This is a genomic window from Shewanella sp. 10N.286.51.B7 (genome assembly GCF_002873615.1).
Lineage (GTDB): Bacteria > Pseudomonadota > Gammaproteobacteria > Enterobacterales > Shewanellaceae > Shewanella > Shewanella electrodiphila.
Map to the genome: position 1 here is coordinate 57,672 of NZ_MCUF01000025.1, position 57,671 is coordinate 115,342.

40 protein-coding genes (2 of these 40 cut by a window edge) are annotated in these 57,671 nt (G+C 42.2%); 23 read left to right on the plus strand and 17 right to left on the minus strand.

Annotated elements, in window-relative coordinates; translation table 11 throughout:
• The 13 genes from BCU84_RS07405 to BCU84_RS07465 form a co-directional block, all read left to right on the plus strand.
• Positions 1-3,507 carry the 3' portion of a DUF6701 domain-containing protein gene (locus BCU84_RS07405; protein ID WP_241906382.1) on the plus strand. It extends 1,068 nt beyond the left edge of the window, so only the last 3,507 of its 4,575 coding nucleotides appear in the window; the start codon falls outside the window, past its left edge; its stop codon occupies positions 3,505-3,507.
• Between the two features lie 289 nt (positions 3,508-3,796).
• Entirely contained in the window at positions 3,797-4,846 is a 1,050-nt protein-coding gene (locus BCU84_RS07410; RefSeq protein WP_055022908.1) for a rod shape-determining protein, read from the plus strand.
• Between the two features lie 63 nt (positions 4,847-4,909).
• Positions 4,910-5,815, plus strand: a complete 906-nt coding sequence (mreC, locus tag BCU84_RS07415; protein WP_102527447.1) for a rod shape-determining protein MreC — start codon at positions 4,910-4,912, stop codon at positions 5,813-5,815.
• The gene (gene mreD / locus BCU84_RS07420) at positions 5,812-6,300 is read left to right on the plus strand and encodes a rod shape-determining protein MreD (RefSeq protein ID WP_102527448.1); all 489 of its coding nucleotides are present in this window, start codon (positions 5,812-5,814) and stop codon (positions 6,298-6,300) included. The genes mreC and mreD overlap by 4 nt, the downstream gene beginning before the upstream one ends.
• 2 nt (positions 6,301-6,302) lie before the next feature.
• The gene (locus BCU84_RS07425) at positions 6,303-6,896 is read left to right on the plus strand and encodes a Maf family protein (RefSeq protein ID WP_102527449.1); all 594 of its coding nucleotides are present in this window, start codon (positions 6,303-6,305) and stop codon (positions 6,894-6,896) included.
• A 101-nt stretch (positions 6,897-6,997) separates the two neighbouring features.
• On the plus strand, positions 6,998-8,488 hold the full coding sequence (rng, locus tag BCU84_RS07430; protein ID WP_102527450.1) for a ribonuclease G: 1,491 nt from the start codon (positions 6,998-7,000) through the stop codon (positions 8,486-8,488).
• A complete protein-coding gene (locus BCU84_RS07435; protein WP_102527451.1) occupies positions 8,488-12,978 on the plus strand; it encodes a YhdP family protein in 4,491 nt (1,496 codons plus the stop codon). The genes rng and BCU84_RS07435 overlap by 1 nt, the downstream gene beginning before the upstream one ends.
• Positions 12,902-13,735: a carbon-nitrogen hydrolase family protein gene (locus tag BCU84_RS07440; protein WP_102527452.1), complete on the plus strand. Its 834-nt coding sequence runs from the start codon at positions 12,902-12,904 to the stop codon at positions 13,733-13,735. Before BCU84_RS07435 ends, BCU84_RS07440 begins: the two co-directional genes overlap by 77 nt.
• A 233-nt stretch (positions 13,736-13,968) precedes the next feature.
• Entirely contained in the window at positions 13,969-15,417 is a 1,449-nt protein-coding gene (gene tldD, locus BCU84_RS07445) for a metalloprotease TldD (RefSeq protein ID WP_102527453.1), read from the plus strand.
• A 136-nt stretch (positions 15,418-15,553) separates the two neighbouring features.
• Positions 15,554-16,999 (plus strand): TolC family protein, encoded by a 1,446-nt coding sequence (locus BCU84_RS07450; protein WP_241906383.1) that lies wholly within the window; start codon positions 15,554-15,556, stop codon positions 16,997-16,999.
• On the plus strand, positions 16,989-17,963 hold the full coding sequence (locus tag BCU84_RS07455) for a biotin/lipoyl-binding protein (protein ID WP_102527455.1): 975 nt from the start codon (positions 16,989-16,991) through the stop codon (positions 17,961-17,963). Before BCU84_RS07450 ends, BCU84_RS07455 begins: the two co-directional genes overlap by 11 nt.
• Before the next feature lie 47 nt (positions 17,964-18,010).
• Positions 18,011-19,213, plus strand: coding sequence for an ABC transporter permease (locus tag BCU84_RS07460; protein WP_102527456.1), 1,203 nt, complete (start codon positions 18,011-18,013; stop codon positions 19,211-19,213).
• Positions 19,210-20,349: an ABC transporter permease gene (locus tag BCU84_RS07465; RefSeq protein WP_102527457.1), complete on the plus strand. Its 1,140-nt coding sequence runs from the start codon at positions 19,210-19,212 to the stop codon at positions 20,347-20,349. Before BCU84_RS07460 ends, BCU84_RS07465 begins: the two co-directional genes overlap by 4 nt.
• 120 nt (positions 20,350-20,469) lie before the next feature.
• Here BCU84_RS07465 and BCU84_RS07470 read toward each other — a convergent pair whose 3' ends face one another.
• From BCU84_RS07470 to yjgA, 4 genes are all read right to left on the minus strand, one after another.
• Positions 20,470-20,970, minus strand: coding sequence for a hypothetical protein (locus BCU84_RS07470; protein WP_102527458.1), 501 nt, complete (start codon positions 20,968-20,970; stop codon positions 20,470-20,472).
• Between the two features lie 252 nt (positions 20,971-21,222).
• Complete coding sequence (locus tag BCU84_RS07475) at positions 21,223-22,119, minus strand: LysR family transcriptional regulator (protein ID WP_102527459.1); 897 nt, start codon at positions 22,117-22,119, stop codon at positions 21,223-21,225.
• Between the two features lie 247 nt (positions 22,120-22,366).
• On the minus strand, positions 22,367-24,934 hold the full coding sequence (locus tag BCU84_RS07480) for an Ig-like domain-containing protein (RefSeq protein ID WP_102527460.1): 2,568 nt from the start codon (positions 24,932-24,934) through the stop codon (positions 22,367-22,369).
• 24 nt (positions 24,935-24,958) lie between these two features.
• Entirely contained in the window at positions 24,959-25,492 is a 534-nt protein-coding gene (gene yjgA / locus BCU84_RS07485) for a ribosome biogenesis factor YjgA (RefSeq protein WP_102527461.1), read from the minus strand.
• Between the two features lie 248 nt (positions 25,493-25,740).
• Here yjgA and pmbA point away from each other — a divergent pair, with 248 nt between their 5' ends.
• Together pmbA and BCU84_RS07495 are read left to right on the plus strand one after the other, a co-directional pair.
• Complete coding sequence (gene pmbA / locus BCU84_RS07490) at positions 25,741-27,084, plus strand: metalloprotease PmbA (RefSeq protein WP_102527462.1); 1,344 nt, start codon at positions 25,741-25,743, stop codon at positions 27,082-27,084.
• 182 nt (positions 27,085-27,266) lie between these two features.
• On the plus strand, positions 27,267-28,637 hold the full coding sequence (locus BCU84_RS07495; RefSeq protein WP_102527463.1) for a hypothetical protein: 1,371 nt from the start codon (positions 27,267-27,269) through the stop codon (positions 28,635-28,637).
• Positions 28,638-28,763: 126 nt separating this feature from the next.
• Here the strand turns inward: BCU84_RS07495 and BCU84_RS07500 are convergent, their stop codons facing one another.
• Together BCU84_RS07500 and BCU84_RS07505 are read right to left on the minus strand one after the other, a co-directional pair.
• Positions 28,764-30,203: a methyl-accepting chemotaxis protein gene (locus BCU84_RS07500; RefSeq protein ID WP_102527464.1), complete on the minus strand. Its 1,440-nt coding sequence runs from the start codon at positions 30,201-30,203 to the stop codon at positions 28,764-28,766.
• A gap of 191 nt (positions 30,204-30,394) precedes the next feature.
• Positions 30,395-31,363, minus strand: coding sequence for a phosphotransferase (locus BCU84_RS07505; protein WP_102527465.1), 969 nt, complete (start codon positions 31,361-31,363; stop codon positions 30,395-30,397).
• 333 nt (positions 31,364-31,696) lie between these two features.
• Between BCU84_RS07505 and BCU84_RS07510 the strand changes: the two genes are divergently transcribed.
• On the plus strand, positions 31,697-33,148 hold the full coding sequence (locus BCU84_RS07510; RefSeq protein ID WP_241906386.1) for a carboxypeptidase: 1,452 nt from the start codon (positions 31,697-31,699) through the stop codon (positions 33,146-33,148).
• A gap of 214 nt (positions 33,149-33,362) precedes the next feature.
• Positions 33,363-35,543 carry an ExeM/NucH family extracellular endonuclease gene (locus BCU84_RS07515; RefSeq protein WP_102527467.1) on the plus strand — a complete coding sequence of 727 codons (2,181 nt, stop codon included), beginning with the start codon at positions 33,363-33,365 and terminating at the stop codon, positions 35,541-35,543.
• 176 nt (positions 35,544-35,719) lie between these two features.
• Here BCU84_RS07515 and BCU84_RS07520 read toward each other — a convergent pair whose 3' ends face one another.
• On the minus strand, positions 35,720-36,838 hold the full coding sequence (locus tag BCU84_RS07520; RefSeq protein ID WP_102527468.1) for a PepSY-associated TM helix domain-containing protein: 1,119 nt from the start codon (positions 36,836-36,838) through the stop codon (positions 35,720-35,722).
• A gap of 89 nt (positions 36,839-36,927) precedes the next feature.
• The gene (locus BCU84_RS07525; RefSeq protein ID WP_102527469.1) at positions 36,928-39,075 is read right to left on the minus strand and encodes a TonB-dependent siderophore receptor; all 2,148 of its coding nucleotides are present in this window, start codon (positions 39,073-39,075) and stop codon (positions 36,928-36,930) included.
• Between the two features lie 305 nt (positions 39,076-39,380).
• Between BCU84_RS07525 and BCU84_RS07530 the strand changes: the two genes are divergently transcribed.
• On the plus strand, positions 39,381-40,535 hold the full coding sequence (locus BCU84_RS07530) for a heparan-alpha-glucosaminide N-acetyltransferase domain-containing protein (protein ID WP_102527470.1): 1,155 nt from the start codon (positions 39,381-39,383) through the stop codon (positions 40,533-40,535).
• 79 nt (positions 40,536-40,614) lie between these two features.
• Here the strand turns inward: BCU84_RS07530 and BCU84_RS07535 are convergent, their stop codons facing one another.
• Both BCU84_RS07535 and BCU84_RS07540 read right to left on the minus strand, forming a co-directional pair.
• Positions 40,615-41,448: a sulfotransferase domain-containing protein gene (locus BCU84_RS07535; protein WP_102527471.1), complete on the minus strand. Its 834-nt coding sequence runs from the start codon at positions 41,446-41,448 to the stop codon at positions 40,615-40,617.
• Positions 41,449-41,589: 141 nt separating this feature from the next.
• The gene (locus tag BCU84_RS07540; protein ID WP_102527472.1) at positions 41,590-42,693 is read right to left on the minus strand and encodes a phosphoribosylaminoimidazolesuccinocarboxamide synthase; all 1,104 of its coding nucleotides are present in this window, start codon (positions 42,691-42,693) and stop codon (positions 41,590-41,592) included.
• 242 nt (positions 42,694-42,935) lie between these two features.
• On the opposite strand from BCU84_RS07540, the gene BCU84_RS07545 reads away from it, so the two are divergent.
• A complete protein-coding gene (locus tag BCU84_RS07545; RefSeq protein WP_241906384.1) occupies positions 42,936-43,877 on the plus strand; it encodes a DMT family transporter in 942 nt (313 codons plus the stop codon).
• Positions 43,878-44,023: 146 nt separating this feature from the next.
• Here the strand turns inward: BCU84_RS07545 and BCU84_RS07550 are convergent, their stop codons facing one another.
• The 4 genes from BCU84_RS07550 to uvrA all read right to left on the minus strand — a co-directional run bounded on the left by BCU84_RS07550 (position 44,024) and on the right by uvrA (position 51,341).
• Positions 44,024-45,052, minus strand: a complete 1,029-nt coding sequence (locus tag BCU84_RS07550) for a lipid A deacylase LpxR family protein (protein WP_102527474.1) — start codon at positions 45,050-45,052, stop codon at positions 44,024-44,026.
• 124 nt (positions 45,053-45,176) lie between these two features.
• Entirely contained in the window at positions 45,177-47,015 is a 1,839-nt protein-coding gene (locus tag BCU84_RS07555; RefSeq protein WP_102527475.1) for a DEAD/DEAH box helicase, read from the minus strand.
• Positions 47,016-47,181: 166 nt separating this feature from the next.
• Entirely contained in the window at positions 47,182-48,339 is a 1,158-nt protein-coding gene (locus BCU84_RS07560) for a M20/M25/M40 family metallo-hydrolase (protein ID WP_102527476.1), read from the minus strand.
• A gap of 77 nt (positions 48,340-48,416) precedes the next feature.
• The gene (uvrA, locus tag BCU84_RS07565; RefSeq protein WP_102527477.1) at positions 48,417-51,341 is read right to left on the minus strand and encodes an excinuclease ABC subunit UvrA; all 2,925 of its coding nucleotides are present in this window, start codon (positions 51,339-51,341) and stop codon (positions 48,417-48,419) included.
• A 341-nt stretch (positions 51,342-51,682) separates the two neighbouring features.
• Between uvrA and BCU84_RS07570 the strand changes: the two genes are divergently transcribed.
• The 4 genes from BCU84_RS07570 to rfaD all read left to right on the plus strand — a co-directional run bounded on the left by BCU84_RS07570 (position 51,683) and on the right by rfaD (position 56,057).
• Positions 51,683-53,050 carry an MFS transporter gene (locus tag BCU84_RS07570; protein ID WP_102527478.1) on the plus strand — a complete coding sequence of 456 codons (1,368 nt, stop codon included), beginning with the start codon at positions 51,683-51,685 and terminating at the stop codon, positions 53,048-53,050.
• A 121-nt stretch (positions 53,051-53,171) separates the two neighbouring features.
• Positions 53,172-53,921, plus strand: coding sequence for a single-stranded DNA-binding protein (locus BCU84_RS07575; RefSeq protein ID WP_102527479.1), 750 nt, complete (start codon positions 53,172-53,174; stop codon positions 53,919-53,921).
• 110 nt (positions 53,922-54,031) lie between these two features.
• Positions 54,032-55,051, plus strand: a complete 1,020-nt coding sequence (locus BCU84_RS07580; protein ID WP_102527480.1) for a glycosyltransferase family 9 protein — start codon at positions 54,032-54,034, stop codon at positions 55,049-55,051.
• A gap of 52 nt (positions 55,052-55,103) precedes the next feature.
• Positions 55,104-56,057 (plus strand): ADP-glyceromanno-heptose 6-epimerase, encoded by a 954-nt coding sequence (rfaD, locus tag BCU84_RS07585; RefSeq protein WP_102527481.1) that lies wholly within the window; start codon positions 55,104-55,106, stop codon positions 56,055-56,057.
• Positions 56,058-56,206: 149 nt separating this feature from the next.
• Here the strand turns inward: rfaD and BCU84_RS07590 are convergent, their stop codons facing one another.
• The 3 genes in view from BCU84_RS07590 to BCU84_RS07600 are tightly spaced (at most 3 nt apart) and all read right to left on the minus strand, a layout consistent with a single transcriptional unit that may run on beyond the window.
• Positions 56,207-56,611 (minus strand): CBS domain-containing protein, encoded by a 405-nt coding sequence (locus tag BCU84_RS07590; RefSeq protein ID WP_102527482.1) that lies wholly within the window; start codon positions 56,609-56,611, stop codon positions 56,207-56,209.
• Positions 56,608-56,958 carry a P-II family nitrogen regulator gene (locus BCU84_RS07595; RefSeq protein ID WP_102527483.1) on the minus strand — a complete coding sequence of 117 codons (351 nt, stop codon included), beginning with the start codon at positions 56,956-56,958 and terminating at the stop codon, positions 56,608-56,610. Before BCU84_RS07595 ends, BCU84_RS07590 begins: the two co-directional genes overlap by 4 nt.
• A 3-nt stretch (positions 56,959-56,961) precedes the next feature.
• On the minus strand, positions 56,962-57,671 hold the 3' portion of the coding sequence (locus BCU84_RS07600) for a DUF1538 domain-containing protein (RefSeq protein WP_102527484.1). 157 nt of this gene lie beyond the right edge of the window; the window shows 710 of its 867 coding nt (coding positions 158-867); the start codon falls outside the window, past its right edge; the stop codon is at positions 56,962-56,964.

Consider the following 57,671-nt stretch of genomic DNA (forward strand, 5'->3'; position numbering starts at 1 on the left):
TGGGTTGCTGTGACTCCTGGAACACATGACCTATCAAATGGAACGCAACTTATCGCAGGTTCGGTCGAATATGATTTAGCGCTTATTGGGGCGAATAATAATTATACCAGCGTGACAATGGACGCATCGCAAGACGTTTTACTGAACCAAATGCAAACAAGTAATAATGATTGCTGGTTAACCAGCACTTCCCAATTTAATAATACTGGCATTCAGTTAGCAATGGATACTTCGGAAGTGAGGAATAACAGTGCGGAGTGCCAGCCTGCAGGTCTAAGTAATGGTAATTTACAGAATGAGACCATCGCTTATTTGACCGTTGCTTCTGGTTCAGGCGCCTTGATATTAAACGGTGAGGACCTCAATTATCACTTTGGAAATTCACAAACTTTTTTCAATAGCAATAGCATTAGAGATGTGGAATATCAATGTAGCGTCACCACCTCCTTAACGGGTTTTACTGACGTTCCAATTTTAGTGGCTGGTAAAACTAATCGCCGTGGTGGTGATGGTGGTTGGTTAAGGCGTTGTCAGTTGACGAACGATCTAGTCAGTATGGTTGTGGATGAAGATACCTATCAAGATAACGATCGTAGACATATCTGGGAAAACTACAGTTTCTTTGCGCTAGAAAGAACAGAACCGGTTTCGCAATGTTTTACTGATGACTTTAATCGCACTTCTTTAGGTACCGATTGGGTGGCTGCGAGCTCGAGCGGCAGTTTTACTCCTTCAATAGTGAGTAATAAACTTCGTCTAACTCAAGCTGCTGGCAACCAAGCAACTTCAACGACTTACCAACGTTTATTCCCAGCTGCTGATAATTTAATTGAAATTGAGTTCGACCATTCTGCTTATGATGGCAATGGTGCTGACGGTATTGCAATGGTGTTTTCTGATGCATCAATAACCCCACAGCCAGGTGCTGCAGGGGGCCCCTTAGGTTATGGCTATAAACCAGGCGTTGATGGGTTTGCTGGTGGCTGGTTAGGCATTGGTATTGACGAATATGGTAATTTTTCGGCAGAAGGGGGCGATAATAATATTGGTCGCCGCCAGCAAAGCGTTTCGATACGTGGCTCGGGCAGTGGCACGTCAGGTTACCCATATCTGCGCGGAACGTGTAATAACGGCACCACTAATACTACTGGCGACTGCTTAACTCCACCTGTTGATAACAATGAGAATGACAATCATCGTTATAGAATCGTCATTGACTCTCGTGTGTCAGGGCAGTCGTTAGTGTCAGTCTCTCGTGATACTGGCAGCGGCTTTGTCGAAATCGTTCCCCAGTTTGATATTTTATCTTTCGCATCACAAGCTGCGGTGCCTGATGACTTTATCTTATCGATAACAGGTTCAACTGGTGGCTCAACCAACGTGCATGAAATAGATGACATAGAATTTTGTGCACTTGACTCAAGCCCAGTGGGGGTTGTCATTGATCATTTTGAATTTACTCATACCGGTTCTGCGTTAACTTGTAATGCTGAGCCAATGACTCTAACTGCTTGTGCTAACGCAGATTGTACTCAAACCGTGCCTGACTTTGTTACTGCGACCTTGAGCCCTGCAACCATCGCTACAGGTGGTGGTTGGGTTGGTGGCAACGTAGTCAGTTTTAGTGGCGGTAGCACTAATTTATCACTCAGAAATAATACCGCTGGCTCAGTAACGGTTGATGTCACAGGCTCAACACCAGGCGCTAAGCCTTTTAGTACCACATTATGTAGTGTTGCTGGTTCAACACCAACGGCTGAGCAATGTACCTTTAACTTTGCTGATAGCGGTTTTATTTTTACTGTACCAGACAAGTTAGCGAATAAACCCAGTGGTGCTATTAGTATTTCAGCCGTAAAAAAAGATACCGAGACGTTGGAGTGTACACCGCAGTTTGAAAATGTGACTAAAAGTGTTGGTTTTTGGAGTGATTACGTCAATCCGAGTTCGGTTATTTCAGCTTCAAGTGTGTCGGTAACTGGAACAGGCGCTGCAACAGATATCGGCACGAGTATTGGCGCTCGAACTCCTATAGCACTTCAATTTGATGCCAGTGGTATCGCTGAGTTTGAAGTGAATTACCCCGATGCAGGCGCAATACAGTTAAATGCCCAATACGATGGCACAGGCGAGGAAGATGGATTGGTGATGGTCGGTGCAGACCCATTTGTCAGTTTCCCAGCTGGTTTATGTGTAAAACCTGTGGATGCCAATGCTAGCTGCACAGCAGGTGATAGTAGTTGCGATGTGTATATAAAAGCCGGAGAAGACTTTGATTTAACGGTTCAAGCAATGGCTTGGGAGTCTGATAGCGACACTGATTATTGTGACAATTTAACCACGCCAAATTATGTTCATGCAGGTATTGTATTAGGCAGTAATCTTGTGGCTCCAAATCCTGGAGAAGCAGGCACTCTCGGTCTAGGGAACTACGACCATGTGGCTGTTATTAATAGCCAAAACACCATCACTCAGTCAATTAGTGAGGTGGGTGTATTTGAATTTACCGCGAAAGCACCCAGTGAATATTTAGGTTCTACCTTTTATGATATTCCGCAAGCAAGTTCTGGCAATATAGGCCGCTTTATCCCTGACCGATTTGTTGTTAGCAGTGTGAGTGTCCTTCCCGCATGTGGGATTTTCAATTATATGGATCAGCCATTTTCGATGGCGATGAATATAACTGCATTTAATATTGGCAGTGAGGTAACTAAGAATTACCAAGATGCTTTTGCATACGCGACCGGTATTTTAGTGGGGGAAAATTCAGATGATGGTGACGACAAACGTAACCGAATGAGCGCTTTACCCGTCTCTGCAAGTTCATGGGTTGCGGGTGTTGCAACTGTAGATAGTAGTTATATGGCTAGCTTAAGTCGAACCACTGCTCCTAGCCAAGATGGGCCTTTTGAAGACTTTGATATTGGGCTGATTGTTGTTGATAACGATGGTGATAACAGCTTTGTTTCAGATCCTGATATGAATGCTACGACCTCTGGCACTTGTGGCAGTAATTGCGATGCAAAATTACTATCAAATCAACGTTTTCGTCATGGCCGTGTGGTGATGGACAACACGTATGGCGCTGAAAACGACATGCTACAAATGCCAACCAGAGCAGAATACTGGAATGGACTGGCTTGGGTGACCAATACTGATGATAGTTGTTCAGTCGTAACCCCTGCGTTAGCCAGTCAAGTCGATGATCTGTCGTTGGGATACAAATTTGAACCCAGTTTAACAACGGGTCAATTAATCGATCGAACTGGGCAAACTGGCAGTTTTTCTAACGGCGAATTTACCTTACTGTGGAATGCGATTATTACAGGTTCAGCTGCTGATTATCGCGGTCAAGTAACCGCACCTTTGATTGTGCCCGAGTGGCTACAGTGGTATTGGAATTGGGAAAACGCTTCGTCGACAACTTTGTATGATCCAAGGGCGAGTGCTTACTTTGGGCGTTATCGTGGCCATGACCGAATTATTTATTGGCGTGAAAAACGATAAACAAGTTACATAATGGTGGACCAAAAGGATTATTTGCAGCCTATTGGGTTTTGTATCGTCAAAATATATGCTTGAACGATTTTTTGACGGAGACACAGTATTAAATACTGTTGTTTTTTTACTCGTTATTTTGTTGTTTTTATGCACTTATGATTTAATTTGCTAATAAAGCAAAAAAAACACCGAGATTAGCGATTGTTAACCTGTTCGGTCTTGTGGAAACTGAGCTGCATTGATAAAGTTACCTGATTTTTCTTTCTTCTGACGTTACAGAATACAGGCTAGACACATGTTCAAAAAGCTGCGTGGAGTTTTTTCAAACGACCTATCGATCGATTTAGGTACGGCAAATACATTAATTTACGTTCGTGACGAAGGTATCGTGCTTAACGAACCATCTGTCGTAGCCATTCGTGGCGAGCGTGGCAGCAGCGGACAAAAATCAGTGGCTGCTGTAGGGACAGACGCAAAGCAAATGCTGGGTCGTACTCCTGGAAACATTCAAGCTATCCGCCCAATGAAAGATGGTGTGATTGCTGACTTCTATGTGACTGAAAAAATGCTGCAGCACTTCATTAAGCAAGTGCATAATAATAGCTTTTTCCGTCCAAGCCCACGTGTTTTAGTTTGTGTTCCAGTAGGTGCAACGCAAGTAGAACGTCGTGCAATTCGTGAATCTGCCATGGGCGCAGGTGCACGCGAAGTATACTTAATTGAAGAGCCAATGGCGGCAGCGATTGGTGCAGGTTTACCTGTGTCAGAAGCAACGGGTTCTATGGTTGTTGATATCGGTGGTGGTACCACTGAAGTTGCTATTATCTCGTTAAATGGTGTGGTGTATTCTTCATCGGTGCGGATTGGTGGTGATAAATTTGATGATGCCATCATTAACTATGTACGCCGTAACTACGGAAGCCTGATTGGTGAAGCAACTGCAGAACGTATTAAACATACGATCGGTACTGCTTATCCTGGTGACGAAGTGCTTGAAATTGAAGTTCGCGGCCGTAACCTTGCTGAAGGTGTACCAAGAAGTTTCACTCTTAACAGCAACGAAATACTTGAAGCGCTGCAAGAGCCATTATCAGGCATTGTTAGTGCAGTGATGGTTGCACTTGAGCAGTCTCCTCCAGAACTTGCTTCAGATATTTCTGAGCGCGGCATGGTGTTAACTGGCGGTGGTGCATTACTTCGTGATTTAGACCGTTTATTAATGCAAGAAACAGGCATTCCAGTGATGGTTGCCGATGATCCATTGACATGTGTTGCTCGAGGCGGTGGTAAAGCACTTGAGATGATCGACATGCATGGTGGCGACTTATTCTCTGAAGAGAACTAAAGAGCGAAACAATGGCGGTGTAGACTCTGATGATATTATTAAGAGTGTCACCGCCTACAAATTATGAAACCCATTTTTGTTCGTGGCATATCGCAACAATTCAGATTAACACTGGCAATTTTTTTGTCGGTGGTATTACTTATCGCTAATGATCGCCTCGATCCTATTCGTCAGTCCATTTCCTCTGTATTAAGTCCCTTACAGTATTTAGCCAACGTGCCAGGTTTATTATTGGATTGGTCAGCAGACTCCATTGCAACGCGCAATATGTTGGCTCAACAAAATAAAGAACTACTACGGCAACAACTAATGATGTCAGAACGATTACAACGTTTTGAACATTTACGACAAGAAAATGTACGTTTAAGAGCTTTACTGGGCTCTCCTGTTCACATGGATGCTCGTAAAGTGGTTGCCGAAGTCATGGAAGTGGCCAGTGATCCGTTTCGTCATTATGTGGTACTGAACCATGGTGCACGCACCGGCGTTTTTGTCGGGCAATCAGTCGTAGATGCCCAAGGTGTTGTAGGCCAAGTGGTTGAAGTGAGTGAGTTAACGAGTCGGGTATTATTGGTAACCGATCCGACGCATGGCATACCTGTTCGAATAACTCGGAATGATGTCCGCGCGATGGCTCAAGGCACTGGTGATATTGATGAAATTGAACTGCGTCATGTGGCCAAAAGTACAGACATCGTAGTCGGTGATTTATTGGTGACTTCTGGTTTAGGTCAACGCTTCCCTGAAGGCTACCCTGTCGCGCGAGTGATGAAAATCTCCCGTGATGCTGGGCAAAGTTATTCTGTGATTTCAGCTCAGCCGTTAGCTGCATTAGATCGAATTCGCTACGTATTGCTGATTTGGCCTGACGATAATTTAGATGATCTGCCTAGTTCAATTCATTCAGAAATATCAACGATTGATAATCCAAGCGTGGAACCAGAAACACAAGACGAGGGCAGTCAATGAGTGCACATATTGCCAATGGCCGCTTTGTCGTATTAGTGACAATTTTTATTGGGATGATGTTTCAAATCATGCCACTGCCTAAAATCGTCGAAGCTTGGCGACCAGATTGGTTGCTAATGGTAATGATTTACTGGGCTATGGCCTTACCGCATCGTTATAGCATCTTAACCGCTTGGATCTTAGGCGTATTATTGGATGTCTTGCTAGGGGCGACCTTAGGTATACGTTCCTTGGCATTTTCGATTGTAATTTATGTGATTGTTATGCAATCACAGCGACTGCGAAACTTTACCCGTTGGCAGCAGTCTATTTTAGTAGCCATTTTTATATGTCTTTATCACTTTATTATTTACTGGGTTGAATTTGTTGTTAATGGTGTTGCCTTCGATTGGGCGATGTTTTTACCTGCTATCTCGAGTATTTTTATGTGGTGGTGGGTGTTCTGGGTGCTTAGAAATATTCGCCGTAGTTATAAGGTTCGTTAGATATGGGTTGGGTGCTCGCTTCCACTTCTCCAAGACGTAAAGAGCTATTTGCTCAAGTTGGAATCACTGAAAAGCATTTTTCATTTGACCAAGTTGCACCAGATATTGATGAGTCGCATATTTCAGGCGAACCTGCTGCGGACTTCGTTGTTAGATTAGCTAAAGAAAAAGCCCAAACAGGCTTAGCTTTGTGTCCTAATGGCGAAAGCCATAAGGTGCTTGGCTCAGATACTATTGTGGTATTAGGTGAGCAGATATTAGGTAAACCAGTAGATAAGCAAGATGCGCAGCGCATACTTTCTGATTTATCAGGGAAAACACATCAGGTAATGACGGCAGTAGCGGTGACCAATGGTAAGACTACACTCACTAGACTGTGCCAGACGGAAGTGACTTTTTGTCATCTGACACTAGATACAATTAATGCCTATATCGACACACAAGAGCCAATGGATAAAGCGGGAGCTTACGGTATCCAAGGTTTAGGTGGTTGCTTTGTAAAGTCGATAAAGGGTAGTTATTCAGCGGTAGTCGGTTTACCTCTTGTTGAGACGCGCGAATTACTACATGAAATGAATCAAATTGAATTAACTTAACTTTTCGTTCGCAAACATGTGAATTTTACTGCGCTGACTATCAAAAAATATATGCGTGAGTAATGCATCATCCTTGCAGCAGGGCGTTAAACAGGTGGCTTATGCAAACAAAAGCACAGCGTAAAAAAGGCTCTGAATTACTGATTAACGTCACGCCAACTGAGGCAAGGGTCGCACTTGTTGAGCACGGCGTGTTACAAGAAGTGCATATCGAGCGCCGCATGAAACGTGGCCTTGTGGGCAATATCTATAAAGGAAAAATCAGTCGTGTGCTACCTGGCATGCAAGCTGCCTTTGTGGATATCGGCCTAGAAAAAGCCGCATTCTTACACGCCTCTGACATTGTGCCGCATACCGAGTGTGTGGCTGATGTTGAAAAGGGCAACTTTGTTGTTCGTGATATCGCAGAATTGGTTCGCCAAGGTCAAGATATCATGGTGCAAGTGGTTAAAGATCCGCTTGGAACGAAAGGTGCTCGCCTCACAACTGATATTACCTTACCTTCGCGTTATTTAGTCTTTATGCCCGGCTCAAGCCATGTTGGTGTGTCGCAACGCATTGAAGAAGAGTCAGAACGCAGTCGTTTAAAGAAGATCACTGAGCCTTATGTCGATGAAGATGGCGGTTTTATTATCAGAACTGCTGCCGAAGGCGTAGGTGATGATGAACTGGCACAGGATGCCGCTTTTTTACGCCGAGTTTGGGCTAAGGTCAGTGAACGTCGTAAGCGCAAAGGTGCGACCTTGTTGTACCAAGATTTAGCGCTTCAAGTGCGAATTATTCGTGATTTTGTTGGCACTGAACTGGACAATATCCAAGTGGACTCACGCCGAACCTTCGCAGAAATTGAAGGTTTTGCGCAAGAGTTTATGCCAGAAATAGCGGCCAAAATTGAGCACTATGCAGGGCCATCACCGATTTTTGAACTCTATGATGTCGAGAATGAAATTCAACGTGCATTAGGGCGAAAAGTTGAACTTAAGTCGGGTGGTTATTTAATTATTGATCAGACAGAAGCCATGACCACAGTTGATATTAATACTGGTGCATTTGTCGGTCATCGAAATCTAGCTGAAACAATATTTAATACTAATTTAGAAGCCACCCAAGCAATAGCAAGACAATTAAGATTGCGTAATTTGGGCGGTATAATCATTATCGACTTTATCGATATGATGAATGAAGAACACAAGAAACGCGTATTGGACAGCTTAACAGCGGCCTTAGCAATGGACAGAGTTAAAACCAGTGTGAGTGGTTTTTCTGGGTTAGGTTTAGTTGAAATGACCCGAAAGCGCACACGTGAAAGTCTTGAGCATGTGGTGTGCGGTGAGTGCCCAGCTTGTAAAGGTACGGGTTCGATGAAAACGGTAGAAACCGTTTCATATGAGATTTTTAGAGAAATTATTCGTTTAAACCGAGCATATGCGGCTGATGAGTTTTTATTATATTGCTCCCCTGCAGTTTACAAGAGTTTAAGTAATGAGGAAGGCCACTTATTGGCTGAGCTAGAAGTTTATATTGGTAAGCAAATCCGCCTTCAAAACGAAACTTTATATACTCAAAATAAGTATGATGTGGTGATGGTGTAGTGCCCAAAAGTAAAACCGTAACAGTGTGTCGTTTTTTGTTCCAAATTGTAGCCGTAGTACTTGTACTATTTGCGCTAGCGGTCAGTCTCATCCGTGGTTTATTACCCCAACTACCCGAAGCTCGTTATGAAGTGATCAATTATTTGCGCGACCAATATCAAGTGGAAGTGCAAGTCGGCAAACTGTCAGCTGAATGGCAAGCGTTTGGGCCAGCATTAACGGTAAATAATTTAGTTGTTCCTCCCCAGCAAGCTTTGCCGGTAACGATCATCGCTAATAAAGTCCACTTTAAACTCGATTTCTGGCAAACCTTGCTGACTTTGTCACCTAAAATTGAAACCGTAAAGTTTGATGGCATACATGTGGCACTTAATGTTGATGAGTTGTCTACAGAAAGCGAAAAGCCAGTGAGCAATACCAATATAGATTGGTTATATGCACTGTTACTAGAACAGCTCGAGTATTTCTCCATCAGCGACGGCACCCTTCAGCTATTAAGCCATAACCATGATTTTAGACCGATTTATATCAGCAATTTTATCTGGCATAACGGAACAGACTTACATCAAGGTAAAGGCTTTATGCACCTTGACTCAGAAGCATCAGCAAGTGAGCGACTGGCATTAAGAGTGGATTTAAATGGTGATGGTTATAACCCTGATGAACTGGTTGGACAGATTTACTTATCAGCAGAATCGTTAGATTTAGGTGAGTGGGCGTCTAGGCAACATGAGCCGTTGCTTAAACTGGACAATATTGAATTTGAAGGGGTAGTGAACCTTGAAGCTTGGTTAGGTATTGAATATCGAACGATTAATACAGGTTTATTGATGTTTGAACCCAGCTGGTTACAGTGGAATACTGCTGGCGAGCAACAAAGGTTTGCCATTAATGGTGGAGCGTTAAAATGGCAGCCAAATGAAACGGGCTGGCAAGTGAGCAGTCATGACTTAGATTTTTCAACTAATGGTGAGTCGTGGCCAGAGCTTAAATTGTCCCTAAAAACGAATTACAGTGACCTCTCTGTTAGCATTAACGAAATTGCGCCTGAAGTATTAACCCCGCTGTTACCTCTTATCCCTAAAATGGGCGAGAAAGGAGTCGCAAAATGGCGCGCACTCTCACCTAAAGGGCTTATTGGGCCTTTGCAGCTATTAAAAGAGCCAGGTAAACCTCTGTTATTAAAAACAGAGGTTAAACAACTACAGTGGCTAGCTTCAAATAATATCCCTGGAAGCAGCGCGATTGACTTTAATCTGTCTTGGGCCAATGGTTTGTTAAATGCTGAGTTTCCTCAGCAAGATTATCGATTAGACTTTCAAGATGGTTTTGAAGCGCCACTTGCGTTAACAGGCGAGGCCTTTCAAGTTCAGTACAGTGTCAATAATTCTCGGTTAACCTTGCCTAATGTGCATTTTCATAACCCAGATATAGACATTGCTGCCTCGATGCAATTAGATATGCATAATGCTGCGCACTTGGCATTAAGTGCTAATGTGGCAATTGCTGACGTAGATAATGCAGGTCTATATTTCCCGCTGCACACAATGAGTGACAATCTAGTCGATTACTTAAATGCCTCTTTATTAAAAGGGGAGATCCCTGATGCGAAAATTGTGTGGCATGGTCAACTGAACCAATTTCCTTATCAAGATAACTCGGGCATTTTTCAAGCGGGCTTTAATCTCAATGATGGTGCTTTTTCGTTTCAGCCGACTTGGCCAGCTGTCGACGATTTGAGCTTATATGCTTTATTTGAAAATGCAGCGATGGATCTTGTGGTCAATAAAGGCAACTTACTCGATGTCTCGGCTGATGGCGCCCATATCTATATCCCACACATGGGTAAAGAAACGACATTGAGAGTAGAAGCTAACGTTGGCGCTGATGCCGATGCAGCCAAAGCTGTAATTGATAATTCACCGTTAAAAACCTCAATTAGCCCTACATTAAATGTGGTGCAAATATCGGGTGATATTGTCAGTGAATTAAATTTAACCATTCCGCTTTACGAAGGTGGAAAAGCTGATAATAAAGGCATCATTAAGTTTAATGGCAATAGCGTATACGTTACGACACCAGGGCTACAACTTGAAAAAGTCACAGGTAATGTTGAATTCAATAATGCTGAAGTGAATGGCTTAGCGATAAATGCCAATTTATTTGAGCAGCCGCTGACATTTGATTTTGCCACAGAGCCAACCAACACTGGGGATCTGGCATTAACTATAGACTTGGCTGGGCAATGGGATCTTGATACGTTACCGAGCTATATTGATAACCCGTTAAGCGAATACTACTCAGGCAATATGGCTTGGGATGGTGCTGTTACGATGATATTTGATCCAACGGGTTACCGTCTTCAGGTTCAAATCAATTCAGATCTCGTTGGTACGTCATTGTCACTTCCTGCGCCATTTTATAAGGATGCAGATCAAGCCAAAGTCCTCCGTGCAGAGCTAGTCGGTGATAATAAACAATCGTCTTTAGGGATAAAACTGGGTAAAGATGCTGAGTTTTGGGGAGGCTTTAATGAAGGTAATGGCGGTGCTCTCGCTCACTATGATTTACTGTTAGGGCGGCACTTTAAATTAGGTGACAAACTCGCTAAAGACCAAGGCCATATTCAAATTGATTTGCCTGAAGCTGAGTTGACTCAGTGGCTTCCTATCATCAGCAAGTTTACTGATAAAGCGAATTCAACTATCGATGCCTTACCTGAAAGCTCGCTTGCTGCGAATGCGTTAGCAACAGCTACGGCTGACACGATCGTTCACACAGAATCAATCACTCCGACGCAAGTATTAATGGCAACAGCTGACGCCCCCGCTAATAAAGCAATTGAAGGTACTGACTTACAGGTTGAGCCTGACTTGAAAACAGAGTTAACAACTGCAGCTTTGGCGAATACCAATCAGGTGACTCTTGCTGACACATCGAATCCAGCTCTACAGTCTTCTAAGGCTCAGTTAAATGAAGTCACAGCAGCACCGAAGTCGAGCTTTTTTCCACCTTTGATTTTAATCGATGCCAAAATAGGCTCATTAAATATCTTAAGTCAGAATTTTAATCAATTGAGTTTTTCAGCCAAGCCGTTAACACATGTTTGGCGTTTTGATATTCAGTCTGAACAGCTTGATGGTCATGTTGATTTTTATCCAAGCTGGCGCGAACAAGGACTTAAAATTGTCGCCAGTAAGCTGCATTTATCTCCAAAGGTTAAGTCTGCAGAAGAAGCGGAATATACCCCCGGTAATTTGTTGGAAAACTTGCCTCCCTTGGCTGTCGATGTTGATGACTTTAAGTTATATCAAGCGCAACTGGGGCACCTCGTTTTACAAGGTATCCCTTATGAAGATGGTTATCGTTTTCAAACCTTAACCTTAACCCGTCCCATAGTCAGTATGCAGGCTTCTGGGGATTGGACATTTGCTGACGGTAAAAGCCTAACTACATTTGATGTGAATGTTGAAGCGAGTAAATTTGATGCTCTATCTGATGCACTGGGTATCAACCCAGGTTTGAAAGATGCGCCTGTGAATATGGTTGGAGAGTTTTCATGGCAAGGGGCACCTTATGCATTTTCTTTAGAAACGTTGAACGGTAAATTAAGATTTGATATGGGTAAGGGTTACCTTTCTGAAATCAGTGATAAAGGCGCCCGTATTTTCTCTTTGTTTAGTTTAGATTCCTTGGTGAGAAAGCTATCGTTAGATTTCTCTGATGTATTCGGTAAAGGGCTTTATTTTGATTCGTTTGGTGGTTCACTGAATATTGATAATGGCGTGGTTAAAACTACTGATACAGAAATGGACGCGATAGCAGGCAACATGAAAGTGCGTGGCTATACTGACTTAACCAGTCAAAGTTTGAATTATGATATTCGCTTTATTCCGCAGCTTGCATCCAGTGTGCCGACAGTGGTACTGCTGAGTACCAGTGCATGGACATTAGGTTTGGGGGCGTTTGCCTTAACTAAAGTGTTGGAGCCTGTGATTGAGGTTATTTCAGAAATTCGTTTCCGTTTAGGCGGCACGATGAATGACCCACAACTGGAAGAGCTAGAACGAAAAAGTAAAGAAATTGAAATTCCTGAGTCAATCTTGCCGAAAAAAGACGTCCCTGTAGGTGAAACGCCGCTTGATTCAAACGACGGCATAAACGTTAGTAAAAGCGATAATGCAATCAAAAGTTTGAACAATGGTGTGAGTAGCGATGAAATTCCTACTACAGAAGTAAGCGTTAAACCTGAACTCGAGCCTGAACCAGAAGCTGTATCTGACGCCAAGCCAACGCTTGATGAATCAACTTCTGATTTAACGTTTAATGCGACGATTGAAGACGCGAATGTTATCTCTTTTGCAAGTTACCAAGATAGTATCAGAAAGCTCAATATCAGCCAGAGAGGCTCAGATGCAAATCAGCTTATTACAATGCCAAAGCAGTCGAGACGTCACAGCCAATCTGGCATATATAGACTCGCAGCTTAAATGCCTTCCTCGCCATCAAGGTGAAACGCAATTAGTCGTGTTACCTGAGTGCAGTTTGTTGTTTGGCGGCCACGAGAAACAGCAACTCGATGTCGCAGGAGATGATGAGACCAGTCATCTTAAAAACGCACTAGCGGATTTGGCTAAGCAATATCAAGTTTATATGGTGGCAGGTACTATCCCGATTTTAGCGGGAGATGGCAGAGTCTTTAGCCGTAGTTATCTATTTGATGATGCGGGTGATACCTTAGGTAGTTATGATAAGTTGCACTTGTTCGATGTTGAAGTGGCTGATAACACCCAATCCTATAGAGAAAGTGATACGTTTTGCCCTGGTGAACGTATAACGGTGGTAAAGACACCATTTGGCAATGTCGGATTAGCCATTTGTTATGATATTCGCTTTCCTGAGCTGTTTCGCGCGTTACGGCTTGCTGGCGCTGATTTTATTGCACTTCCTTCGGCTTTCACTAAAGTGACGGGTGAAGCGCATTGGCAAACGTTAGTAAAGGCTAGAGCCATTGAAAGCCAATGTTTTTTATTGGCAGCAGATCAATGGGGGCAGCATAATCAAGGTAGCCGAGAAACCTGGGGACAAAGCATGATTGTTGATCCGTGGGGGGAAGTACTCGCCGAACGTAAAACAGGCCTTGGCTGGGTTCAGCATCAGGTATCGCTGGAGTCGCTTGAAAAAATCAGGCAGCAAATTCCAGTGATGCAGCATAACCGCTTTAAGGTGCCATCGCTCATAAGTTAGTTGTAATTACTCATCCCATGAGTATGTTAACTGGGTTTATAACTACTGAGCTTGTATGAAGTAAAAGCATAATAAGCACCATTTGAATAATAAGCACCGTTTGAATATAAAGCAGCGCCGTCAAAGTAATGATAAATTACTTTAATAAGAAACAACAAATTATCGAGAATCGCAGCTGATATTGCGATTGATTAGCATCATTTTAGAAGCCGCTAGGCTTAAAGAGAGAATTAATGCCATTTCTAGCTCAAGTAGAACAAAGTTTATTACAAGATGGATTAACGTTAGATGGTCTTCAGGATTACCTAAACATTATTCACCAACATAATATTGATTTTTCAGACTTGTACTTTCAAGGTAGCCGCCATGAAACATGGGCCCTTGAAGATGGCATTATTAAAGAAGGCAGCTTTCATATTGAACGCGGTGTGGGCGTTAGGGCGATTACGGGTGAGAAGACCGGTTTTGCTTATGCCGATGAAATTACCCCAGCTGCATTGCAGTCTGCTGCAGAAGCTGCCAGAGGCATCGCACTCGCGGGTCAAGAGCATAAAGTACATGCCTTTAAGCGTCATACCACTCATAGTTTATATGACAGCGACGACCCAATTGCTGCGATGGAAGAAGCACCAAAGATTAAGTTATTAAAAGAAACCGATGCTTATATTCGCAGCCTTGATAGCCGCATTATTCAAGTTGTAGTGAGTTTATCTGGCGTTCATGAAGAGATTTTAGTGGCGGCGAGTGACGGCACATTAGCTGCAGATATTCGTCCGTTAGTGCGCTTTAATTGCAGTGTCATTTTAGAAGATAATGGCAAACGTGAACGCGGCAGTGCTGGTGGCGGTGGTCGTCATGATTACAGTGTATTTATGGTAAATGATGACGCAGGATTACCTGTTTGTTTTCAGTTTGCACGTGAAGCAGTGCGCCAAGCACAAGTGAACGTGAATGCCATTGATGCGCCAGCTGGCGAAATGCCGGTTGTATTAGGGAATGGCTGGCCAGGTGTATTATTGCATGAAGCGGTAGGTCATGGTTTAGAAGGTGACTTTAACCGTAAGGGCAGCAGTGCCTTTAGCGGTAAAGTGGGTCAAAAAGTGGCGTCAGAACTGGTGACAGTGGTTGATGATGGCACCATTGCAGATCGCCGTGGTTCGCTTAGCATTGATGATGAAGGTGTGCCGACACAAAAAACCACTTTGATTGAGAATGGAATTTTGAAAGGTTACATGCAAGATAAGCTAAATGCGCGCTTGATGGGCGAAGCGACAACTGGCAATGGTCGTCGTGAATCTTATGCTCATTTACCTATGCCACGTATGACCAATACTTATATGGAAGCTGGCGATTCTACGCCAGAAGAGATGATTAAATCTGTTAAAAAAGGCATTTATGCACCAAACTTTGGTGGCGGCCAAGTTGATATCACTTCTGGTAAGTTTGTATTCTCAGCTTCTGAAGCCTACTTAATTGAAAACGGCGAAGTGACCGACGCGATTAAAGGCGCGACCTTAATTGGCAATGGTCCAGAAGCAATGAGTCAAATCTCGATGGTGGGTAATGACTTAGCACTTGATCAAGGTGTTGGTGTGTGCGGTAAAGATGGCCAAAGTGTTCCTGTTGGGGTCGGTCAGCCAACCTTAAAACTAGACAGCTTAACCGTAGGCGGTACAGCTTAAGTAAATTGCTAAGGTGTCTAGATGACACCTTTTTTATTTATGTGACATAGGTAAAGCATTGCTGTAGTAGTGAAAAGTAAAACTAGTTATAATTCTCCATCAATAGAGTAATTGCTCTACTTAAAGGGTGAAGTTAATGAGGCATTTAGCTGTTTTCTGTTCGAGTATGTTTGATTCAAGTAAAAGACGAACTGCATTGCCGTCATTGCTTGCGTTATGTGCGCTTTCCCATCCTGTTGTAGCAGAACCTATTGCCTTCAATAGCGCGTGGCAGCAATTATTAACTGTCAGCGACCAACTCAAAGCCCAATCTCAAGAAGTCAGTCGTGCTGAAGCTGAAGAGCGTGCTGGCGAAGATATGAATCTACCTTCACTGAATCTTGCAGGTAGTTATACCCGTTTAGAAAAGCCAATCGAACTAGATTTACGTGATCTTAACCCTCTAGCTGCGATTGATCCTTCGGGTTTACCACCGGCATTAGGTGAAGCATTAGCGGCGATCCCTGGTTCAATGTTCGTCACGCCGTTTACTGAACAAGATATTTTTCGCGCTAGCTTACAAGCGATGTGGCCGATTTATACCGGTGGCAAAATTACAGCTGCTCAAGGTATTCATGCCGCCCATGTCGAAGAGAAAAAGCATCAATACTCATTAACAACGCGAGATCTTTTCACTCAGTTAGTGGATCGCTATTTTGCCGTAGCGGTTACGCAAACTTTAGTAAATACCAATCAGCAATTAGTTGATTCCCTTGCTGAACACGAATCTCATGCACAAAAACTAGAGCGTGAAGGTCAGATTGCCAAAGTTGAGCGATTGAATGCTCAGGTGGCACTAGAAAATGCCAAAGTAAATTTAGGTAGCTCAAAACGCCAACATGAAATGGCGCAAATTGCATTATCGCGAATGCTGCAGCTCACCGATGCTAATCCCACTTCAGGATTGTTCAGTTTGCCTCAATCTCCTTCGTTGCCGCGTTTAAGTCAGCTAACGTTAACTCAACATCCAGCGCTGAAACTACTTGAAGCCAAAGAAGCACAAGCGAGTGGCCTCATTCAGTTAGAGAAGGGGCGTTATCACCCGACTGTGTTTTTATACGGTAACTATACCTTGTATGAAGATGACAGCTTGTTTTCACAGATTGAACCAGACTGGATGGTAGGTGTTGGCGTCAATGTACCACTGTTTAGTCGTGATGGCCGTAGTGGCAAAGTGGAAGCAGCACAAAGCGCATTGTTACAAGCCAAGTATACAAAAGCCCAAACACAACAGGATTTAAGCTTATTGGTTGATCAAAGTTTTCGCCAATTACAACAAGCCGATGAAGAAGTGAAAGCGTTAAATACATCTTTGGCGTTGGCAACAGAAAACCTGCGTTTGCGAGAGTTAGCCTTTAATCAAGGCCTATCCACCTCAATTGATCGAGTCGATGCAGAGCTTAAACTCAGCGCGGTGAAAACTCAGCAATTAGGGGCGCAATATCGTTATGTACAGGCTTATGCAAGATTAATGGCTATCAGTGGCCAATTAGATGAGTTCATTGGTCGAACCCAATTACAGGAGCAGCAACATGCGGGCTAATCGAGTTATTGCCGTTATCGCAATTATTTTTCTGCTAGGCACATTAGCTTACGGACTAAAACTAGCATTTGAGCCAAAAGAAACGGTATTACAAGGGCAAATTGAAGCGCGAGAATACAACATTTCATCTAAGGTGCCGGGACGAGTTGAGCAAGTCATGGTTCGACGTGGCGATAAAGTGGCAGTTGGGGATTTATTGTTTGCGATTAACAGCCCTGAGTTAGATGCAAAACTGATGCAAGCAGAGGGCGGACGAGATGCTGCTAAAGCCATGCAACAAGAAGCAGATAATGGCGCGCGTCAGCAACAAGTCACAGCATCTAAAGAGCAATGGTTAAAAGCTAAAGCGGCAACAGACTTAATGGCCACAACCTATCAAAGAGTGGAAAACTTGTTTGATGAGGGCGTGGTCGCCAGACAAAAGCGAGATGAAGCATTCACCCAATGGAAAGCGGCGCAATATACTGAGCAAGCTGCATTAGCTATGTATCAAATGGCCGACGAAGGTGCTCGAGTTGAAACGAAAGCTGCAGCTGCGGGTAATGCACGTATGGCAGAGGGCGCTGTTAAAGAAGTCAGTGCTATTTTAGCTGATAGCCAAATGCGCTCACCTAAGGTGGCTGAGGTCAGTGAAGTGTTATTGCAAGCGGGTGAGTTAGCACCAAGCGGCTTTCCTGTTGTTAGCCTGATTGATATTTCTGATGCGTGGGCGGTAATGCAACTGCGTGAAGACCAATTAGCTGATTTTAAGCAAGGTCAAACAGTGGCATTAACGATCCCTGCGTTAAATGTGACAGAAGAATTTACCATTTCACATATTAGCGTGATGGGCAGTTTTGCCACTTGGCGCTCCACTGAAAGTGGCCACGATTTTGATATGCGCACCTTTGAGGTGGAACTGCGTCCGAATCGTCCAATTGCTGATTTAAGAGTCGGTATGTCAGTGCTATTGAGTGTTGATTAGCATTTTTAGTTAGAGATTAAGGTGTCGTTAGAGGTTAAGGTGCAAAAATGCGGGCTTTACTAAAACAGGAACTTAATCGTTTATGGCACTCGCCTTGGCAACTTGCCTTGGTGACTTACATTCCGCTTATCAGTATTTTGTGTTTATGGTGGCTGTTTAGTGCAGGTTTGCCAAGGCAACTTCCTGTGGCTGTGGTCGATCAGGACAATAGCCAATTAACCCGTATGTTAACTCGCAATTTAACAGCCAACTCGGTTATTAAACCTATTGCTTATGCGCAATTAGCGGATGGAGAAGCTGCAATGAAGCAAGCTGAAGTTTATGCGCTGGTTTTGTTTCCTCATCAGTTTAAAAAGTCACTGCTAACCAGTGGTAGTCCTACCGTTGATATTCGTTATAACAGCCAATTTTTATTGGTGGGTAAGTTATTATCTAGCCAGCTTCAAATGAGTCTAGGGGCTGGATTAATGGAAGTTGCAGGCATGAATCAACTCCTTAGCGGAGTTAATCGAGCTTCTGTGGCCGTCAACTTAAGCCCTGTAACCAGTCAAACAACAGCGTTATTTAACCGTAACAACAATTATGTGGGCTTTTTAGTGCCACCGGTGTTGATTGCACTAATACAACTGATTGCGATGATGACGTTTGTAAATGCGTTAAATAGTACGCTAATCAACAAAGGTGATAGTTATTTATTGCCTAGTGATTTCTGGCGACAAGTCGTTTGTAAGGTCCTTTTCTACACGCCGATTATGCTGCTTCATGGTTGTTTCATTCTTGCATGGTTATATGGTTATCTGAACCTACCTTTTGCGGGCTCCTTAAGCCTTTTAGTGATGGCTTTAGTGATGATGCTTCTCGCGCTTTGGACGTTAGTCATTTTGGTGTTCTTATTAATGCGTGAGCCTGCCCGCAGTGTTAGCTTTTGTACTGCACTGTTTGCGCCAGCATTTGCCTTTATGGGTGTGACGTTCCCTGTTAATGATATGCCACAATTAGCTCAGTGGTGGCGGTTGATTATGCCTTCTAGCCACTATATTGATTCTCATATAAGCGTGATTAGCTATGGGGCACAGACACCGCAAGTATTGCAGCAATTCTTATCCTATGGGTACTTTTTGATTGTGTTGGTTCTGGCCTGGGCGCTTGAGCGAATGATCAGTAGCAAGCAATTATCGAATCAACAAAGCCAGATTCAGTCACCTGATGAATCAGTTGTTGTAGGTAATAATAAAGGGGCTAGCTTATGAGTTGGCTACAATTATTACTTGCCGAGTTTAAGGCTATATTAGCTGATAAAGCGATAGTCGTTACCATGTTTGGTGGGGTGTTATTTTATTCTGTTTTATATCCCTTACCTTATCTAAATCAGGTGCCAACAGAGCAGATGGTTGTGGTGGTTGATCATGACAATTCATCGTTAAGCAGGCAATTACTTAGGCATGCCGATGCAAGCCCTAAAATTAACATTGTGGCGCAACTTGGCAGTATTCATGAAGCAGAACAATGGATTTCAGAATCTAAAGCTCATGGTTTATTGGTGATCCCTGAAGGTTTCAGACGTAACCTATTACTCGGTAAAGGTGCCACCTTAAGTTACGGCGGTGATGCGAGCTACTTTTTGATTTACTCAGCTATTGCAGAAGGTCTCATTAGCGCCGGCATGGATGCGGGTAAGCAAATTCAAATGGTGGGTTTATTGGCTCGAGGCCAAAACCCTATCCAAGCTCAGCAAAGCTTAAATTCAGTCAATATTAATAGTGTTCCAGCATTTAATCCCAGTTTAGGCTACACACCCTATGTAGTGCCTGGGTTATTTTTACTTATTCTGCATCAAACCTTATTGATCGGTACGGGGATTTTAGGGGCAGGGCAATGGCGTAAAAAAGGCTACTGGAATAAGGTTTCCCCCTCAGCCTTAATTGGTGCTCGATTAACGGTATTTAGTCTTATCTATGTGCTGTTTTCAAGCTTTTATCTAGGCTATTGTTTCTATTGGTATGATGTCAGTGTGCAGGCGACATTAGCCCAAGTCAGTTTGTTCATATTGCCATTTTTATTGTCGACTGCAGCTTGTGGTATCGCCTTAAGCAGTTTGTTTGTTAAGCGTGAGCTACCGACCCAAGTGCTGCTGTTAGTTTCAATGCCAATCTTGTTTGTGTCAGGTTTTGTTTGGCCATTAGCATTAATCCCAGATGTGTTAGTGCAATTATCACAAGTTATCCCGGCAGTACCCGCCATTTTAGGAATGTTAGAATTAAATCAAATGGGGGCGGACTGGGTGACTGTGTTGCCGCAATGGCTGCAAATGTGGGTATTATTTGCTTTGTTTTTATTGCTGGCTTACATAGGTGTCAAGCGCAGACTACCGAGTGATTTGGCGTAGAGCACATCCTTTCAAATCCATAAAAAAATAGACATTGGCTTAAGCGCAATGTCTATTGGTTTCTCTGTATTATTAATTAGCTTTATTAAGCTTTGCTGTCGCTGTTGATCGTCTTCCAAATTATAAAGTTCCCGTTTCAGCGTTGTTAAGTTCAGCTTCTAGGCGAAGTAAGTTTTGCTTGTAGATTGGCTCATGAGTGGCTTTAGCTGCCTTTTTAAAGTCTTCTAAGGCACCTGTATTATCATTGGCTAATACTTTCATCACACCACGGTTATTGTAGGCGTATGCGCGCATTTGCATCGATGGTAGCTTGTCTGCATTAACAGCCATTTTTACTGCTTCAGTACAGGCTTCTTCGGCAATTTCATACTTAGACATTTTAGTGTAACCAACGCATAAATTGAGGTTACGTGTATAAGTATCGATTGCAGAGCGTTTAGCTGATTTGGTTAATGCGATGCCTTCAACAAGATCACCCGCTTGAATGGCGTCCACACCTGGCATGTTTTCAATTAACACCATTTTGTAACTTGTGGTTTCTACTGCTGCAGCAAAAACACTTCCTGAACAAGCAATTAATAGACTAGCAGCGATCATTGAGGTCAGTTTAGAATGTTTCATTTTAATACTCCTTTATAGGTAGTAGCGGTTGCTACATCGCTAATTTAGGCAAAACTGTGATAGCTGACAAACGAGAATAATTGGATCGATAAGTGAGTTTTTTTCACTTATCGATATTTAGGGCGTATTGAACTATCAAAGTTGTTTTTGCAGCGAGTTGTTGTTCATTTAGATAAGGCTGAGGCTTTGTGGTATAGCCATGCTACATAAAAGCCGATAACGCAGTAAAAATGAACAACACGACTTAGGGTTCTATAGCGGCTTATTTTGAAAATTAAATCGCGCGACAATCCAGTCAATTAACTGTTGAACGTCTACATTAGGCTGGCTGTTGCCGTGATGAATGAGGTGATAGTTATCACGGCTGTTGAGTGTTTGGGGAAATAAAGCAACTAAGCTTTTATTATCAAACCACTTTTGACTGATAGGTAGGGGAATAAGGGCAATGCCTAAGCCTTGTTCTGCGGCTCGTGCAACGCTGAACATGCTGTCTAACTGGATTATTTGTTTGGCTTTAAAGTTATGTATTCCAGCAGCTTCAGCCCATTGCTCCCAAGAGTGGGGTCTTGCTTGGTGAACGATTAATGGTGTTTCTGATAAAGCGTCCAGTCCCTTATCTTTAATGTGGGCATATAAAATGGGGTTACAAGCAGGAACATAGTTAAGTGGAAAGAGTTGGTATGAATGTTCACTGTTATGTCGAGTGCCGGATAACACAATGGATAGATCTGTTTGGGCGGTTTGTGCAGAGCGAGTTTTTACGGTTTCTAGCTTTAAGTTGATATGTGGATACTCTGTTGACCAACCGACGAGTTGTGGCACAAACAGCTCACTGGCAAAAAATTCAGGCATCGAAATGCTTACTTCTTGCATACTTTTTTGTTGATTGAATTGGTTGACTGTTTCTGATAATTGCACCATTAATGGCGCGACTTGTTGATAGAAACGACTGCCATCATCTGTGAGGGTTATTGAGCGAGTTTGACGCTTAAATAATGAAAGTTGTAAATTTTCTTCTAATTGTTTGATTTGGTGACTCACCGCTGAAGGGGTGAGAAAAAGTCGATGGGCAGTTTCTTTAAAGCTTAGGCACTCTGCGGCTACACAAAAACAGCGCAAACCTCGAAGTGAGGTATGTAAAGGTAACATGGTGTTCTCAATTAACTAAAAAAATATATAAGCAAATGCTAAGCCAATACTGAAGCGATAAAATTCAATGGTTTAGTATGTTAGTGAATGGTAATTCGCTTTATGATTGAGCGTCTGCACTTTTCTGGTGCACATGTGGGGCGCTGAATTCAGTCAATAAAAAAGCCCGCATGAGCAGGCTTTTGTACAATATTTCAGCTTTTAATTTGAACGACTTGACGACTAACTTAGCCTTTTATGAATAAGCTTATTCAACTGTCACACTGAAAAATACTTCAGTTTTTAATCCCGCAGGTGTGGTTGTGGTTAAGGTTATCGTGTCTTGGCCAACTTCATCAGATGCGGTATAGGTAAATCGAGTCGCCACTTCATTACATTCAAGGCTTGCATCGGTAAAGCTGTAGCAGGTTTTATTTGGTACGGTATAACCATTGAAGTCGATTGCGCCATTGGTTGCTGTAACGGTTAGTGTCGTTCCTGCTGGCAAGACTTGCTTGGCACTATCATATAATTCAACAAAAATAGTGCTCATGGCTTCTGGTGCTAAAGTTAAATCGCTGATCGGATTACTATCAACATCAGTGGTGATGATTGTAGCGCCCGAGCCTGACATGGTTAATACCGTTGCGGCGCGAATGTAAGTTTTGTTTGCTTGGTCTTCGCCACATAAACTACCTTCACATTGTGGGCCATTGAACATGCCATCACCACTAAATGGGTTCACACAGTCAATGACATCGCAATGGGCGTTGTAAGTATCACCTGTAGTATTGAAATAAGGTTCACCATCACGGCGAAACCCAGATTCATCATCATCTCTGAAGGCATCACCTAAGTCACTGAAACCACCTTGATGGTAAGTTTCTCGGTCCATACCATTACCTGTACAGGCAATGGCATTTCCTACTCCATCTAAACAAGCATCTGTGATTACGCCGCCATCAGCATCATCAAAAATGTTATTACCATTGGTATCAAAGAAGGTTTCATGACCCAGCGCATAGGCTAATACTGTTACACGGTGATCGGTTGGGCGCGGGTCAGTTGATGTCCATATGACAGAGCAACTACCATTAACTGTTGAACAAGAAGGCTGTATTTGTCCACCTTCAGCAGTAAAGTTCACTGTGGTGTCGTCAGGAGCTGGGTTGCCGAAACTGTCAGAAGCAAACACGGTCATTGTGACCTCTTCACCATTGTTGTTGCCCGCTTCTGGGTTAAATAACGAAGGAGAGATACTAAATCCAAGCTGTTGAGGCAGACCTGTGTTAACAGTGAGTTGTTCAGACTGAGTGGTAATGGTATCGCCTGAATCTGTATCTGTGGCTGATGCTAAAACACGCACAGGCGTCGGAATAGTACCCGATTGAACCGTTACAGAGACTAAACCATCAGAATTACTGGTTGCTTGGCTAGTGGTATTGCCATTTGAGAAGCTTAAGCCGCCAACAATAGTATCTAAACTGAATTCGACTGCTTGTTGAGCTGCAGGTTGACCATTAGCGCTACTAATTAAAAACGTCACTAATGAAGTCTCGGTAGAGCCAGTCCCGCCAGCACCTTTAATGCGGATTTGAGTTGGATCTGCAGAAATAAAGCTAAGACTGCCGAGTGTTTGACGCTCTAATGAAAAATCAAAAGTTGCACTGAAGGATTCACTGCCAATCAGCGCTGTTGCAACAATTTGCTCACTTCGGAGGCTATTACCGCTACAACTTAAGTCTTGATAAGTTGAGCTTGCTGTACCTGTAGATGTAACCACTGGTGAGTCGATAGCTGCATCAGTATTGGTTACACAATCAGAGGTGAATGATACGCTTACTGGGCTCTGTAATGGCTCGAATGTCCCGTCAGCTGCTTCGACAATAACATCAGCATAAACCCCAAAACTCGCACCTGCACCAATAATAAAATTACCGTCAGCATCGGCAGTTAAGGTTGAGCCTAATTTACCTTCAATAAACACATCTGCGTCAGGGTCTGAGTTATCAATAAAACCAAACTTTAAAGTGCCATCAGGGATCACTTCATCACCCGCTAATACTTCATAAGCACTGGTACCAGATATAGTTTCATCGTTAAAATCAGTGCTGGTGACTAAGGTATAGGCGCCTAATTCACTACTTGAAGCGGTATAACTAATGCTCGCAATGCCTTCAGCTGTAGTGAGTGCGCTATCAGGTGATAAACTTGCATTACCTGCTTGGAAGCTAACTAGTTGATTTGCGATTGGTTGGTTAGCACCATCCATTACACTGGCTGTCAGCAGTACAGCTTGATCAATTTTAAAGCGGGTGACTGTTTGACCTGCTTGAGTGATACTCGCTGTAACCGAAATGGTATCCGGTGTAGGCACGGTATTGGTATCTTCAAACTGATAATTTTTACTTGCGCTGACACTATCGGCATCATCAGGATTGAACGATACCATCAAAGTGCCCGCACCAACGGCATTGCTCGTAGAGCTAATAAATACACTCGCGAGGCCATCACTGTCAGTTAACTTACTCTCAGCACTGGCTTCACCAAAGTCAGGGGTGAAATTGACAATGGCACCACTGACGTTGCTATTGGACAGTTTAAGCTGAGCTACCGCACAAAAGCTTTCGTTGATATCAAATGTCAGTGAGTCGGTATCGGCATCACATTGTCCATTAACAACGGTTTGGTAGCTAACACTAATGCTATAGCTTCCATCTTCTCCCCCACCATTGTCGTTGTCATCAGACGGGCCATTACAGCCAGCAAGTAACCCGAGTAATCCAAGTGAAGCAATTGATAAAGGCAGTGCATGTATTATTTTTTTTAGTAGCATCAGCAACATCCTTGTAAGTAAATTTTATTCAGCTAAACCGGCGCGTAAGTATTTGAATAATTCTTTATGAGATTTTGATTCAGGGCCTTTGGCTAACTCTTTAGTTGATTGGCGAATAAGTTGGCGCAACTTTTGACGATCAAATGCTTCATGTTGAGCAAGTAATGTTTCAACTTCTTCGTTTGGATTTTCAAGTAAACGGGCACGAAGTTTTTCAATAATCTGCACTTGAGCAGTTTCATTATTGTTTTTATTCAACACATTATCTAGTGCTGTAATAATGGGCTCGTGCTCAAAACCGCGCATTAATTTACCGATGTACTGAAGATGACGTCGGTATGCCTCAGTTTTCGGTTTAATGCTTTTAGTTTTTAAGACAGCATCATACAAAAATTCATCTAAACCAATTTTGTCTAGTTGCGATTTGCTTAAAGCAATAAGGCGCATGCCTAGCTCTTGTGCATCTTCGCTTTCTTTCTTGAATTCTGTTCTGCTGACGTAATCATCGTCATTGTCATATGGCTGGTGGAAGTGATCTGAATCGCCGACAATTTTCATAGTAAATAACCTCTAATAAATATCATCGAATAATAACACTTCAGAGGCTATCGCGGCCACTGAATATACGTTAAGAAGACGATTTACTTTAAAACACATTTGCACTCATTAAGTGATAATTCAACACGATAACTAAAGGTTAGTTTATTTAACCCTATTTGTGGGGCTAAATCCTTGTTTTGTTGGTTATCAATACAGTTTTGAATTTGATATGCTAGGCGCAACAATGGAAACTGAAGAGTAAGTTTGTGTCTACCAATAATATTGATACTGAATTATCGGCGTTAAAAGATGCCGTTGCTGTAGCATTAGAATATGCAAAAAAATTAGGCACGAGTGCTGCTGAAGTTGCCATTAGCAAACAACAAGGACTGTCGGTTTCAACGCGAGAGAAAGAAGTTGAAACCGTTGAGTTTAATAAAGACGGTGCTTTAGGTATTACAGTCTACCGAGATGGTTGTAAAGGCAGCTCATCAACATCAGATTTAAGTCCAGATGCGATTGCTATAGCGGTAAAAGCAGCGAATGACATCGCAAAATATACCTCATCAGATCCATTTAGCGGCTTAGCGGACAAAGAGCTAATGGCGCAAACCATTCGCGATCTAGATTTATATCATCCACAAGATATCAGTCCTGACGAGCTGGCTCAGCTAGCCATTCGTGCTGAGGAAGCCAGTTTATCGGTTGATGAGCGAGTGCAACATTCAGACGGAGCAACGGCTAATGCACATACCGCTGCTAAAGTGTACGGTAATAGCCATGGCTTCTTAAATGGCTATTGCAGCTCGCGTTATAGTTTAAGTTGTGTGGTGATTGGTGAAGAAGCTGATGGCAATATGCAACGCGATTATGATTACACTATTGCCCGTAAATATAACGAATTAATGACGCCAGAGTCAGTGGGATTATTAGCCGCAAATAAGACGGTAAACCGTCTTAACGCACGTAAAATCCCAACATCGAACTTACCTGTTTTGTTTTCACCTGAAATCGCGACAGGCCTGATTGGTCACTTGATTGGTGCGATTAGCGGCAGTAGCTTGTACCGTAAATCAAGCTTCTTACAAGATTCTATCAATACTCAACTGTTTCCTGATTGGTTTAGTATTGAAGAAAACCCGCATATGGTTGGCGCACTTGCAAGTGCGAACTATGACAGTGAAGGCGTGGCAACTCAGCAACGTCAAATCATTGATCGTGGCCAATTAGAAACATATCTATTAACCAGTTATTCTGCACGTAAGTTATCTCTACCTAATACAGGCCATGCTGGTGGTATTTACAACTGGACTTTAAGTCACTCTGGGCAAACCTTTGATGAACTTATTAAACAGATGGGTACAGGGCTAATTGTCACTGAGGTGATGGGTCAAGGCGTGAACATGGTGACCGGGGATTACTCTCGAGGTGCAGCAGGTTTTTATGTCGAGAACGGTGAAATCCAATACCCAGTGGAAGAGATTACTATCGCTGGTAATTTAAAAGACATGTTTATGGGCGTGCAAGCGGTTGCTAAGGATCAAGATTTACGTTCTTCAATCCGTACCGGCGGTATCTTACTGAGTGAGATGAAAATCGCAGGTAGCTAATTTGCTTAAGCAAAAACATAAACCTTATTAAGCACTGCTCCAGCAGTGCTTTTTTGTATCTCATTTTCAGATATTTAACCCCTTTACGCTGGCTTTCTTATCTTTACACTTCTTTACGGTCAATTACATCCACGCTTTGTCCTATCTCTTGAGAATGTAATTAAACAGTTAACGGAGTAGATATGTTTAACAGAAATGTGTGCAGTTTGATGATGGTTTGCTTGGGAAGTGTGTCATTGATGGGGTGCGACTCTATTGATGGTGATAGTGATGATGACTCAGATGCCGTTGCGTATGTGCAATATTATAATGCCTCAGCGAACAGTACTGCCACGTCGCTAGTGTTAGATGATTATGAATACAGTTATATTGAATTTGGAGATTCCATGCCGCGATATGGCTACGATACAGGTAGCGTGGCAATGGAAATATATGGTCAAGATGAAAATGAAGACACGGTCACGATTTATAGTGAGGATATGAGCTTCAGTAATGAAGATAATCATTTATTTGTTTTATATGGAGACTATCAATCGCCAGAATTATTAGACATTAGCTACGAACGTAGCGATATGGATGATATGAATGATGATGACGATGAAGATTACAGTAAAATGCAGGTCTTGGTAGCCAATGTTACGTCTGAAGATATGGCCTATGACGCTTATATTTCGCTAGACAGCGATGAATATCAAGATGCGACAATGTTAGGCAGTATCGGATACCGTGGTTACACTACTGAGCTGATGTTAGATACCGATGAATATATTATCTATTTAACTGATCAGGGGACTGATAACGTGGTTTACACCACAGAAAGTATGAGCTTAACCACTGAGACTGTTTATAAATTTGTGCTGCGTAACAGTTTTGGCTCGGGTGATTTAAAGGTCACGCTAGACAGTGTGGACTCAACATCGACGCCAGTTACTTATACTAATATTGATTCTACCGCTGACTTCAGGGTATTTAATGGCCTTGAAGACATCACGCTAAATGTCGATGTGGTGAGTAAGCTAGAGTCGCATTATCTGCATGATATTACGCCATTCACTGTTAGCGACTTCCAGCAAACGGGTTTTAATGACTATGGCGTAACAGTGACTAATACCGATACCAGTGAAGTTATCTTGGATAACGTGTTAGTGACCTTTAACCAAGATGATATCCGCACCTTACTGTTGTACCAAGAAGATGACAGTATCAAAGGTATGGTGATCGAACATGACATGCGCCCAAGAGCTTATGAATACAATGTTGATGTGGCGAACTTATCAGAAGATTATGATGACTTAACTGTGTATTTTGTTAATAGCACGGAAACCATTGAATCAGCTGAATACACGATTGAGGATATTGATTTTACTGAACAAGAAAGCCTTGTTATGCCTCAAGATGACTATGAAATCAATGTGGTGTATGAATCTGATAATGGCACCCAAACCTTACTATATCAGTCAGACCTTATCACGTTTGATGGTGATACTAACTATAGCTTTGTATTAACCAAAGACAGCGAAAGTCAGTTTGGCTACACCTTACATCAGCTATAAAACTCTTATGTTTATTCAGTAAAATGTAAAACATAAGACCCCATAAATACAAATGCCGATATGTTGAATATCGGCATTTTCATTTCTAGTGATCTGTAAAGAGGGCTTATTTACATAAAGCGCCCTTTAAGCTGTTTGGTAGTTACTTAAAATTCTGCCCAAATTAGCTGATGCGGCAGATAGTTCAACGACACCATTTGAAGACTGGCTTGCAAGATCGCGGATGGTGTTTGATTTAACACGAATTTCCGTTAACTCTTTAGCAATATCATTAGCCACTGCGCTTTGCTCTTCAGACGATGTTGAAATATGGAAGCTCATATCCATAATCGAACGCGATGACTCAGCAATGGCGTTCACATCAGTCCCAATATTAGTGATTAAGTCGCTACTGCTTTGCGCTTGCTTAACGGTATCTTGAGTAATGCTATCAATATTTTGCGTTTCAGATTGCAGCTGCTCAATCATAGATTGGATTTCAACAGTTGCTGATTGTGTGCGACTTGCAAGGGTACGCACCTCATCGGCAACGACAGCAAAACCGCGACCCATTTCGCCGGCGCGAGCGGCTTCAATTGCCGCATTTAATGCCAGTAAATTCGTTTGCTCAGAAATGGCATTAATTGTGGTGATCACCTCATTAATTTTAGTGGCATTCTCTTTCAGGCTACCAACAGAATCTGAGGTTTTTTCAATGTAAGTCGATAACTGCTGAATCTCTTCAATCGCACGTTTCACCCGAGTATAACTCTGCTTAGTGTATTCAGAATCTTGCTCAACTTGCTGAGTGGTATTTTTAGCAATATTTGATACTTCAAGTGATGACGCGGTCATTTCTTCCATTGCAGTTGCAACTGAATCTAATGAAATGTATTGCTGATCGATTTGGTCTGCACTTTGCTGGGTTTCATCTGCAAAGGAGCTTGATGTTGTATGTAGAGTGTCAGCACTTTTCTTAACCGTAACAACCAATTCAGTTAATGTATCCATTGCTTGGTCTAGTGCGCAGCCAATAGTACCAAATTCATCGCGACCAGGATGGAAACCTAAGCGCGAAGTTAAATCGCCTTTGCCAATTTTAGCTGTGGTATCCCATAGTACCCACAACGCCCCCCCAATGAAGGTCGCATTCCAATAAATCACCAATGCAAATGGCAACACCCACAAGAATGACAGTAACAAGCTATAAAATGCATCTTGTTTAGCATCATTTTCAAGTTGATAAACTGATTGGTTTAATGAGTAATACTGGCCATTAGCTTGGACAACAGCAGTGATATTATTGTCGTTACGCTGGTTTTGTTGATTATAATCAGACACAGATAAACCTGCACTACTTGCTTGGTCTAACTGGTTTGTGGCTTCAAGCGCATTAACGGTCGCGGTGACTTTTTCTGTCAGCACAGTCATAGAGTGTTGTTCTATTTGGTTAATGCTATTGAAATAACTGTTAACCGACACACTGCCGATAATCAGTAAAAAGAGTGCAAAAATAGCCCAGAACTTATCGTTAATAGACATTTTGATAAAAAGCTTATCAATATTACGAAATTCAACTTGCTTCATAGTGCCGACACTTAAATGATGGAAATTAACCAAATTCTAGAGCAGCTTGATCGGTTTGGATACGATTTTTTGACAAAATATATTCTTTTTTATTCGATTTGTTACATGCGGTTGCTGTAAACAACATAACTAAAAGTTGTTTCATTGTACCTCTTTGTAAACAAGGTCTTTTTTTAGATTTTTTATCATTATTAATTCATCACCTTAAACAAAAACCGTCTAAAAGCATTTTCAAATGCATGGATTAAATCTGGTGTTTGTTGCTCTGACAAAATATGCAGCATTCCAGCATACGAAACAGCTTGATGTGCATAGCAAATACTTTCAGCAAGCTGCCATGCTCGTTTTAATTCATCTTTGGAGCCATATTTTGACCATTGATTTAAGTAAGCATCAATAATTTGTTGCTTCCCCTCACTGTCATCCATTCTAAATAAGTAAGTGCCATCGATAAAAGGGTGACTAATGCAGCCGTCGCTCCAATCAAAGAAGGTAAAGTGTTCTTTTACGCCATTACGTGGAGCAATATTTTCGATGTGTAAATCACTATGAACCAAGCTAGAAGGCAACTGATAAGCGGCTAATGCTGTGACAGATTGTTTGAGCTTATTGAGTACTTGGCTTAGGCGTTCAGTAGATAGGTCAATATCTTGGGGGAAGCGAGAAATAATGGCCTTATCATTAAAAATGCGCTGCAGCTGTGTTGGTAATTGGGTAATGTCACGACGAATACAGCCAGCCGCTTCTAACTCTTCAATGTGGTCAACAGAAGCCAATTGTAGATTGGCGAACTCAGTAAAAGGTTTAACCCAGTCACAAAGCGGCACGGTATCGACAAATGCCTCACCAAAACTTTCGGTTAACATCCATTGCAGATGGGCGTCGAATGCGATGACTTTAGCGCTATATTGTGGAAACAGTTCAAATAACTTTGAACATAGACTGGCCTCATTTGAAAACAAAGGTAAGAAAGCCGTGGCCTTAAAGAAAGTATCACCTGAGCCAGTTGATTGCTTGAGTACATGACCCAAAGCCCACGTTTTAACAACTTGTAATTCATCGATTAAACGAATGTTTTGTTTACTTAACTCAGCTTCAGTCCAGCGCTGAGCGGTTTGCGGCCAATTGGCTTGTTGCCAGGATTGTAGTGTCTTGCTCATAAAGGGTTTCCTAGGCAGTCATTAATTCAGCTGATACTGTAAAATAAAATGTGAATGTACGTTTGCTTACGATTAATGTTAATTTTATTAAGTCTTTAAAATTAGTTGGTTATAGGTAATTGTTGTGTTGAAGTTGCCCATAGGATAACACTTTGATTGCACTGTGAGACATTTGGACATTTAATAGACGCACACAAATACCCTAGATTAATAAAAAAGAGAACCGGTATGAAGGCTATTACCCTCGCAGCGACGCTGCTTTGTTTTTCCCCCCTATTGGCGACAACCTCAGTTTTAGCGGAAGACGACACTAACAACACTCGCTCATCATCTATGGCTGAGCACAGTCGTAAAATCGCTGTTGATGAAACCGTGGTGACAGAACATAAAACGAAAGTGAATGGTAATAGTTTTTCCTATACCGCCACGGTAGGTACCCAACCAGTATGGAATGAAAATGGCGATGCGGTGGCAACCCTTAACTACACCTATTACCAGCGTGAAAATGTGCGTAACACAGCGAAACGCCCTTTATTGATTTCATTTAATGGTGGGCCAGGTTCTGCATCGGTATGGATGGATATTGGTTACACAGGCCCGCGTGCGATTAATGTTGATGAAGAAGGTTATCCGTTGCAACCATACGGGGTAAAAGCGAACCCTCATTCAATTCTTGATATTGCTGACATCGTTTACGTAAACCCTGTTAACACTGGTTACTCAAGAGTACTGGCCAATAAAGATGGCGAGATGCCAAGCAAAGATGAACAACAAAAAATGTTTTTTGGTGTGAATGCTGACATTAAGTATTTGGCTGAATGGCTAAATACGTTTGTGAGTCGCAATGAACGTTGGCGCTCGCCTAAATACCTTATTGGCGAAAGCTACGGTACAACTCGTGTCTCTGGTTTGGCATTAGAGTTACAAGACCGTCAATGGATGTATCTTAACGGTGTGGTATTAGTGTCACCGACAGACATAGGTATTGAGCGTAAAGGGCCTGTTAAATCGGCTAATCGCCTACCGTATTTTGCGGCGGCGGCTTGGTATCACAAGGCCTTGTCTGCAGAATTACAAAATGCTGATTTAACCGAGTTTTTACCAGAAGTTGAAGCGTTTACGATTAATGAATATATTCCTGCATTAGCCATGGGTGGCTTTATCGCGCCTGATCACAAGCAGAAAATAGCTGAAAAAGTGGCTTATTTTTCAGGCTTGAGTGTGGATGAAGTACTTAAATCTAACCTTGATGTATCGACACGCTTTTTTTGGAAGGCGTTACTTCGAGAGCGTGGCCATACGGTAGGTCGTTTAGATTCGCGTTACCTGGGTATTGATAAGCAAGATGTGGGTGACAGCCCTGATTACAATGCGGAGTTAACCTCATGGTTGCACTCGTTTACCCCAGCGATTAATGCTTACATGCGTGAAGAGTTAAATTATAAAACGGATATCAAGTATTACATGTTAGGTAATGTACACCCTTGGGATCGTACCAATAATAAAACAGGTGAAAACTTACGTCAGGCAATGGCGCAAAATCCATACTTAAATGTGATGGTGCAAGCTGGTTATTATGATGGTGCGACCAATTATTTTGATGCCAAATACAGCATGTGGCAACTTGACCCAAGCAGTAAAATGAAAGACCGTTTAAGCTTTAAAGGCTACCGTAGCGGTCATATGATGTACTTGCGTTCAGAAGACTTAAAGCAATCTAATCAAGATTTACGTGAGTTTATTGAAGCGACTATGCCAAAAGAAAATGAGGCTGCAAAATATTAACTGCTTATGTTTGCTAACAGATTGTCGAACTTATTGAGCAATGAGCAAGCAAGTAATTAAGTGATAATGATAAAGGAGCTTCGGCTCCTTTTTTATCTATCAAATCAACCTATTTAGTAATATTATTCAATGTATTAGCGACCTAATTTTTCACCTAGTCCTTGTTGAATATATTGCATCAATAAGCATAAAAAATAATAAATTGGAATGTAAAATGAGAGTGAGCATATTATCTGCGGTGTCGTTGCCTATCATTCTGGCTATGCCAATGTTGGCACAAGCTAAATCGGTTATCACTAAAACGGCTATAACTAAAACGCCAATGGCGAGTGAAGTTTTGTGTGACGCTGAAAACATCACCCCGATTTATCAGATCCAAGGTACTGGCTCTACTAGTCCATTTGTTACTGCGCAAAGCAATGAATCCGTTAAGGAAGTCACCACCACAGGTGTAGTCACAGCTAGAGCGGAAAGATTATATAAAGGCTTCTTTATTCAAGATCCACTAGGTGATGGTTCACCTTTGACATCTGACGGTATTTTTGTCCATTGGGGCGCTTCTGCGCCAGCTGAAATCGTCCCAGGAATGGAAATCTGCGTAACAGGTAAAGTACAAGAATACTCAGGTTTTACCCAAATCAATCTTGAGCCCCAGCAAAAATATAAACTCGGTAATCCAGTTGGCGAGATAGCCGCAACTCCATTGCAGGTAAAAGAGGGTCAAAGCTTAGCTCAAGCCCTTGAACGATTTGAAGGCATGAAACTGGTGTTAACCGCTGAAAGTGACATGACAGTTACACGTTCATTCAGTCTTGATTATGACTCGTATCGCAACAATATGGTGTTATCCCATCAAGCGCCATTAATGAAAGCCACTCAGGTTTATGCACCTTTATCTGCTGAGGCGATAGCATTAAATAAAGCCAATATCAGTAATCAGCTGGTGGTTGAGTCAGACTATAAAGCTGACCATGGCAAGGTACCGTACTTTCCAAGTTTTAATGCCGAGAATGGTTATATTCGCATAGGCGATACATTGACCAATATTGAAGGGGTCATCGGCTATAGTTACGACAAATATCGCTTTATGCCAATCAACGAAATCAGTGCCAGTGATTTTGTGCGCAATCAGGATCGCAGCGCGGCGCCAGCGATAGCGAATCAAGGTGATTTACGTGTAGCCAGTTTTAACGTGCTGAACTTCTTTAACAGCCCATTTGGCGGTGATGCTAATCCATTAGGTCACAATCGCGGCGCTAAGATAGAGTCAGAAATGCTGCTGCAACGAACAAAAATGGTTAATGCGATGGCGGCAATGAATGCTGACATTATTGGCTTAATGGAAGTTGAAAATAATGGTTTTGGTGAGTTAAGTGCAATTCAAAACTTAGTCACTGCGCTAAATGACAAGCAGCCTACTGAGCTTGCTTATCAATTTGTCGAAGTGACTGACAACAATGGTTTGGTTGGCAGTGATGCCATCGCTGTCGGCATATTATATCGACCTGCTGTGGTCACTTTAGATGGCCTAGCAAAGGTTATCGCTACGCCAGAGCAACACGTGAAAGAGGGCGTTGTTTCACGTATTAAAGATGGCGTAAAAGAGTTGAATCCAGCTTATAAAAAATATCAACGTCACAGTTTGATGCAAGGTTTCAAGGTTAATGATCAAAAACTGACTATTGTAGTTAACCATTTTAAATCTAAAGGCTCAGGCTGTTTAGAAGATTGGTTAAGCTTTAATGAAGATTCAGAACCTGAGGATTTACAGGGAAAGTGTAATGCGTTTCGTGTTTCCGCCACCAAGGTGATTGGTGAGTCGATAATAGACTTAGACGGAGATGTGCTGGTTATCGGCGATTTGAATGCCTATGGCAAAGAAGATCCATTAGCCGTGTTAACTGACTATGATGCCAATAGTAGTGAACGTGTTATCAGTACTGCATCACACACTCGCTTAAATGGCCTAGAGCATGAAGCCCAAGGGCTGGTGATTGATAAAGGCTTCGGGTTAATTAATTTAAATACCCAAGCACATGGCCCTGAGACTTACTCGTACAGTTATCGTGGTGAATTGGGCAACTTAGACCACGCCTTAGGTAATTTAAGCTTAGCAGCGCGGTTAGTGGCGATTGAAGATTGGCATATTAATGCCGTTGAATCGAGCTTGTTTGAATACAGCAGTAAATATACTGGAGAGCTGGCTAAGTCTGACAATGTTTACTCTTCATCAGATCACGATCCAGTGCTCATCGCGCTGTCATACCCTGAGGCGCAAGCATCTAATGTGGCAGTGATTAAAGATAAGGCTGCTGGCGCGAGTTTAAGCTTTTTAGGTTTATTATTGTTATCCGCATTAGGGTTTGGCCGTAAGAGCAGGCGGCTCACTGTTTAATGAGCATGATAGCTTAACAACAGGCGTGACTTGTATTTGATTTTATTGAATAGATAGATTGGTTTTATTGGATAGATTGATTTTATTGAATAAATAGATTGGTTTTATTGAATAGATTGATTCATCAATACCAACAAAAAAAGGAGCCTAGTGGCTCCTTTTTTTAGCTGCAAATCTTAAGTTGCTGATTGAGCGTCAATGGCAATTCTTGAGCGCTTAGCCGCTGTTTTTTGTTTGCGGCGACTCCAAAATAAATATAAGCCAGTAAAACCAAGAAAAACTGGCATTAAACCGACAATACACCAGATAATTCTAGTGAGTAATCCACCAAAGTAGCCAAAGTGAAGCTTACGAAAGCTGTCTAAAAACACCATCAGAAAACCCGCTTCGCGTATATCTTGTTTACTCAACAATTCGCCAGTGGTTTTGTCAAATTTAACCACACTCGAGTATTCACTGTTTAATGGGTTACTTGTCTCGACGGCACCATAAAATGAAATATCTCTATCGGGTTCATGGGGCATGGCTAAATAGCCCGCCTGATAAGTTGGGATCTCTTGGCTGCTTTGCTGCCTGAGCGACTCAAACGAAATATCAGGGCTATGGAGTGGCGCAGTAATATAAACATGGCCGCCGTCACCATGGTCATTGATTTCATGCAATATGCCGGCAATATTCCAGTAGCCGCCAGTGAATGCCATGATAAGTAAAATAGGTGAGCTTAAAATGCCAATGAATTTATGGATATCACTGAATAAAATTCGTCTTACTGCATTAAAGCGCATAGTGAATATTTTAGCCCAGAAACGACGATATAAAATAATGCCGCTTATGCCTAAAAATAACATCAGTAGCGCAGCAAAAAATCCCACCCATGCGCCTTTTACGTGCAATAGAAACGAGTAATGTAACTCTAATAACCAGTCAGTAATATAGTGATCCATGGCTTGTGGCTGAGATAACAGTTCACCAGAATACTGGTTAATATAGACTTTTCCCCAATCTTCAGTGCCGCGTTTTATCACATAGGCGGCGTCAGAACGTTGCTTATCATCGAACAGTTCCCATCCTCCTAATTCGTATTCAGGGTTAGCCGTTAAGGTGGTTTGCATTAAGGTATCTAAGCTGACACGCTCGCTTGTACTCTCAGCGTCAACCACCATATGGGCAGGTCGTAGCAAGCTATCTATTTCGACTTTAAAAACCAAAATGCTGCCAGTTATTGAAATGATCAATAACGGCAGCATAGCGATAAGCGCTCCGTAGGAGTGCCATTTGAATAATGTTTTTCTCATAATTTACTCTAAGAGGTTAATAACACTTTTAGTCCATCCTAAATAAGCAAAGCCTCCTTGCTAAATGAGCAAAGAGGCTTTGAATAGGGTTATAACTTCCAGGTTAGCGTGGCACTGTAATTAGCTGGTGCACCATAAAAGCCTTGAGCCCAGTACAAACTAGTAATGTACTTTTCGTCAGTCACATTGTTGGCATTTACTGTCAATTGAATATCATCAGTAAATTGATACTTAGCCATTAAATCAACGATGGCATAGGCTTCTTGCTCGGTAACAATTTCTTGCCCTGCATTGTCAAAACCATCAGCCACGATGCCTTGCTTACGAGAAGTATCATCTTGCCAGCGCATGTTCATACCGATAAAGAAGCCTTCGATATTTTGGAACTCATAGGTCGCTGCCAGCTTTAACAGTTTTTCTGGTGTGTAATCAGCAACAACGTCATCGCCTTTAATGTCAAAGTTGGTGTAACCAATACTGGCTTGAAGCCCTGTATACAATTCACCTGCAAATTCAATTTCGAAACCTTTACTGTTAATGCCGTCAGCACCGATATAGCGGTGTTGATCAGGTGGCAGTAATATTGTTGATTGATCTAATGTGGCTAAGTTGGTTTGCTCAACATCAAAATAGGCCAAACTGGCAATCAGGTTGCCGTCAAATAGCTCACTTTTAATGCCGATTTCTTTGCTTTCACCGGTGACAGGGTCGAGCATCTGATCGTTTATATCTAGCTCTTTTTGTGCAAGGAAGGTTTCGGTGTAACTTGCGTAAGCAATGATTTCAGGTCTAAAGCGATACACCATGCCTAAGTAAGGAATAAACTCGCTTGCATCCGTTTCTTGGTCAACGCTGTAGGCTTCGCCGTTCGCTTCCCAAGTGTTATAACGTCCACCTGCAATAACATGCATGTCTTCGAATAGGTTAAAGCGTCCAGTAAAGTATGCCGCCTGTTGTTTGGTACGTACGTCACTGCCCGTTAGGCCGTCATTGAAGGTTGGTTTAGGTGTATTGCCATCCCAGTCATTTAAGTCGGGCATAGCAGGGAAACCATTACCTGTGGTGTAGTCGTATAACGAGCTATCGTTGTATGTTAGTTCAGCATGGTTAATACCAACCACTAACTGATGGTTACGGCCAAATAGATCAAAATTACCATCTACGTATAGGTCTGCTAAATCAGTAGTTTCATCCAAGTCATATTCACTGCCATAACCCGTTAAACCTAACCCGGTATTTTTGTCAGGGGTGCCATAAACATAGAATAATTCGGTATCTTCATCGGTCACTTTATGTGAGTAAGTTCCGCGTAAACGCCAATCATCATTAAAGTAATGGCTTATCTCAAAAACAGTATTATTCTTTTCTACTTGCCAGTTAGACCAATCAGCAGAGGTGTTGGTCGAACGGTCATAATTGGTTGGGCTACCATCAGTATAATAAAGCGGTAAAGCTCCCCAGTTATTGCCTGTAGCGTCATTGTCTATATAGCTGTGACTTAACGAGATAGTCGTGCTATCGGTAAGCTCAGCCTCGATGAAGGCATACAAGACATTTTTGTCTTGTTCGTAACGATCAAGGTAAGAATCTTGTTTATGTTTAACAGCGACTGCACGGGCTGAAACCTTATCAGTAATCGCCACAGAACCGTCAAGTTCGAGACGGGCATTGTTATCACTGCCATAGGTGCCAGAGATAAGGAGTTGGTCTTCAACAGTTGGGCGCTTGCGAATAAAGTTAACTGTAGCTGAAGGATTACCTACCCCAGTCATTAAGCCATTTGCACCACGGATAACTTCAATTCGGTCATAAATAGCGGTATCTTCGTCGGCGTGATTGTTACCTGAGGTTAATGGTAGACCGATGCCGTCAATTTGAAAGTTTGTCACATCAAAACCGCGAGCAGTATAATATGTGCGGTCTGTTTCGATACGTTCTACGTTAATGCCCGTGGCGGTATCTAGTACTGAGTTGATGTCAGTTAACTGAAAGTCTTTCATTTGAGCTTCAGTAATCACAGATACTGATTGAGGAATATCGGTAATTGCTAGATCCAATCTAGATGCACCGCTTGCAGAGTGAGCGTTGTAACCTTGAATGTAACGTCCTGTCACTTCAATTACTTCTAAGTCATCATTAACAGCGGTGTCTTCTTTTGGTTCTTGATCCGCTGCAGAGGCGTATTGTATGACACTAAAAGCGCATAATAGAGATAAGTAAATCGGGCTAAGTTTCATATTTTTATCATCTTAACTGCTGTGTAAGCACAATGCTTACTGATTGAAAGTGTTGTTTTTGGATGTATTTTTTTCGAGACAGATGATATAGAAAAGTTAACATAAGTTAAATGAAAATCATTATCATTTACAATTGGTCGGTTTTGTAAAGATTTTGAAAATATTTCATTACTATATTGACGTATTATTTTCACTATGGCACTTGAGGGAGATCTGTTGTAGTTGGTGATTGCTATAGTGCAACTGTAGCTAATTTATTCTGATGTCAGAATGGTATTTAGAAAGTCAGTAAGAGAGTTTTATTAATGAAAACAGTAAGTGCACAGATGTTGAAAAAGCGTATTGATAGCATCGATATAATGCGTGGCATCGTCATGTTGATTATGTTGCTTGATCATGTGAGAGAGCGTTTTTTCTTCCATGAGCAAGTCACCGATCCCATGACACTTGATAGCACCAGTACAGGATTGTTTATCAGTCGTTTTGCCGCCCACTTTTGTGCGCCAACGTTTGTGTTTTTAACCGGGGTCTCCGCCTGGTTATATAGTCATCCGCAATTTGGCCCAGAGCGTTCTGCGAGATCTTTTTTAATCAAGCGTGGCCTATTTATCATTGCACTAGAATGCACCGTGATTACGTTTCAGTGGATGGGAAATTACGACATGATTTGGCTACAAGTCATGTGGGCGATTGGTATCAGTATGCTTGCGCTGGCGTTACTTATAGGCTTACCAAGATTTTGGCTTGGGGTCATTGGTTTGGTGATTGTGTTTGGACACAATGCTCTGACACCAATTAGCTTTGCGCCAGGTGAGTGGGGTTATACCATTTGGGCAATATTGCATGATCGCGGTAATATTTTTACCAGTGATTTTGTCGGTATTCGAGCCAGTTATCCAGTGCTGCCTTGGATTGGGGTTATCTTGTTAGGCTATGTTATTGCGCCAATTTACGCTGCGAGTTTTGATGATGTTAAACGCCATAAGATTTTAATTGGTTTAGGTCTGGTTAGTTTTGCGTTATTTGCGATTTTACGTGGTTTTAATATCTATGGAGAGACTTTAGATTGGCAGCAAGGTGATAGTGTAATTATGACCTTAAAGTCGATATTTAATCTGACTAAGTATCCTCCATCTCTTGGTTTTTTATTGGTTACCATTGGCGGCACACTTTTGTGCTTAAGCATGCTTGAAAAGGTCAAACCTCAATACGGTAAGGTGTTATCCACATTTGGATCTGCACCGATGTTCTTCTATATTGTGCACCTGTATTTGTTACTGTTTATGTACCGATTTGCCGTCAATGTTATTGGCCCTAATTATGGCGAATTATATGGCTTTACCCACATCGGTTGGGTGTGGGTTGTAACAATCGTTTTAGCCGTGTTGCTTTACTATCCAACTAAACGTTTTAGTCAGTATAAACATCAGAGTAAACAGGCTTGGATTAAGTATTTATAGGTGCTTAATTACGTTCTTAGTGAAAAGTAAAAAGCACCTATTACTGAGGTAATTAGGTGCTTTTTAATGTTGAAATGGACTACTTTATATATTTAAATCTAACCATTTGTTCTTTGTTTAATTCAATAATTTTATTTTTTTGCTCATCAGTTAAAACACTAGCCCACTGGTTCTTTTGTCCCTTTCGAAAAAAACTATTCGCATTCTCATGTTTCTCTACAAAACCACTACTTTGTTCTTGTGCTTTTAATAAATTAAATGAAGAGGCTTTAATGGCGTTTTTTAATCTTTTAGGGTCTTTTTTAAGGCCTAAAAATGACTCTACTTTTCTAAAGGCTTTTTTAGGGTCATCGATTAAGTCCTCATATCGAAGGATAAGCTTTGAATTATCCTCAGCATCAGTCCAACTAGAGACGTGTTTAGACCATGATGAAATTATTTGTGGCACATTGAAGTCTTCGTTTGGAGTGCCTGTCATTTCTTCAGCCATATAAGCTATTGTCTCATCGATGGTGTATCCAAAGTAATGAGACATAGAAACAGTTATATCTAATGGATTGCGAACAACATAAATAGCACCAGAAGTGACTAAAGAATTGTGAAGAGGGAAACCGTTGTATTCGCCTAAAAAGTTGTGAGTTTTAACAAAAGTGGTGCCATTAGCATCACTTGCTATATCAGATTGAACCTGTGGACGTAATTTACTTATTTCTTCTAACGTTAGGTCAGTCGTTTTTGTGCTTGCATCGAGGTAACGTTGATAACGTGTAGAGTATGATTCAGAAGTTGAAAACTGATGAAGTGAATTTAGATCAAAGGAGCTGTCTTGATTATTCAAATAATTCTCTAAAAATGCTCTAACCCATGTATTACCTGATTTTGGATAGGATGCTACCCAAACTATGTTTCCCATTTGATCCCCTCTAATAATTAACCATTCCTGTTATAGGTTAAAAGTAACGATATTGGGTTTAAATGGCAATATACTTTCTTGAACACAATTAAAAACACCTAATAACAAAGCTATTAGGTGTCTTGTAAGCCTTACGGTCATTTAATCTATTAAATCGTAGTTTTCACGCAGGACTTTAATGATATCTTCTTTCGGGTTTTCAGGAAGGTTAATGCTGCTGCCTGTGACCTTTTCTGCAACGCCCGTATAAGTGCGCGACACATTCATCATCGCTTCAAGGGGTAAGTCATTATCACGTGCTAGTGCTTCACGTTCAGGCATTCTGTCTTTATTTAATAAGATGTCGGCATCGTCAAAATGATTGAGTAAGAATTGGCGGAAACCTTCTTTGGAGTTTTCAACAATTTTGCCATCACGGTAGGCTGCGCCATCCCAAATACGTGAAGAGTCAGGAGTACCGACTTCATCCATGTATATCAGCTTTGAGTTACCATCTTTGTCATCGACATAGCCAAATTCAAATTTGGTATCGACAAACATTTGGTCGTGGCCACTTAATGCGTCGGAAATAACCTTAAAACCTTCTTTAAGCAGCTTTTCATATAAGTCGATGTCCGAGGCTTTCTCGAAACCAAATGCTTCAACATTGGCTTCTATATCACTGCGGCTGATATTAACGTCATCTTGCTCTGGAACACCAGGAATACCGGTTAAGATCCCTTTGGTCGAAGGAGTAATGAGTAATTCAGGTAATTTTTGATCTTTCTCAAGGCCTTCTGGCAAAGTGATGCCGCAAAACTCACGTTCACCTTTTGCGTAAGCTCGCCACATTGAACCAGTAATGTATTGACGACAAATGGCTTCGACTTTAATTGGACGTGCTTTTTGAACAATCCAAACAAATGGATGCGGAATATCTAAGATATGGCTATCAGCTAAACCATTTTCTGCAAACAGTTTAAACCAATGATTGGAGATGGCATTTAGCGCCGCGCCTTTTCCAGGAATACCCTGCAAATTGCCTTCACCATGGAAAATGCAATCGAAAGCGGAAATGCGGTCACTGATCACCATGATAGCTAACGGCGTATCAGCTGGGACATTGTAGCCTTTATCGCGGATCAGGCGGCTGCTATCAGCCTCTGTGAGCCAATAAACACTGCGGACTTTACCGCTATGTACCGGTTTATCGGTACGGATAGGCAAATCATTATTAATGGCAAGAACTGAATCAGCAAGACTCATGACCAGTGTTCCTTAGAAGTTAGGTGTAGGGGCTACCCTTGGTGACAAAGGATATAGCAATTTTATGGCGGCTATTTTACCTGTATTAAGTGAGATTTCCATGCTTATCAGGTGGCTAAACTCTTAATCCTGTACAGCGAATACTGAGCCTGATATTTAAACGTTTAATGGGTTTATTAGTCTGCAACAATCAGGCAATATGTTGCCAAATTAAAGCCATTAAAATCGAGGTTTTCAATCTAGTGAGCCATACTCGTATAGGATTCATTTTTGTTTCTGTTGCCGTGATTTTTTGGGGGATATTACCCATAGCCTTAAAGCTATCGGGTGGTTTTATCGATCCTGTTACACTAACTTGGTTTCGATTCTTAGTGGCGTTTGTGGTGACGCTGTTATTGCAGTGGCGGTTTGGGGCATTAAGACAATTTATAGGATTAACTCAAGGCGATTGGCTACGATTGTCGGCTGCGGGTATTTTACTCATGTGTAATTACACATCTTTTGTGTATTCACTGGATAATTTGTCACCAGGAACCGCTCAGCTTAACTTTCAAACGGCACCATTTTATCTGGCATTTGGTGGCGCCTTATTCTTTAAAGAACGCTTAACTGCTGTGCAGCTTAGTTGCTTCGCGACCTTAGCTTTTGGAGTGCTATTATTTTTCCACCCAAGCTTAGATACGTCGGCGAGCAACACCAGTCAGATAGGTTTTGGCGTGCTAATAGTGCAATTTTCAGTCTTATCTTGGACAAGTTATGCGCTGCTACAAAAGTCATTAATTACTAAGCTATCACCCAATAATGTGCTGTTATTCATTTATGGTTTAGGCATTGCGCTCATGGCTCCTTTTAGTCAATTTGAGCATTTCGAGCTGATGAATACTAACGACTGGATTATCGTGTGCTTTTGCGCGGCAAATACCTTAATTGCTTATGGCTGTTTTGGGCAGGCAATGAAGTATTGGCCAACGGCTCAGGTCAGTGCGATGCTCGCATTAACCCCAGTGTTGAGCTTTATTGCCAATGCGATTGTGGTGAAAGTAGGCTGGTGGCCACAAGTGTTTAGCGCAGATATTCTTGATGGCTGGTCATTATTGGGTATCGGATTGATAATTGGTTCAGTGTTTGCGGTACAAATTTGGCCTGTATATCAAAACAAACGTGCGTATAAGCATCAAGAATAAAAGTCGTCAAAGTATGATGAGGTCGTGTTGATCTTTACTGGTGAGTTTTTGTTTGAGATAAAAACGGATTAAGCGCGGCGAATGAATTGCCGCCTAGCATCTAAGCAAAATTCGCTGCCCAAATAACCTTGAAACAGCAACACGCCCTAGAAACGATAGCTAATGCTGACAGCTGCAAAGTTGGCGGTACTGGGTTGATTGTTATATTGCTCAGTGCCTCGAATGGTTGAAAAAACTAGCCCCCAGTCTTTCCAGTTGAGCATAAATCCCATATTGAGCATGGCTTGTTCATGGGTCAGCTCTACAGAATGGCTATCTTTAAACGTGTTGCCATCAATGGTGATGTCATTTAATACATAGCGGCCATAAAAGGTCACAAAGAATTGCCAACTCAATCGGTCAGCACTTTTGACGATATAGCCATTATTACTTCTTGAGGCTGCTGGCGCGATATAGGCATAGCTCTGATTAAGAATATTACCAATACGGAAAGTTAAACCTGCACCCGCATGGCTCATCAAATTACCTATAGAAGCATCACCATGTAGGACACTATCAAATTCCACATTCTCTGAAATTGGTGTATATGCCCACTGATAGAGTCGCTGTGCTTGAATACGAAAAACGGCTTCATTACTGAGTTGGTTATCCCAACCTAAGGGCTCTTTAGCATCGATAATTTTATGCACTTGTTTCTGAGTTTGCTCTGCTAAAGAGGCTGGACCCACGACACCTAAAGTGATGCTTAAATTGTCGCCAATGCCATCAGCATAACTACGTAAGTTCGATTGCCAAAGCAGGGTGCCAGCGTAGGGCCTGTCGGCTTCGATTAAGGTATCGACTTGTAAATCATCAGGCGTATACATCCGCTGAGAGACGCTGTAGCTAACCTGATACTGCCTATTGCTACCCTGATTTAAATAGCTCCAACCATAAAGCGTTTCTAGCCACCCTGGTAAGTCTATATCGTCATAATCATTTACGACCGCTTTTCCCCAGCTCCAATCAAGACCATTACTGTAACCGTTGTCACTGGTATCAATTAAACCAAAGGCATCATTCTCAAACGTAAATTGGACCCAATCGTTATTAGATTCATTCGCTAAAGTAGACTGGCTAATTAGCGATAAAAAGCAGAGGAAGTAAAACGTGAGTTTGCTTGCGGTTGTTAGCATAGAAGAGTGAACTGTATCAATAAGTATCAACGAGTACAGAGTATAGCAATAGGCATAAAAAAATGGAGCCTAGGCTCCATTTTTATACGCTTTCAGTTCAACAGATTGTTGATACTGTGATCAATTACTCGCTATCACGTGGCTTACGTGGACGATCGCCGCGTGGACGGTCACCGCGTGGACGATCATTACGGTCACCACGAGGACGATCACCACGAGGGCGGTCATTACGTGGACGACGTGGACGGTCGCTTTGCTCAGGGAAAGGCGTATCACCCGCTTCGCGGATGTTAAGTGGCTTGCCACATACACGTACTTTACGTAAGTGAGTCAGCACATCTTTTGGCATACCGTCTGGTAAGTCAATTGAAGTGACTTGGTCAAATAATTGAATCTGACCAATGAATTGGCTGTCGATGTTAGCTTCGTTAGCGATAGCGCCAACAATGTTACCTACACCAACACCATTGTCGCGACCTACTTCGATTACGTAACGACACATCTTAACGTCAGGCTTATCTTTTAAGCCTTCTGCGCTACCAAAGCTTGTAGGCAATGGACGGCCACCGCGTGAATCACGACGAGGACGCTCACGACCATTGTCACGATCTCTGCCACTGTCACGAGAATCACGTTGACGCTCTTGAATAGCTGGAAGCTGTAAAGGACGCTCAGATTGAACTTGTTGTAATAATGCAGCAGCAAGTAAATCAGTGTCGATTTCTAGTTGTTGACATAATTCTGCAACAGCGTTCTTCATGAAATCTAAGTCGCCATTAATGGTTTCTTGGATTTGCTCGCCTAAACGAGATAAACGACGCTCAGCAACAGTTTCAGGGCTAGGTACTTTCATTGGCGAAATACGGCTTGAAGTCGCACGCTCAATGGTACGTAACATGCGCATTTCGCGATTTGTTACGAAAAGAATTGCCATACCTGTACGACCAGCACGACCTGTACGGCCAATACGGTGAACATAAGCTTCTGAATCATATGGGATATCGTAGTTTACTACGTGGCCAATACGCTCAACGTCAAGACCACGAGCCGCAACGTCAGTAGCAATAAGGATATCTAACTTGCCACGTTTAAGCTGTTCAACAGCACGCTCACGGGCTTGTTGGTTCATGTCACCGTGTAATGGTGATGAAGCATAGCCACGAGCTTCTAGTTTCTCAGCTAATTCAACACAGCTGTTACGAGTACGAACGAAGATGATAATACCTTCAGTATTTTCAACTTCTAATACACGTACTAACGCTTCAAGTTTGTTATGTTGAGATACTTGAACAAAACGTTGATCAATAGACTCAACGGTAGAGTTAGTCGTAGAGATACTGATGTGAACAGGATCTGATAAATGCTTGTTAGCAACGCGCTTGATTTGCTCTGGCATAGTCGCAGAGAAAAGAGCAAGTTGGCTGTCAGCAGGCTTATGTTCTAATACCCATTCGATATCGTCAATAAAGCCCATTTTTAACATTTCATCAGCTTCATCAAGCACTAATGCTTTTAATGAATCTAATTTTAATGTGCCACGACGCATGTGGTCCATTACACGACCAGGCGTACCAACAACTACTTGTGGGCCACGACGTAGCGCACTTAATTGTTGATGCATGCTTTGACCACCATAAATAGGTAGTACATGGAAGCCTTTCATGTGTTTAGCGTAGCTACCAAATGCTTCTGCAACCTGAACTGCAAGTTCACGAGTTGGCGCAAGCACTAGGATTTGAGGAGCATTCAGCTTTTGGTCAACACTGTTAAGTAAAGGCAGTGCGAAAGCACCTGTTTTACCAGTACCAGTTTGAGCTTGACCTAAAATATCTTTACCTGCCATTAGCGGGTCGATACTTGCTGATTGAATTGGAGTTGGTTTTTCGTAACCTAGATCGTCAAGGGCACGAAGCAAATTCTCGGATAAACCAAGTTCGCGGAAAGTTCTTTCATCGGATGACATTGAGTTGTAGCCTTGTGGGTATGCACGAAATTTGTATCATTCGCGCTAAAGTTTCACAGACAGAAAATCAACCCCGTGTCGATTTCCCGCGTCAAAGGGGCGATATTATAGCAAGCTTTCACCCGTTTGACTATATATTTTCAATAAGTTTTTAAAATTGGCCTGATTATTGAAAAGCAATTTGCTGCTTATTCACTGAGACTAATTCAAATGCCGTTTCAGTGACCGCTGCTAAAAAACCAATATTAATCGTATCAATGGTATCGTTAATCGTATGGTATTGTTTATGAGTCGGTACCCCTAAATACAGCCAAGGTATGCCCATTTTGTGAAACGGATAATGATCCGAAGCACGCAGCCAATCAATCTTCACCATGCTGCCGTTTTTCATTCTTGAACGGCTCTGCCGAATACATAATTGATTATAGTCTTGGAGTTGAGTTTTAAGCTGACTAAATTCAGATAAATTTTTCTCACCTTCTATATAAATTGCATGAGGTCTAGAAGGATTGCCGATCATATCGAGATTTAACGACATTTCCAGTTGCATATCAGGTGTTGAAGTTAATTGCTCAACTAGTGCATAAGAACCATATAAACCAGGTTCTTCAGCATCGGTGGCGACAATCATTAGATTGATATTGTCATTCTCTTGCTGTTGCCATTGCTCTGCGATTGCTAGCATCGCGGCGACACCTGAGGCGTTGTCATCAGCGCCAGCAAACACCTTATTTCCTTTTTTACCTAAGTGATCATAATGCGCGGTAATCACGCGCCAGCGTTGGGAGTTGTTGCTGGCTTTTATGGTCGCAATTAAGTTGATGCCTTGTTTATCTGAAAAATTAGACCGGTAGTTAAAAGGCACCTCAAATTCATCTTGCCATGGTGTGAGGTTTAGCTCAGTAAAGCGCTGTTGAATGTACTCGCGACTGAGCTCGGCGCCATATGTCCCGGTTTTTCTTCCTTCAAATTTAGGGCTACTTAATACGCGAATATCTTCAAGCAGCTGGCTTTGGTTGCTCCAGTGATTAACGGGTGAATTGCCACAGTTTTGCGACGCACAGCCAGATAAGAATAAACACAACAACAGAACCGATAAAGCGTGAGCATTAAATGAAGAGATTGCAGACGAGAACGTTTGATTAACTAACTGAGAATGTAGAGCTTGTCCATGGCGAACAAGCTCATTATTTTTGCCAACGCTTGGGCTTAAAGGCTTTAAGCTTTGTGCGTTTAAACTTAATGCCTTTAAATTTAATGCCTTTAAGCTTAGCCTCTTTAAAATTAGTGCCTTTAAAATTAGCGCCTTTAACTGAAATTCCATTTCATATCCATTGGTTAGTCTTCCATAAGGTTTAACCTTAACTACACTATCTTTTAATCGGATTCTTTATTACTAGGTTAGGCAACAGGTTTTTTAGTGACCTTTTTAGCCGCTGCCTTGTTAGTAATTGCCTTTTTAGCAGGTGCCTTGTTAGCTTTAGCAGATGTTAACGCAGGCATCTTCTCTAACAATGGCTTCAAGAAGTGCGCCGTGTGCGACTCAGTATTTTGAGCAACATCTTCAGGCGTACCACTCACTAGGATCATGCCGCCGCCAGAACCACCTTCAGGGCCTAAATCGACAATCCAGTCTGCGGTTTTAATCACATCTAAGTTGTGTTCAATCACCACAATAGTATTACCTTTTGCCTTTAATCTATGTAATACATCAAGCAATAATTGGATATCGGCAAAGTGTAAACCTGTAGTGGGTTCATCGAGAATATATAAGGTTTTGCCTGTATCTCGCTTAGACAATTCTTTAGATAATTTCACTCGCTGAGCTTCACCACCCGATAATGTCGTCGCGCTTTGGCCTAAGCAAATATAAGATAAACCAACATCAACAAGCGTTTGCAGCTTACGAGCGATTGCAGGGATTGGATCGAAGAAGACGCGGGCTTCTTCAATGGTCATTTGCAACACTTCATGAATGTTTTTCCCTTTGTATTTGACATCTAAGGTTTCGCGGTTATAGCGTTTGCCTTTACATGAATCACAGGGAACATACACATCTGGTAAAAAGTGCATTTCGACTTTAATTAAGCCATCACCCTGACAAGCTTCACAGCGACCGCCTTTAACGTTAAACGAGAAACGACCTGGCAAGTAACCACGGCTTCGAGATTCTTGTGTGGCAGCAAATAGCTCACGGATTGGCGTAAATATGCCTGTATAAGTGGCAGGGTTTGAACGTGGAGTACGGCCAATTGGGCTTTGATCAATATCGACAACCTTGTCGCATTGCTCCATACCTTTAATGCTTTTATGGGCTGCGGGTTCATCGACTGTCGCGCCATTTAGCATACGGTGAGCGATTTTATAAAAAGTATCATTAATCAGTGTAGATTTACCTGAACCAGAAACACCAGTGACGCAGGTGAATAAACCAATCGGAATGGTTAAGTCGACATTTTTGAGGTTGTTACCTGTAGCGCCAAATAACTCAATAACCTTTTTCGGATCCATTGGTGTGCGCTGTTCACCGACGTGGATTTGTTTTTTACCGGAAATGTATTGACCAGTAATCGACTCTTCACACTCAATAATATCTTTCAAGCCACCAGAGCAAATAACTTCTCCGCCGTGTACGCCAGCACCTGGGCCAATATCAATCACATGATCAGCCATGCGAATCGCATCTTCATCGTGCTCGACCACGATAACCGTGTTACCTAAATCACGTAGGTGGATAAGGGTTTGGAGTAAACGCTCGTTATCGCGCTGATGTAGGCCAATTGACGGCTCATCAAGGACGTACATTACACCAACAAGGCCGGCACCAATTTGACTGGCTAAACGGATACGTTGGGCTTCACCACCAGATAAGGTATCTGCCGAGCGATCTAAACTAAGATAATTAAGCCCGACATTGACTAAGAATCCGAGTCTATCACCCACTTCTTTAAGAATTTTTTCTGCAATTTGCGCTTTTTGACCAGTGAAATGGATGTCTTTGAAGTAACCCAATGCTTCGCCAATGGACCATTCGGTTAATTGCGGTAAGGTTAAATCGCCAATGAACACATTACGGGCTTCTTCACGCAGGCGTGAACCGCCACAGCTTTTACACGATTGAGTATTAATGAATTTAGATAGCTCATCGCGCACTGAATTGCTTTCAGTTTCACGATAGCGGCGATCCATATTATTCAATATGCCTTCGAAGGGATGATTACGAATAACCACATCACCACGGTCGTTAATGTATTTAAAGGCAATGCTCTGTTTGCCTGAGCCATGCAGAACAATTTTTTGGACTTTGTCTGTAAGCTGCTGAAACGGCGTTTCGACATCAAACTTATAATGTTCAGCCAATGAGCTGAGCATTTGGAAATAATAGAAATTACGCTTGTCCCAGCCACGAATAGCGCCGCCAGCTAGCGATAACTCGCCATTAGTGATCACGCGGTCAGCATCAAAGTACTGTTGTACACCTAATCCATCACAAGTTTGACAGGCACCGGCAGGATTGTTGAACGAGAAAATACGTGGCTCAAGTTCAGCCATAGAGTAGCCACAATGGGGACAAGCAAAATTAGCAGAGAATACAATCTCTTCAGCTTCGCCTGCCATGTCAGCAACAACAGCAATACCGCCAGACATTTCTAGTGTGGTTTCGAATGACTCAGCTAAACGTTGTTTAAGATCATCACGCACTTTGAATCTGTCGACGACCACTTCGATGGTGTGTTTGACATGTAAATCTAGGGTTGGCGGATCGGACAAGTCACATACATCACCATCAATACGTGCACGGACATAGCCTTGTGCGGCTAGGCTTTCTAGTAACTTTACGTGTTCACCTTTACGGGCTTTAACCACTGGGGCTAATAACATCTGCCGACTACCTTCTGGTAGCTCGAGCACCTTATCCACCATCTGGCTGACGGTTTGTGCCGCTAATGGTTGGCCGTGAGTCGGGCATCGAGGTTCACCAACGCGGGCAAACAGTAAACGCAGATAATCATAAATTTCAGTGATGGTGCCCACGGTTGAACGTGGGTTATGTGAAGTGGATTTTTGCTCAATTGAAATCGCAGGGCTTAAGCCTTCAATATGGTCGACATCTGGCTTTTCCATCAAACTTAAAAATTGACGTGCATAAGCAGATAGTGATTCAACATATCGACGTTGTCCTTCAGCATATAAAGTGTCGAAGGCTAATGATGATTTGCCTGAACCTGACAATCCCGTAATGACAATCAGTTTGTCCCGTGGAATTTTAAGGTCAAAGTTTTTTAAGTTGTGGGTTCGTGCACCACGAATTTCAATGGTATCCATTCTTCACTCTGATGTTGTACTCGCTCACCGATAAAGCTGAATATCTTGGCAAACAAGTTAAGGCATTTGATTTGTGATTAGATTTTACTCTGTATTTATACAGTATTTCATACAGTATTGTACAGTGCTAAATTGTTAGTTCATTTGGTTGTTTTGTTAGCTAAAGTCGAATATTAATGAACTGCGATGTAAGACACATTATAACCTGTTTGTTTAACTTCATTAGCAAATACGATAAACAGTTGTACCTTGGTTCATTATTCCTTTTGAGCTAAATTAGGACGCTGTGATAATATGCGCAACTCAAAATTTTTTACAGATACAAAATTAAGGGCAACTGAATGGCCAAAAATGGACTCTCCGGCATTGAGAAAAAGGTCGCATTTTCGTTAGCTAGTGTATTCGGCTTACGCATGATGGGCTTGTTTATGATCATGCCCGTGTTTGCGCTTTACGGCCAACACTTGGAAGGATTCTCGCCATTATGGGTTGGTATAGCCATTGGTGCTTACGGATTAACACAAGCCTGTTTACAGATCCCAATGGGTATGTTGTCTGATAAATATGGCCGTAAACCGATTATTCTGGGCGGCTTAGTCATTTTTGCTATCGGCAGTATTGTCGCCGCCATGTCTGATCATATTTACGGTGTGGTGTTTGGGCGTGCATTACAAGGAATGGGCGCCATTGCCGCTGCTGTTTTAGCTTTGGCTGCTGACTTAACTCGTGATGAGCAGCGCACTAAAGTGATGGCGATTATCGGAATGTGTATTGGTTTTTCATTTGCGCTGTCGTTATTAGCCGGGCCAATTGTCGCGCAATATGCAGGTCTTGAAGGCTTGTTCTTTTTAACCGCGATTTTAGCTGTATTGGGCATGGTTATTGTACAAGTGTTGGTGCCGAACCCTGTATCACAAGCGCCTAAGGGCGATACTGTCGCGACGCCAACCAAACTAAAACGCATGTTGATGGATCCACAATTGTTCCGTCTTGATGCGGGTATCTTTATTCTGCATTTAGTCTTAACTGCGGTGTTTGTAGCTTTACCACTAGACTTGGTTGACGCTGGTTTAGTGAAAGAAAAACATTGGATGTTGTATTTTCCTGCATTCATCGGCGCTTTCTTTTTAATGGTGCCGTTAATTATCATCGGCGTTAAGCGTAATAACACCAAAACCATGTTCCAAATATCATTGATGATTATGATGGTATCACTGGCAGCAATGGGCATTTATGCCGATAACTTGTGGGTATTAAGTGGCGCAGTCGTGCTGTTTTTCACCGGCTTTAATTATTTGGAAGCCTCGTTACCTAGCCTTATTGCTAAGTTTTGCCCTATGGGGGATAAAGGTTCTGCCATGGGCGTTTATTCTACCAGTCAGTTCCTCGGTGCATTTTGCGGTGGTATGTTAGGCGGTGGTGCTTATCAACTTGTTGGCGCTTCAGGGGTGTTTTTTGTCGCATTAGCATTGATGTTTGTTTGGTTATTATTGACCATTGGTATGGAAAAACCTGTGCTTCTTAAAAGCTATACGCTTGAAGCTGAAGCGAAAGATAGAAATCATGCGCAAGATATGGCAACTCAGTTGTCACAACTATCTGGGGTTGCCGAAGCCATTGTGGTGATTGAAGAGAAAGCAGCTTATTTAAAAGTAGATGATCAATTCGATTTAAGAGAAGCGCGAGCTGTGTTAGGCTCTGTCAGCTAAGAATTAAATTCGTGTTTTTGTGACTCAACTGATGCTTCAGTGAGCATAAAAATGACATAATTGATTCAACAAAATTTGAACGTAATTAAATTTAGAACATGGTAAATCGCAGGAGATTTCAATGGCCAGTCGTGGTGTGAATAAAGTAATTTTGGTCGGTAACCTAGGAAAGGACCCAGAGGTTCGTTACATGCCAAATGGTAACGCCGTCGCTAACTTTACTGTGGCAACGAGTGAGTCTTGGAAAGACCAACAAGGTCAACAGCAAGAACGTACAGAATGGCATAACATTGTTATGTACCGTCGTTTAGCTGAAGTAGCTGGTGAATACCTGAAAAAAGGTTCTAAAGTTTATTTAGAAGGTAAACTGCAAACTAGCAAGTGGCAGGATCAGACTACTGGTCAAGATCGCTACAAGACAGAAATTAACGCGATGGAAATGCAAATGCTGGATAGCCGTGGTCAAGGCGGTCAGCAAGGTGGCATGAACCAAGGTCAAGGTGGCTACGGTAATGCTCCTCAGCAAAGTGCACCTCAATCGCAAGGTGGTTACGGCCAGCAACAAGCGCAAGGTGGCTTCCAACAGCCAGCTCAGCAACAGCCAGCTCAGCAACAAGCTGCTCAAAAGCCTGCTTATACGCCTAAGCCACAAGCGCCAGCGCAACAACAAAGTGGTTTCCAGCAGCAGTCTGCTCCAGCACAGCGCCCAGCGCCAGCACAACAGCAGCAAGGTGGATTCCAACAACCTGCGCAACAGCAAGGTGGCTTCCAGCAGCAATCTGCGCCAGCCCAGCGCCCAGCGCCAACGCCACAACCACAAAATACTACGCCTGATTTAGGTGGAGATTGGGATGACGATATCCCGTTCTAATTCACGCTAAATCTAGCAATCAGTTATTTTGCTCAGCTAATTAATCCCTGTATTGCAGGGATTTTTTATTTATACTGCTTTTGTTTGGTACTACTCAGGTTTAGATAGCTATGAAAAGAGTGCTTTTTCTTCGTTACGATAAAATTGGTGACTTTACGTTAAGTTGGCCCGCATTAAGCTTGCTGAAAAAAGCCATGCCAGAGGCCAGCATTGAAGTCCTTGTCTCACCAGTAACCAAAGCTTTTGCATTAGCTTGTCCCTACGTAGATCATGTGATTATCGATGATGGTGATGATCAAGGGATCAGCGAGCGCATTAAAGAACGAGAATACGATGGTGCGATAGTGTCGTTGTCTGAATTTCGTGGTTATAAATTTTTAAAGCCAGCGAACATTCCATTTGTGTTAGCACCAAAACATAATTGGTATCAGTACCTTTATAAGCATCGCGCGGATCACCAATACAAAAAAGGTGAAGGTTGCTGGCGTGGTGCATGTATGTTGGTGGAGTCTTTTTTAGCGCAAAACGGTTACGATATTCCCGAAGTGACTAGACCTTTATGGAATGTGCAGCAACAAAAACCGAAATGGCAGCAATATTATCATCAGCAAAGTGATGAGAAGTTAATTTTTGCTCACCCAGGCACAGGCGGCTCCTCAGGTGGTGTACCTGTAGACAGCTTTGCTCGCATGCTGATTGATATTGATAAACAGACTAAACTGAATTGTCGTTTTGTTTTAACCTATAGCGGTGAAGAGGAACGTCTTGCACAGCAGATGCATGATTTACTCGTAGCGAGTAATATTAAAGTCGTAATGGCCAAGCCATTATCCAGTTTGGCTGAATTTGCCGAGTCTTTGGTTGCAGCGGATATGTTTATTGCAGGCTCTACTGGACCATTGCACCTTGCAGGGCTGCATAATGTCCCTACAGTTGGGTTTTATGCTGGTAGACGCTCTGCCCCAGAAGTACGTTGGCAGTCACTCTCGGCTGATGCACGTCGCTTAGCATTCACACCGCCAATCGGTAAGAAAACCGGCCGAAATATGGCGTTAGTTAATTTTGATATAGCGGCGGCAGAGACTGCGCAGTTTTTAAATACATTTTATGCAGACGATATTAGCGAGTAAGCTCTCCTAAATTGGCTGCAAATGAGTTAAACACAATAACGGAATTATTCTTATGATAGTTGTAACAGGTGCTGCAGGTTTTATTGGTAGTAATTTAGTTAAGTCATTAAACGAATTAGGTCGTACAGATATTATCGCAGTAGATGATTTATCTGACGGCACACAGATGTTTAACTTAGCAGATTGCGAAATTGCTGACTATTTAGATAAAGATGCCTTTTTAGCCAGCATTAAAGCCGGCGAATTTGACGGTAAATTAGAAGTTATTTTCCATCAAGGAGCTTGTTCATCGACCACTGAGTGGGATGGCAAGTTTATGATGCAAAACAACTATGAATACTCAAAAGTATTACTGCATTATAGCCAAGCAAATGATGTGCAATTTATTTATGCATCATCAGCGTCTGTTTATGGTGGCAGTGAAAAATTTGTTGAGCAGCGTGAAGTTGAAAAGCCGCTAAATGTTTATGCTTACTCTAAGTTCTTGTTTGATCAATATGTCAGACAGCAAGACACCAATGCACAGGTTGCAGGCCTACGTTACTTTAACGTTTATGGTCCTAGAGAGCAGCATAAAGGCGGCATGGCGAGTGTTGCCTTCCACTTTAATAACCAAATCAAAGCGAATGGTGTCTGTCGCTTATTTGCCGGTGTTGATGGCTATGCAGATGGTCAGCAGTTACGTGATTTTGTGTTTGTTGAAGACGTGGTTAAAGTGAACTTATGGTTATGGCAAAACAAGTCAGTATCAGGGATCTTTAATTGTGGAACAGGCCAAGCCCAAAGCTTTAATGACGTTGCTAATGCTGTGGTTAACTATCATGGTAAAGGTGAAATTGAATATATTCCTTTCCCCGATAAATTGAAGGGTGCATACCAAAGTTATACCCAAGCTGATTTAACTCAGCTGCGCTCTGTAGGGTGCGATCATGTATTTAAAACGGTTGAGCAAGCGGTGCCTGAATATTTGGATTGGCTGAAAGACCAACACTTTATTGGTCAGTAATATTTGACTGAATATTAAGGCTGGTTCTTAATAAAAAATAAAGCCTTGAAGTCATTGCTTCAAGGCTTTTTTATGGCCAGTGTGAATGTAATAGTTAGCGCTAATCGCTAATCGCTAATCGCTCATCACTCATCACTCATCATTAAGCATTAAGCGCTTGTGACCATGCCTTTTAATACGATGTCATCGTAAGTGACAAAACCAATGATATTGGCATGCTCCACTACGGGTGCTTTATTAATTTGAAATTGATCAAATAGCCTAGCGGTGTAACGAATATCCATTTCAGCATCCACTGACATTACTGGTTTTATCATAATTTCATAAACGTTAACTCGCTCAGGAGACTTATTAGTTGCGAGCACTTTTCTGGCAATATCACTTAAAAGTAACATGCCATATTCATCATGCTCATGACGTTTATTCACCACTAAAATCGATACCTTTTTCTCCACGGCGATAGCAATGGCTTCACTGATAGTCAGCATGCCGTCAATCATGGCATATTGATTCATTAATACATCACGGTTTTTAATCGGGGTCGACGGCTTCATATCTGATCCTTAATATCATTAGTGAGTTTCTCGACTTGGTGCGCCACACCGACGGCGTCTTCAACATCAATTTGAATCGCGATACCTTGGCCTGGGTTGGTATTAAAACCGCCGACTTCACAGATTGTTTCTAAAATATGGCGACTCATATGCTCTTCAACTAACCACAAAATGACATCGCGCTGAACATCTAATCCCAAGCCCATGAAGGTTTTCTTTTTCTTAAGCCCTTCACCTCTAGCGTGGTTAATAACGGTAGCGCCAGTCGCGCCAGCTTCTCTTGCGGCATCAAGTATATTGTCAGTTGTGATGTCGTCGACAAACGCGATAATGAGCTTAAATCGCATGAATTACTCCTTAACGGATCGATTAGTTTCTATATCTGCTATAGAAGCTTGATTGGTTGTTGTTTGTTCTTCTACTGTGACGGTTTCAGTGGCATCGTCAGCCAATTTATCTCTGCGCTTATCGAGCCAAGCGACGATTTGTGCATAGCTCATGACAGCAATAATGGGAAATAAACTGGCAAAAGCGATGAGGCCAAAGCCATCAATTAATGGATTTCTGCCTTCTACATTGGAGGCTAACCCTAAGCCTAACGCAGCAACTAACGGGACAGTGACCGTTGATGTGGTCACACCGCCAGAATCATAGGCAAGAGGAATAATGGACTTAGGTGCAAAGAAAGTTTGGATCACCACCACCACATAACCCGCCATAATGTAGTAATGAATAGGATCGCCAACCACAATGCGAAAACAGCCGAGCGAAATACCAAATGCAACCCCAATAGCGACCGAAATGCGCAAACCTTGGGTGCTTATAGTGCCGCCGGAGACTTCATTGGCCTTAATCGCGACGGCAATTAAAGAGGGTTCAGCGATTGTGGTACTAAAACCTATAGCCGCAGCAAATACATAAACCCAAAAGTAGTCCTGCCACAAGTAAGGCCCAGCTGAACCGTCAGGGTGCAAGATACTTGGCGATGTGAGCTGATTAGCGAGGTTCTCGCCAATAGGAAACAGCGCTAACTCTAGGCCGACCAGGAAAAAACTCAAAC

What these genes read in the sequence shown, in the direction of transcription:
- BCU84_RS07410 (WP_055022908.1), top strand. Translation starts at nt 3,797, where the DNA reads ATGTTCAAAAAGCTGCGTGGAGTTTTTTCAAACGACCTATCGATCGAT.
- mreC (WP_102527447.1), top strand. Translation starts at nt 4,910, where the DNA reads ATGAAACCCATTTTTGTTCGTGGCATATCGCAACAATTCAGATTAACA.
- mreD (WP_102527448.1), top strand. Translation starts at nt 5,812, where the DNA reads ATGAGTGCACATATTGCCAATGGCCGCTTTGTCGTATTAGTGACAATT.
- BCU84_RS07425 (WP_102527449.1), top strand. Translation starts at nt 6,303, where the DNA reads ATGGGTTGGGTGCTCGCTTCCACTTCTCCAAGACGTAAAGAGCTATTT.
- rng (WP_102527450.1), top strand. Translation starts at nt 6,998, where the DNA reads ATGCAAACAAAAGCACAGCGTAAAAAAGGCTCTGAATTACTGATTAAC.
- BCU84_RS07440 (WP_102527452.1), top strand. Translation starts at nt 12,902, where the DNA reads ATGCAAATCAGCTTATTACAATGCCAAAGCAGTCGAGACGTCACAGCC.
- tldD (WP_102527453.1), top strand. Translation starts at nt 13,969, where the DNA reads ATGCCATTTCTAGCTCAAGTAGAACAAAGTTTATTACAAGATGGATTA.
- BCU84_RS07450 (WP_241906383.1), top strand. Translation starts at nt 15,554, where the DNA reads ATGAGGCATTTAGCTGTTTTCTGTTCGAGTATGTTTGATTCAAGTAAA.
- BCU84_RS07455 (WP_102527455.1), top strand. Translation starts at nt 16,989, where the DNA reads ATGCGGGCTAATCGAGTTATTGCCGTTATCGCAATTATTTTTCTGCTA.
- BCU84_RS07460 (WP_102527456.1), top strand. Translation starts at nt 18,011, where the DNA reads ATGCGGGCTTTACTAAAACAGGAACTTAATCGTTTATGGCACTCGCCT.
- BCU84_RS07465 (WP_102527457.1), top strand. Translation starts at nt 19,210, where the DNA reads ATGAGTTGGCTACAATTATTACTTGCCGAGTTTAAGGCTATATTAGCT.
- BCU84_RS07470 (WP_102527458.1), bottom strand. Translation starts at nt 20,970, where the DNA reads ATGAAACATTCTAAACTGACCTCAATGATCGCTGCTAGTCTATTAATT.
- BCU84_RS07475 (WP_102527459.1), bottom strand. Translation starts at nt 22,119, where the DNA reads ATGTTACCTTTACATACCTCACTTCGAGGTTTGCGCTGTTTTTGTGTA.
- BCU84_RS07480 (WP_102527460.1), bottom strand. Translation starts at nt 24,934, where the DNA reads ATGCTACTAAAAAAAATAATACATGCACTGCCTTTATCAATTGCTTCA.
- yjgA (WP_102527461.1), bottom strand. Translation starts at nt 25,492, where the DNA reads ATGAAAATTGTCGGCGATTCAGATCACTTCCACCAGCCATATGACAAT.
- BCU84_RS07495 (WP_102527463.1), top strand. Translation starts at nt 27,267, where the DNA reads ATGTTTAACAGAAATGTGTGCAGTTTGATGATGGTTTGCTTGGGAAGT.
- BCU84_RS07500 (WP_102527464.1), bottom strand. Translation starts at nt 30,203, where the DNA reads ATGAAGCAAGTTGAATTTCGTAATATTGATAAGCTTTTTATCAAAATG.
- BCU84_RS07505 (WP_102527465.1), bottom strand. Translation starts at nt 31,363, where the DNA reads ATGAGCAAGACACTACAATCCTGGCAACAAGCCAATTGGCCGCAAACC.
- BCU84_RS07510 (WP_241906386.1), top strand. Translation starts at nt 31,697, where the DNA reads ATGGCTGAGCACAGTCGTAAAATCGCTGTTGATGAAACCGTGGTGACA.
- BCU84_RS07515 (WP_102527467.1), top strand. Translation starts at nt 33,363, where the DNA reads ATGAGAGTGAGCATATTATCTGCGGTGTCGTTGCCTATCATTCTGGCT.
- BCU84_RS07520 (WP_102527468.1), bottom strand. Translation starts at nt 36,838, where the DNA reads ATGAGAAAAACATTATTCAAATGGCACTCCTACGGAGCGCTTATCGCT.
- BCU84_RS07525 (WP_102527469.1), bottom strand. Translation starts at nt 39,075, where the DNA reads ATGAAACTTAGCCCGATTTACTTATCTCTATTATGCGCTTTTAGTGTC.
- BCU84_RS07530 (WP_102527470.1), top strand. Translation starts at nt 39,381, where the DNA reads ATGAAAACAGTAAGTGCACAGATGTTGAAAAAGCGTATTGATAGCATC.
- BCU84_RS07535 (WP_102527471.1), bottom strand. Translation starts at nt 41,448, where the DNA reads ATGGGAAACATAGTTTGGGTAGCATCCTATCCAAAATCAGGTAATACA.
- BCU84_RS07540 (WP_102527472.1), bottom strand. Translation starts at nt 42,693, where the DNA reads ATGAGTCTTGCTGATTCAGTTCTTGCCATTAATAATGATTTGCCTATC.
- BCU84_RS07550 (WP_102527474.1), bottom strand. Translation starts at nt 45,052, where the DNA reads ATGCTAACAACCGCAAGCAAACTCACGTTTTACTTCCTCTGCTTTTTA.
- BCU84_RS07555 (WP_102527475.1), bottom strand. Translation starts at nt 47,015, where the DNA reads ATGTCATCCGATGAAAGAACTTTCCGCGAACTTGGTTTATCCGAGAAT.
- BCU84_RS07560 (WP_102527476.1), bottom strand. Translation starts at nt 48,339, where the DNA reads ATGGAATTTCAGTTAAAGGCGCTAATTTTAAAGGCACTAATTTTAAAG.
- uvrA (WP_102527477.1), bottom strand. Translation starts at nt 51,341, where the DNA reads ATGGATACCATTGAAATTCGTGGTGCACGAACCCACAACTTAAAAAAC.
- BCU84_RS07570 (WP_102527478.1), top strand. Translation starts at nt 51,683, where the DNA reads ATGGCCAAAAATGGACTCTCCGGCATTGAGAAAAAGGTCGCATTTTCG.
- BCU84_RS07575 (WP_102527479.1), top strand. Translation starts at nt 53,172, where the DNA reads ATGGCCAGTCGTGGTGTGAATAAAGTAATTTTGGTCGGTAACCTAGGA.
- BCU84_RS07580 (WP_102527480.1), top strand. Translation starts at nt 54,032, where the DNA reads ATGAAAAGAGTGCTTTTTCTTCGTTACGATAAAATTGGTGACTTTACG.
- rfaD (WP_102527481.1), top strand. Translation starts at nt 55,104, where the DNA reads ATGATAGTTGTAACAGGTGCTGCAGGTTTTATTGGTAGTAATTTAGTT.
- BCU84_RS07590 (WP_102527482.1), bottom strand. Translation starts at nt 56,611, where the DNA reads ATGAAGCCGTCGACCCCGATTAAAAACCGTGATGTATTAATGAATCAA.
- BCU84_RS07595 (WP_102527483.1), bottom strand. Translation starts at nt 56,958, where the DNA reads ATGCGATTTAAGCTCATTATCGCGTTTGTCGACGACATCACAACTGAC.